The organism is Peribacillus sp. NPDC097225, from assembly GCF_044761955.1.
GTDB lineage: Bacteria > Bacillota > Bacilli > Bacillales > DSM-1321 > Peribacillus.
In genome coordinates, this window is the sequence record NZ_JBIWDJ010000003.1 from 286,081 (window position 1) to 343,751 (window position 57,671).

Consider the following 57,671-nt stretch of genomic DNA (forward strand, 5'->3'; position numbering starts at 1 on the left):
GCTTCCATTCAGGAAATTTCAACTTTTGTAGAAGAAATCAAAAAGATGTCTGATGAGCTCAATCAATTTACCGATAAGTTATAAGAGGAAGTCAACAGCTTTTGTTGGCTTTTTATTTGTTCACCGAAAAAAGCAGGGGTGTTAAATTTTTTCAGGTTTATGCACCCTTTCAAAAAAGTAATAACACAGAATCTCTTCCGTTTTATTACGAAGGCGGGGATTGAAATAGTTATGATGCTCTTCATACCCTTTATATAAAAAGCAATACATCGTGAATGATTCGTCGCCGTTTAATTTGCTTACCTTGATATTCCCCTTGCGCAAATAGCGACGAACCTCGACGAGATCCTCCTGGACTGACTTTAGAGCACGCTCAATAAGTTTTGAATAGGGCCTTTTTAATTTAAACGGACTTGATTCGATGACCTTGAGATCCCGGTTTAAGATTGTAATCACCATGGGAAGGTAGATGGCTTTTTCAATCATATTTCGGTCAGCCTCTGGAATACGGGTCATCATGACCGCCCCTTTCTAATTAACGTTCTCTTATTTTATGTATGTCGGATAATTCATAGAACGTATGTTCTTTTTAATATCCTAACTTAAGTGGATTTGATATGCAAGCGCTTTTGTCAATCACGTGAAATTTTCGTTAATAAGATTATGATTTCCTGAGTTAGGGAAAGTATGATGATAGATGGGTAATTATTCTTGCAATTTAAGAGGAAAGTGTTATATCTAAATTAGAACGGTTTTATTATGTGATGCTGCTTGATAGAAAGCAAGCCAAGGGAGATTGTCATGAATTTGGATACTATATTTGAGTGGATTACTCTTGAACATATATCAGGGCTTATTCAGCAATATCGTTCATTCGGCCCGATTCCAGGTATTTTACTGCCGATGTTAGAAGCGTTTTTGCCTTTTTTACCTTTATTTGTGTTTGTCGTGGCCAATGCTACAGCTTTTGGCCTATGGTGGGGTTTTTTATTTTCTTGGATTGGGGCGGTAGGTGGAGCGTTTCTGGTCTTTTTTGTTTTTAGACGATATGGACAGATGAGATTCTTCCGTTTTCTTCAGAAACATAAACAGGTGCAAAGATTGATGAACTGGGTGGAAAGCCATGGTTTCAGTCCATTGTTTCTCTTGCTTTGTTTCCCCTTCACGCCATCTGCCCTCGTTAATATCGTTGCAGGGCTCTCGAAGGTTAGCACGTTACAATATGCGCTGGCGGTAATCGGCGGAAAGGCAGTGATGATCTTTACGATCAGTTTCGTCGGATACGATATTGTATCATTGATTCAAAAACCATTACGTACCGTGATTGTCGGAATCATCATTTTCATCCTTTGGGTTGTCGGAAAAAGATTGGAAGTAAGGCTAAATAAAAGCATGAAAAAAGAAGAAGGGAAATAACTTAGAATATACAACTAGTAGGGGTTGGGGAATCTGAGAAAATCAAAAAAGCATTCAGTATCCGACTGGATAAAATCAGGCGTGCTAGCCTTTATCATTTACATCTTGATCCGTACCTTTTTCTTTTCAAGCTATGCCGTAGAAGGGGAGTCCATGCAACCTACACTGGGTGAAGGCGATAAACTCATTGTAAATAAAGTGAAATACCAAATCAGCGATATCAATCGATTTGATATTATAGTTTTCCATGCGCATGTCGGAGAGAATTATGTAAAACGGGTAATAGGTGTTCAAGGAGACGATATTCGTTATGAGGATGATTGGCTATACATAAATGGTAAGAAAGTGACTGAGCCTTACCTTGATCATTTAAAGGTAGGATACCCGGGCCAGGATTTTACGGGTGATTTTACATTGAAAGAATTGACGGGCAAATCCATAGTTCCTGATGGCAAGCTTTTCGTTATGGGTGATAATCGACTCGAAAGTGAAGATAGCAGGCACCTAGGTTATATTTCAATGGATAAGGTAGTAGGCAAAGTCGATGTAAGATATTGGCCAATACAAGATTTTAATGTGGATTTTATAGGTGAATGACTGTGGGAGCCCTCTATAGGAAGGGCTTTTTTTTGAACGGAATACGAACGTACGGTTGGTTTTCGTCGTTAGAAAGCGGTAAACTATAGGGAAAAGAGTCATAATTGGAAGAAGAATCGTGTCAAAAAATAGACAGTATTTCTGGTATGATAGGTCTAGAGATATTGAAATAAAAAGGGGGGAAACAGATGTCACTCCGGTTTTTAATTGGAAGGTCGGGCACAGGTAAAACATCGAAGGTATTGGATGAAATCCGCAACGGGCTAATGGAGAATCCTGAAGGGAATCCGATCATCTATCTGGTTCCTGATCAGATGACATTTTTATCAGAATATAAATTAATTAAGACGCCGGGACTCGAAGGAATGATTCGGACGCAAGTATTCAGTTTTAGCCGGCTTGCATGGCGAGTTCTCCAGGAGACAGGTGGCATGAGCCGAATCCATTTGGACAGTGTCGGCGTTAATATGTTGATACGGAAAATCATGGAGGATAAAAAAGATGAATTGAAAATGTTCCGCCGATCAGCGGACAAGCAAGGATTCGTCTCCCAGATGGAGCAGATGCTTGCCGAATTCAAGCAGTACTGCATCCAGCCGGGTGATATTCGGAGGTATTTGGACGAAAAGTCACCGGGTGGTGGTGGAGTACAAGATAAATTATCTGATCTAGAGCTCATTTATCAGTCATTTGAGGATGAAATGATCGGAAAATATTTAGATTCAGAGGATTATTTCACTTTACTGATAGAAAAAATGGCAGAGTCTTCGTATATAAAAAATGCAGATATCTATATAGATGGTTTTTACAGTCTGACGCCACAGGAATTAATGATCGTGGAAGAAATGATGAAGCTATGTAAGAGTGTGACCATCGCATTGACGCTCGACCAGCCTTATAGGCAATTTGCGCCGGATGATCTGCATTTGTTCAGGCAAACGGGAAATCTCTATAACCAGCTTTATCAAGCGGGACAAAGAACGGGGGTCTTTATCGAACAGGACCACATTCTGAACAGCACGGCGAAGTTCAATCGAAATCCTGGGCTGAAACACCTTGAAACATATTTTGCGCTTCGTCCCGCACAAAAGTACGATCAGCCATCTGGTGTAACGATTGCTCAGGCCGTTAACCGAAGAGCGGAGATTGAAGGGGTGGCTCGGAACATCCTGACGCTTGTCAGACAAGGTCAGTGCCGTTTTCGCGATATTGCGATTCTAATGCGAAATGGGGATGCGTACGAAGATATCCTCCAGACGGTCTTCCGTGACTATCAAATTCCGCTTTTCGTCGATTCCAAACGGACGATGCTCAATCACCCATTGATTGAGCTGATCCGGTCAACACTTGAGATCATCAATGGGTTCTGGCGTTATGAACCGGTCTTTCGTGCCATTAAGACCGAACTTCTATTTCCCCTGCAACAAAGTCATGACAGAATGCGCGAACAAGTAGACAAACTTGAGAACTACGTGCTTGCCAGGGGAATCAAAGGGGCTGGATGGACCACAAAAGATCGTTGGACCTACCGTCGCTTCCGTGGATTGGAGCTTGAGGACCGTCCCCAGACGAGTAAGGAAATGCAACTGGAGCAAGAGCTCAATGATTTGAAACACCTATTTACAGAGCCCATCATTAAGCTATCAAAACGGGTGAAGAAGTCGGCGAATGGAAGAGAATTGTGCGAGGCCCTTTATTTGTATTTGGAAGAATTGCATGTACCGGAAAAATTGGAAAAGATGAAGCTTGAAGCAGAAGAGGATGGCGATCTGGTGTCAGCCAGGGAACATGAACAATCGTGGAATGCAGTTGTTGATTTGCTTGACCAATTCGTGGAACTGTTAAGTGAAGAGGAAATCTCGATGAAACAGTTTGCGATCATTATAGAAGCAGGTCTGGAATCATTGGAATTTTCCTTAGTGCCACAGGCAATCGATCAAGTCCTCGTCGCTAATCTGGACCTGTCCCGATTGGATGACGTGAAGACAGCTTTCGTCATTGGCATGAATGAAGGGGTCTTACCAGGAAAAGCCGTTTCTGATGGAGTGTTTTCCGATAGTGACCGCGACATGCTTTTGGCGAGCGGGCTTGATGTTGCCCCAAGTTCAAAAGTGCGTCTTTTGGATGAGGAATTCACGGCCTATAAAGCCTTCACTACACCTTCGGAATCCCTTTATTTATCTTATCCACTCGCTGATGAAGAGGGAAAATCCCTTCTCCCGTCCTCTTATTTAAAACGAGTGAGGGATGTATTGCCTCATGTGAACGAGGCTTTTTATATGAACGATCCATCTGATCTGCCTGCCGGGGAACAGGTGAAATATGCAGCAAACCCAGAAGTGGCCCTGTCTTATCTGGCTGCGCAATTACAGTTGAAAAAACGGAACTACCCAATCCATCCGCTTTGGTGGGATGTCTATAATTCCATCATGGAGGACGAGACGGTTGGACCGACAGCCACTAAGGTGCTATCGAGTCTTTTTTACCAAAATAAAACCATGAAACTATCAGAGGAAACGAGTAAGCAATTATATGGCGAAACCATTCTGACTAGTGTATCGAGAATGGAAATGTTCAATAGCTGCCCGTTTTCCCATTATGCCGCACATGGCTTGAAACTAAGGGAACGACAGGTTTTCCGTTTGGACGCACCGGATATCGGTGAGATGTTCCATGGGGCGTTAAAAATGATTTCGGATTATTTAAATGAGCATGATATCCCGTGGTCTTCTTTGACCAAGGAGCAATGTTTGGAGTTGGCTAGGAAAGCGGTGGAACAGCTTGCACCAAAGCTCCAGAATCAAATCCTGCTAAGTACGAACCGCCATCATTACTTGCGCAGAAAGCTGGAGCATGTGATTGGCCGGGCTTCGATTGTCTTGAGTGAACATGCCAAGGTTAGTGGGTTTGCCCCAATCGGTTTGGAACTGGGCTTCGGAAAAAATGGAGAACTGCCCCCACTTTCGTTCACTTTGAAAAATGGGACGAAAATGGAATTGATTGGTCGGATAGACCGTGTTGATAAGGCCGATGAGGATGAGGGTGGCGTCTATTTGCGTATCCTTGATTATAAATCGAGTGAAAAGGAATTGAACATGAGTGAAGTCTACTATGGGCTTGCCCTGCAAATGCTGACCTATCTCGATATCGTCGTTTCACAATCCCAATCGCTTATCGGTAAAGAGGCGATTCCAGCCGGTGTCCTTTATTTCCATGTTCATAATCCGGTCGTGAAATCAAAAGGCATGCTTAGCTTGGATAAAATCGATGAAGAAATTTATAAGAGTTTTAAAATGAACGGCCTAGTATTAAATCAAACCAACGTAATCAAGATGATGGACACGTCCCTTGATATAGATACTTCCAGTAAATCGGATGTCATACCTGCCGGATTTAAAAAAGACGGTTCTCTTTTAGCGGCCTCTAAAGTGGCCAGCCGTGAAGACTTCTCCTTGCTTAACCAGCATGTTCGAAAGGTCTATCAAGAGTCAGGTGACCGAATGGTCGACGGGGATGTTGGCATAACCCCATATAAAATGAAAGAAAAAACGCCATGTACTTTCTGTTCATTCAAATCCGTCTGCCAATTCGATCAGTCGCTCGAAGAGAATCAATTTAGGAATTTGCCACAGAAAAAGCAAAATGATGTTCTCGATTTATTAAGGGGGGAGGGTGAAAGATGAGTAAAACGATGATTCCCGCCATTCCTGAAGGCGTGACATGGACAGAAGAACAATGGAAAGCAATTTGGGCGAAAGACCAGGATATTTTGGTGGCCGCCGCTGCAGGCTCCGGGAAAACAGCGGTGCTTGTCAACCGGATTATCCAAAAGGTCATATTGGAAGATAATCCAATCGATGTGGATGAGCTATTGGTGGTGACCTTCACGAATGCATCGGCCGCCGAAATGCGCCATCGAGTTAGTGAAGCATTAGAAAAGGAAATTAATGAAAATCCCCATTCACAGCATTTGCGTAAGCAGTTAAGCCTGATTAACCGTGCGTCCATTTCCACGCTTCATTCTTTCTGTTTAGAAGTGATCAGGAAATATTACTATTTGACGGATATTGATCCTGGATTCAGGATTGCCGATTCCACGGAAGCGCAGCTTCTGCGCGATGAAGTGATGGAAGAACTTTTCGAGGAGCAATATGGCCAAGGTGACAATGAAGCATTCTTTAAATTGGTCGATGCCTTTACAAGCGATCGAAACGATGATGCACTGCAAAATATTGTCCGGTCATTGTATGATTTCTCCCGTTCGAATCCAGATCCCGACCAATGGCTAAATCATGCAGCCCAGATGTATGATCTGGCGGAAGGGGCAGGGATAGATGATCTTCCATTTATCGAGTCCCTACAATTCGATATTGGTTTGCAGTTGGATACGGCAAAGGATTTGTTGGAGCGATCTCTAGAATTGACAAAGGTTCCGGGTGGTCCTGCTCCAAGGGCAGAAAACTATTTAGCCGATCTTGATTTGGTCGCGAAACTGGCCCGCGTGAAAGATTCTTCCTGGAATGCTCTTTATGAAGAAATTCAAAACGTGAAGTTTGGAACGGCAAAGCGTTGTACGGGAGAAGATTTTAATAAGGAAATTGTGGATGAAGCCACGAAGCATCGTGATAAAGCGAAGAAAATTATTAAATCTCTGCAAGAAGAGCTTTTTTCACGTAAGCCTGAAAGCTATCTACGTGATATCCGGGAATTGAAGGGGTATGTCGATACACTCATCATGCTCGTAAAACAGTTTGAACAAAGGTTCTTTGCTGCAAAGTCCGAAAAGAACTTGGTTGATTTTGCCGATTTGGAGCATTATTGCCTTGATATTTTGACGGGTGAAACCATAGATGGGGAACGCACGCCGTCAGAGGCCGCCATTGAATATCGGAATCAATTCAAAGAGGTGCTTGTCGATGAGTATCAAGATACGAATCTAGTTCAGGAATCCATTTTAAGATTGGTGACGGCAGATGGTGAATATAGTGGAAATCTGTTCATGGTGGGCGATGTTAAACAATCGATTTACCGTTTCAGGCTTGCTGAACCGAATTTGTTCCTTGGAAAGTATTCGCGCTTTACCCATGATGGCGCTGATTCGGGATTGCGAATTGATCTAAACCGTAATTTCCGGAGCCGGAGAGAAGTGCTTGATGGGACGAATTTCTTGTTTCAGCAACTAATGGGGCTGACTGTCGGTGAGATTGATTATGATGAGGATGCGCAATTGAAAAAAGGTGCGCCATATCCCGAAGATAAGGAATATCCCATTGAACTTCATTTAATTGATGGAGCAGCAGATACAAGTGAAGCCGGACAGGATAACGAGGATTCAGAGGTAGGTTTTGAAGCCGAGGAATTGGAAAAAGCGCAACTGGAAGCTAGGATGATGGCGAGGCTCATAAAACAGGCCATAAACGAGAAACAGCAAATCTATGATACGAAAACCAAGCAATACCGTTCTGCAACATACCGTGATATGGTCATTCTTCTTCGTTCTATGCCATGGGCTCCGCAAATTATGGAGGAATTCAAGAAGCAAGGGATTCCTGTCTATGCCAACTTGTCCTCTGGATACTTTGAAGCTACCGAAGTTGCTATCATGATTTCTTTATTGAAAGTAATAGATAATCCGCAGCAGGATATCCCATTGGCATCCGTTCTCCGCTCTCCGATTGTAGGAATGGATGAGGAGGAAATGTCTCAAATTCGTTTATACCACACAGGTACGTATTATGAGGCGTTAGCCGATTTCTATAGGAAAGGTGACCCGGATGAGCATCCGGACCTATATCGTAAAGCTTCTACCTTTTATAAAAAGCTGGTGAAGTGGCGGAAACTGGCTAGACAGGAAGCGTTGTCGGATTTAATTTGGCTTTTGTACCGCGAAACCCAATTTTACGATTTTGCTGGTGGAATGCCGGGCGGTAAACAGCGCCAGGCCAATTTAAGGGCCTTGTATGATCGGGCCAGACAATATGAAGCGAGTTCATTCCGTGGGCTCTTCCGTTTCTTGCGTTTCATCGAAAGAATGCAGGAGCGTGGAGATGATTTAGGTGCGGCACGGGCTTTAGGTGAACAGGAAGATGTCGTCCGCCTGATGACGATCCATTCCTCAAAGGGGTTGGAGTTTCCGATTGTATTCATTGCAGGCCTTTCGAGACAATTCAATATGATGGATTTACGGAAGCCGTATTTATTGGATAAGGATTATGGATTTGCGGCGAAGTATGTCAATTCCGAGTTACGGATAACGTACCCATCACTCCCACAGCTCGCTTTCAAGAAAAAGAAACAGTTAGAGTTAATTGCCGAAGAAATGCGTGTTCTCTATGTAGCGTTGACGAGGGCGAAGGAAAAGCTCCATCTGATTGCCAGCATAAGTGATGCCGAAAAAACACAGCAAAAATGGATAAGTCAAGCAACGCATGGAGAATGGCTCCTGAAAGACCATGCGCGGGCAGGAGCTAAAAGTTACCTCGACTGGATTGGTCCATCCCTTGTGCGTCATCGTGATTTTCAGGGCTTTACTGGGTTTGGTTTTGAAATGGAATCCCATCCGTCAAATTGGTCAATCTCTGTCATTCCAATGGAGGAATTGACTGTTCTGGATGAGGAAGAAGCTATTTTACAGGAGCAATTGCTGGAACATGTTCGGAAATCCGAAAAGGTGGACTTGGAATCTGAGTTTGTCGATGCTGTTAAGGACCAACTGAACTGGGAGTATAGGGAACATGAGGCGACTGTGCATCGATCCAAGCAGTCCGTTTCAGAGTTGAAGCGTCAATACGAGCTGAGGGACGAGCAGAGTTCTACGGAGTTATTGCGTAAATTCAAGAGCCCGATAACGAAACGCCCTGTCTTCATGCAAGAAAAATCTCTGACACCCGCTGAAAGGGGAACGATTACGCATCTAGTCATGCAGCATATCGATTTGACATCGGACATCACCATTCCTTCCATTGAGCGATTACTCGTTGACTTGATTCAGCGCGAGCTGTTGACTGAAGAACAGAGAGAAGCCGTGAATCCGGAAACGATTATCGATTTCTTTAAAAGTGATATTGGAAAGAGGCTGCGTAAGGCGCCGACAATTCGACGTGAAGTACCGTTCACGATGTCACTTCCAGCTAAAGAGGCTTATAGTGATTGGGAAAAGGGTGAAGAGGAAGTCTTGATCCAAGGTGTCATTGATTGTATTTTTGAAGATGAAAAAGGCCTTGTTCTGCTGGATTATAAAACGGATGCGATAACTGGACGTTTTGCTAGTGGATATGAAGGTGCGAAAGACATTCTTGCCGACCGTTACCGTATGCAATTGGAACTTTACACAAGAGCGGTTGAAGGGATTTTGAATAAAAAAGTGACAAGCCGTTATTTATTTTTCTTTGATGGCTCGCACTTATTGGAAATGTAAAAGAGAAGGGGGGTCTGCAGCTGAGGGACACCCCTTTTTTTGAATGGCTGTTTTCGTAGGTAGGTATTTAAATTTCATAAATGAAGGAGGAAGGGAACCATTGATTCCCTTCCTCCTTCATTTTTTTACACCAATTACACGTAATCTTTTATAATCAGCTACCCAATTTCCGTCTTTATACAAAGTATCTTTTAAATTATTCTCAACGTTTGTAATGATATCTTTTATCCTATGTTCAGGAACATCATCAAATAAATGATTACCAAACATAGCAATCCAATTTTTCAGCCCTTTATCTCCGTCCAATTGTGTCGGCCTATCGTAGTGTTGAGCAAAGGTTACTCTAAATCCTACCTCTTCCATTAAAGTTGCGTATTCAGCAATACTAGGATAAAACCACGGGAATTTTTCTATTTTAAACGTTATCCCTTCTCTTTCGATTAGTTGAATGATTTCATCCGTTATGATTTGAACGTTTCCTTTTCCTCCGAACTCAGCTACAAATCTTCCCCCTGCTTTTAAGCTGTGGTAAATACATTGTAGGGCTTGGATTGGTGGTTTTACCCAATGAAGAGTTGCGTTAGAGAATACAGCATCAAATTCGCTATGGAAGTCTAATTCTACTGCATTTTGAACCATGAACTTTATTTTTGGGTATTTGTGTCTTGCTTGAGTAATCATATTTTCTGAGTTATCTATACCAACGATATCAATACCGAAAGTGGATAATTCATTTGCTAAATCACCCGTCCCGCAGCCTAAGTCAAGAATTTTTTCACCTTGCTTTGGTGCTAATAAATCTACTAAGTCCTGACCATACTCAGAAACAAATGAATGCTTTTTATCGTATAAATCTGCATTCCAGCTATCTTTCTTATTTTGAAGTGTTTTCAAGTTAATTCCCCCCATTGTCAATATGGATATATTTAGTAAACTAATTATACATGAAAGAATAAATGAAAGTTAATGATGAAATTTAATTGCCACAATGGACATAGGCTAACCCTTCGTTGAAGCGTGTTTCTCCACTTGCAGTAAATGCATCTTTCATTTCTTCCTCTTCATCGGAGAAGAATTCGTGTTTTGGCAAAACGGTAAAGTTAGCCCTTACGTCTTTCCAAAACGACCATTTTTAGGTATATAAACAAAAGAATTTGAGAAAAAGCGGTTCGTTCACGTATACTTGAATTGTAAAATAAAATGGTGCATGTAAAGGAGAAGAGTTGAGTATGACGAGAGAACAGACGAGCAGAGGATACTTTGGAGATTTCGGTGGTAGTTTTGTACCTAAAGAACTTCAAGAAGTAATGGATAATTTAGAAGCGGCTTTCATGAAATATAAAGATGATCCTGAATTTAAAGAGGAGTTTCAATACTATTTAAAAGAATATGTGGGAAGGGAAAATCCGTTGACCTTTGCACAAAATCTAACAAAAAAAATAGGCGGTGCAAAAATTTATTTGAAGCGGGAGGACCTGAATCATACGGGCGCTCACAAAATCAATAATGCCATTGGGCAAATACTGCTCGCTAAACGGATGGGGGCAAAGCGTATCATTGCAGAAACCGGAGCCGGACAGCATGGTGTAGCGACTGCGACGGCTTGTGCGATGTTCGGCTTGGAATGCGTCATCTATATGGGCAAGCTGGATACGGAACGGCAGGCATTGAATGTATTTCGAATGGAATTGTTAGGGGCTAAGGTCATACCGGTGGAAAAGGGCCAGGGCAGGTTAAAGGATGCGGTCGATGAGGCGCTGAGTGACTTGGTTCAAAACTATGAAAATACGTTTTACCTCCTGGGTTCTGCTGTCGGGCCTCATCCTTATCCTTCAATCGTCAAGTATTTTCAGTCCATCATCAGTGAAGAATCGAAAAAACAAATCCTTGAAAAGGAAGGGAAACTGCCAACGGCAATCATTGCGTGTACGGGTGGTGGAAGTAATGCCATTGGTGCTTTTGCTCACTATATCGATGACGCAGAGGTTCGTTTGATTGGTGTAGAACCCGCCGAAGCCCCGAGTATATCTCAGGGAGTTCCAGCAGTGCTGCATGGATTTAAAAGTTTGACGTTATTGGATGAGGAAGGGGAACCACAGCCGACTTTTTCCATTGCGGCAGGCTTGGATTACCCTAGCGTAGGTCCGGAACACAGTTTCTTGAAGGAAAGTGGCAGGGCCGAGTATCTAACCATAAAAGGGGAGGAAGCGCTCGAAGCCTTTCAAGTACTATCCAAAACGGAGGGAATCATCCCGGCGCTTGAAAGTTCGCATGCCGTTGCGTGTGCCCTGGTCTTGGCAAAAGAACTATCAAAGGATGACGTGTTGATTGTGAACTTATCAGGACGCGGCGATAAAGACGTTGAGCAAGTATTCAAGATGCTGAGTGAATGATGTATAGAGACAAAAGGGTTTCGGGATGAATTCGTCCTGAAACCCTTTTTAATTTGCTTAAAGATTAAGAGTCCAAGAGTTTTACCTACATATGAATCGTTTGAAGAAGCATCGCCGCCACCCGAATTTGTTGTTGAAACAAGGTCTAGAAGCTATTTAGTGTTGATGAATGAGATGAATCTTTTGCCCTGTCTTTTCTCTATCAAAATAATTCGGCTAAGATCTACATAGGTATTTATTCTATTTTCATTCTTGACGATAAGATTTCTGAATATTTTGTCGTATTTAGTCTTATCACATGTCTTTCAAAGTGAGGAGTCTAGACTAGTAGTCCGATTATTTGTGCGGAAAGCAGGTGGCTTTACCTATATTTGTCCTGTAGTGTAATTGAGTGTTTCGACCGATAGTTAATTAATGGCAAATTAAAATAAAATAGTTTTACAGCTTGAGAGCTTCATACATAGCAAATACAAAGCGAAAGCGAGAGAGGGGAAACGGGATGAAGACTGGAAAAAGGATTGGAATGGCTATGCTGTGTTTCGGGATGAGCTTCTCCATTTTTGCCAATGGAGCGGATGCCAAACAAAGCGAGAAGGTACAAAAGGAAGATATTCGCATTTACCTAAAAGGGTCTGAGAATGAGATAACGCAAGCCAAGAAGAAGTTTGGGCATGAGCGGAGTTTTGGAAAGGAAGGCTTTACGGCAAACGTAAGCAGCGAAGAATATGAAGCGTTGACTAAGAATGGCAATCTAGAAGTTGAAAAGGTAAACAAGTATACAACTGCGCAAACGGTTCAACCGACTAGCCAGGCCACGACTGCTGCGGTTCCTTCCGCGAGAACGCCATGGGGCATCAAGGCTATCTACAATGATTCGTCCATCACTAAAACATCGGGGGGAGACGGTATTAAAATCGCAGTGTTGGATACTGGAACAACGGTTTCGCATACGGATTTGTCAGCAAATGTGGAGCAATGCAAAGATTTCACTACCTCATCCACATACACCAATAACTCTTGTACAGACAGGGACGGACATGGAACACATGTATCCGGAACTGTCTTGGCAAACGGTGGCTCTGACGGACTTGGGGTATATGGAGTGGCTCCTGAAGCCGAACTTTGGGCATATAAAGTACTGGGTGATGATGGTTCGGGATATTCCGATGATATTGCGGCAGCTATCCGTCATGCAGCCGATCAAAGTGTGAGCACAGGGTCTAAGACCATCATTTCGATGTCCTTGGGTTCAAGCAGGAAAGATTCCTTGATTTCAAGTGCAGTGGACTATGCTTATGGCAAAGGTGTCCTGGTCATTGCGGCTGCCGGAAACAGCGGATATTCAGCGAATACAATCGGTTATCCAGGAGCTCTTCCCAATGCAGTGGCTGTAGCGGCTCTTGAAAATGTTCAGGCTAACGGGACATATAGAGTGGCTAATTATTCTTCCAGAGGGAATCCGAATACGGACGGAGATTATGTGATTCAGGAAAAAGATGTCGAAGTATCAGCTCCGGGTTCAGCCATTGAATCAACTTGGCTAAACGACGGCTATAACACGATTAGCGGAACTTCGATGGCAACACCACATGTTTCAGGGTTGGCGGCTAAAATCTGGTCCTCTAATAAGAACCTGACTAATGCGCAGGTGCGAGCTCAATTACAAACAAAAGCAAAAGCTTATGACATCAAGGGTGGATACGGTGCAGCGACTGGTGATGATTATGCATCCGGTTTTGGATTTGTCCGTGTAAAATAACGGAACCCTTATACAGATGATATCACTGAGGGATAAATGCCTTTGAACGTGTATCATTTCATAATTCATTCATCATCTATATTTTTTTAATATAACAGAAACATCACTATTAAACTTTATTAATAAAATCATCAATTCAACAAATTGAAGCCTCCTAGAAATAGGAGGCTTCCATGCATTAATTATTTCCGGCGATAGGCTGATCTACCCCATTAACATCAAGGACGTTGCTTCCGTTCAGACCATTGGCGGTAAAAACGAATGCACCTGTGTTCGATGAGCCGGAGCCGGTGACGGACTTGCTGGCGGATTTCGGTGAAATGACGGCCGCATCCCCGAATAAGAGGTTTCCTGACCCGACATTAAATATTTGTACTGGACCTACAATGGCTGGCATATGATTTCTCCTTTATACAGTTTCTGTTCCATCTGATGTATTATCGCCTGTTCCTGCCTCATCGTTTTTCCTCGGAATCTGACGGATGTGTTTAATCCTTGATTCCATGCGGATATGACCTACGTTTCCTACGCCTACGATAGAAGATGAAGATATCCCGATGATATCGACATTCCCAACGCGAATGAAGGGGTTGGGATTCGAGAATGTTGTCGCGATTGGTTCAGAAATCCTCGGGATATAGAAAGGACGTGTAAAGACTTCATAATCACTGAAATCGGGTTCCAGTTCGGAAAAGCTATCACTTTTTTTCTGGACTGCCAATGCTTTGGCGGCCCCGTCGATATAAGCAGTGTCTCCAATTTGCAGGTTGGATGAAAATGTGACGGTCTTGGCTGACAAAGACTTTACTTTCGATATTCTTGTGAACATCTGATTTTATCCTTTTGGAGTGAGTGGAACGAATGGTCCGATGATGAGTGATTCGGGGGGAGTGTCGAATGCTGATGATAGCTGGATGGTTTGTACGTCCCCAATGAGGAATAAGGCGGAACTCGCTACCCCCGTCACGTTAATATCACCGACACATAACTGATGGTTTGTTACATTAAACTCCATTTGGATTTCCTCCTGTCTCGGAATGTGAGTTTGTAATGAATTGTATCAATGCTGTTTGAATATCCGATCTTACTTTTTCCGTGATCTTTTCTTTCACATTATCTCGTTGCTGAGGTGCACGTTCAGCATGTGATAGATTGTCAAAGTACATATTGATACGCTGATGAAGCTGGCGTTCCACATCCTGTCTCATGAAGTCGTGATATGAGGGTTCCAATGTGATCTGAAGCTGGCCTTCCGTATCACGGATCATATCCTCCAATCCTGAAAGAATATCATTATAAATCTCCTGAGCGACAATTTCACGGCCTGGAAATAGAAAAGGGGCAGGTTGGATGGGTTGATTGTTGACAGCGAATTCATCAATATTATTTAAATCATTAGGATTCAAACCGATATTCAACGTTCCGTCTAATGACTCGACTTTTAACTGATCAAATTTATATTCAATTTTATCCACGTGGATTGGGGGTTTATTCTTCATTTCGGCAAGTTCATCTGTCAGGCGTTTGAGTTCGTGTTCAAGCTTCATAATTCGTTTATCCTGGGCTTCAAGAAATCGCTGCATTTGTATGGAGTACGAATATAAATCATGATTCACGATTAAACACCTCACCTTCACCTAATGATAACTTCATATATGGCAGTATATGAAATTGCCTCATGTAGGTGAATGCCTATGGATTAGGATTAGGGAGGGCTAAATGGGACGAAGCTAGTCTCAGGGACCATATCATCTTCAAGCATTGGAGCGGGTTCAGTGAATCCACCTGTATTGGCTAAGGTGGAGTAAGGCTTAATCACTCCGGCACTCCCTATTTGAAAAACAGATGAATTGGTTATGCTTTCGATTTTTATCATATTGATTTGGATCGTTTGGTGGATATTGAAGATCATGATGTCCTCCTTTCAAAAAAATGCTAGAGGTTTAATGCTACTGGCTGATCGACACCATCTGAATCGTTTGTGTTAGTGGTACTGTAAGCGTTGTAAAGTGAAATGGATTCGCCTGTATTAAAAGAGCCAGCACCTGCAAACGTTTTTGAAGCGGAATATGGGCTGATCTTAAAAACGTCGCCAATATGGACAACGCCACTGCTCCCGACATTGATCACTTGAATAACTCCTACGATGGCCGGCATGAAAATCACCCTTTTTTATTCTGGTTTATCCCTTATTTACAAGCAGCAAGTCTATTTTGAATGGATGCTTCACTGTATTCTATGATTTTCCTTTATTGATGTGATTCAATTGCCTATCCCTTAGCAGCTTAGAAACATGTGATGTTTGGTGTTGGTAAACGATATACAAATATGGTAATATAATGATAAATTCATAATTTTCAAACAAATTCAATGAGGGGTGATTGGATGAATGTGCCTTTAGTGCTATCACATTTTCTGGACAGGGCAGCTTCACTTTATGCTGACAAGAAAGCGATTATCGGGGACGATAAGGTCCTGACATATCAGGAGCTGAATGGAAGGGTCAACCAGCTTTCCCATGGATTGAGTGACCTTGGGATTAAAAAAGGGGATAAAGTGGCTTATCTTGCACCGAACTCGATTGAAATGCTTGAAGGTTTTTATGGGGCGTTCCAGCTTGGGGCTGTAATGGTGCCTTTGAACATTCGGTTGACGCCGGCGGATTATGTATTCATTTTGAATCATAGTGAATCAAGGGTCCTTTTTGTGGATCAGGATTTGTATCACCTTATCTCATCGGTTAAGGACCAGCTGAAATCAGTGGAGCATATCATCGTGCACTATAAAGCAAGCGATACAAATGAAATCGATTACAATGTCTGGCTGGAGCGGTTTGACAAAGAAGGCTTCCATCGGGAACAAGTGGATGAGAATGACGTATCGAGTCTCTTATATACAAGCGGCACAACCGGTAACCCTAAAGGGGTCATGCTCACCCACCGCAATAACTATTTACATGCCCTTAGTGCCATGCACCATTTCAGGGTCAATGACCGCGATACATATATGCATGTCCTGCCAATGTTCCATGTGAATGGGTGGGGTGCTCCTTTTTATTATACGGCCAATGGTGCGACGCAAGTTTGCTTAAGAAAAACAACACCAAATTCCATATTCAAGGCGCTTGAGAAACATAAGGTAACCATCATGCATATGGCGCCAACCGTCCTTAATTCATTGTTCCAATATTATGAAAAGAATGTACCGAAGCTGGAACAGGAAATTCGAATCGTCGTGGCTGGTTCGGCACCCCCGCCCGCCTTTGTCACAAGGGTGGAAAAAGAGTTGGGGTGGGAGTTCATCCAAATCTATGGCATGACGGAATCCACTCCAATGAGTTTGCTTTCGGTACCCCGCTCTGAATTCGATGGACTTCCGGAAAGGGAAAAATACAAAATGAAGGCGAAAGCCGGTTACCCCTCCATAGGCAGTGAGGTAAGGGTAGTACATGACAATGGTGACGAAGTAGCACGTGACGGGGTTGATGTCGGTGAAGTCATTGTTCGAAGTCATGGAGTCATGTTGGGATATTGGAAAAATGAAGAGGCCACGATGCAGGCGTTGAAAAATGGGTGGTTGCATACAGGCGATATGGCGACCATGGATAGTGATGGGAATATAGATATCGTAGACCGCAAGAAAGATATTATCATAAGCGGTGGGGAGAATATCTCATCCATAGAAGTGGAAGGGACTTTATATGAGCACGAGGGCATCTTAGAAGCGGCAGTCATCGCAGTGCCCCATGAAAAATGGGGGGAGACGCCACATGCTTTCATCGTGCCAAAACCAGGCGTCCAATTAACGGAAGCCGATATTCTGGCTTTCACAAGAGAAAAACTAGCCCATTTCAAGGCAGTGACCAGCGTCTCATTCGTAAGGGAGTTGCCAAAAACGGCATCGGGAAAAATCCAGAAAATCCATCTTCGCAATGATTATTGGGAAGCTAAAGGGAAAACGGGAAGATTCGTCAATTAAAAGACGGTCCGCGCTGCTCTATGATGAGCAGCGTTTTTTCTAGTAGTTTGTAAGCCATTAATGAATGGGAAAGGAAATATACAACTAAATTTTCCAGGCTCATTTATAATGGAGTAATTAGTGAATGAGGATGTGAAATGATGAAAACTGCAATGGCCCCTTTACAGGAAAGCAAAAGGATTGCCAGCATTGATTTATTAAGAGGTTTGGCCATTTTAGGGATTTTTTTAGTGAATATGCCTTCGTTTCATACGCCCATCTTGTATAGTAGTGGTGTTGAATATTGGGATGAAGGCTGGGACCGTATCTTGTACATAGGTAGCGATATTATCGCCCAGGCGAGTTTTTACCCCTTGTTTGCATGTTTGTTTGGGTTTGGGTCCGTTATCTTGGCTACACGGAGTGAAGATAAAGGCATCTCGTTTCCTTTGCTGTTTACAAAGCGCCTTTGCTTTTTATTAGGGGTAGGGTGCATACATGCCTTTTTCATTTGGCATGGAGACATCCTTGTTAATTACGCAATGTTCGGGTTTGCGTTTTTATTATTCTATAAATGGAAAGGGAAGTATCTGATTTGGCTTGGATCGTTCTTATATATTGTTCCTTTCGGCGTGTTCGGGCTTTTTTTCCTTATTATGAGCTTTGTGGATAGTGGATTGATGGACATTCAAAATGAGGTCGAGTTAATCAAACAATCCCAAGAGATATATTCTGCGGGTTCTTTTATGGAAGTGACGGGACAAAGAATGGCAGACTGGTATATGGTTAATGGTCCAACGAATGTCATCTTCCTCTTCCTCTCCATTTTTCCTTTCTTTTTAATTGGAGCTGGTGTAGCCAAGCAGGGATGGCTTCAAAATCCTGCCCGTTATAAACGGCCAATAAGGAAGATAGTGATTATAAGCCTGTTAACAGGGGTGGCGATCAAGGTCCTACCGTATGTGACGGATTACGATTATGGGACGACATTCATCCAGGATTACTTTGGCGGACCGCTGCTGACGATGTTTTATATTAGCGCAATCACACTGTTGGTTGAAAAGGCGTGGGCTTACAAGTTGCTATATCCCTTAGCTTTGGTAGGAAGGATGTCGATGAGCAATTACCTATTTCAATCGATTGTCTGTACATTCATTTTTTATTCATATGGTTGTGGGTTGTACGGGAAAGTGACTTATACGGAAGGGTTTCTCCTGATGATCGTTGTTTTTTCTATACAAGTCTTGCTAAGCTTCTTGTGGATGAAGCGATTCCGGTTCGGTCCGGTGGAATTTGTATGGCGATATGTCTCGTATGGCAAAAAGCCCGCTATGATACGGAATGATAAGTGAGGGGGAAGAATGTTCGCAAAACTGCCTTATTTGAGCGAGATACTGGCACCTTCCTTTTGTTTTTATGTAAAAGCCTATGTTATGATGAAATGGATATTGAAAGAGGGGGCAAGTAAATGGGAACTCACTTACACATAACGACTTGGGTTATCGGAATCATTCTTTTCTTTGTAACATATTCCATGCTTAAAAATGGAAGCCCGAAAGCCAAAATGATGCACATGATCACACGTGTATTCTTCCTTTTGATTTTCCTTACAGGTGGAATGCTAATTACTGACTTTGGTGCATATGCAGTGAAAATGATTGTAGGAATCATCGTGATTGCCGCGATGGAAATGGTATTGGTCCGTAGGAAAAAAGGAAAAGCTGTAAGCGCGATGTGGGCATTATTCGTCGTTGCTTTTATATTCGTCCTTTATCTAGGATTATCCCTACCACAAGGTTTTGACTTGTTTTAATCATGATTGAAAAAGGACAAATGGGTTTCATCTCATTTGTCCTTTTTTGTATGCAAACTTTACAAGGAATTAGTGGGAATTCACTTTTTCGATGATGATCCGTTTCCCTGTATTAAGGGTGAATTCAAAACGGTCATGATCCTTTTTACCATAGGAAAAATGGTGCTGGACGAGACAGATTTGGGTCTCGTTATCAAAAGTGAAGAAATTCACGCCGGATTGATTGGTGAGCTCCCTTAAAAAAGTGAGCTGATTGTAGCTATATATACAATCATAAATAGAGAAGTCCAGCGAATTCAGGGTCGTGACAAACTGGAAAAAAGAATCATCGTTCAATTCCTCCAATAAACGTTCAAACGAATATAATAGTTTTTTTCGAATCCTTATGGGTTCATTGTCCCTCAGGAAAGTGAAATCCCTGTGAAGGTGGATTTTCCCCTCCGCTTCCAATATGCCCTGCTGCCATCTTCCCCCTCTATAAACTTCAATGATGCTCTGAACGTGATCTTCAATCGATGATGCCTCATCGGTTTCATCGTCAAAAAAGATCCATTGCTGATTGATATTTTCCACAGTTCCTTCGGTAAACGCTCGTGTTTGTCTGTTCATTAACTTCGTTCGATGTTGCTGACTCATGCTTATACCTCCAATAGGGGAATCCTCACCTACTTTTTAGTCAAAATCCAATGAAAATATAACGGTATATTTTTAAATATTATGGACAAATAACCAACTTTCCATCTTTGCATAGGCTATGTTAAACAGGGATGCCTTCCTTTCCCACTCTATTTTGTCACAACAAGGGTGGGGGCAAAGGGCTTCCACGGAATGGTGCTGTAACGATGCTGGGATTTGAAGCCGGAACATAATATGGATACCTAATTGCTTAAAAGGCAGAAGGCTATATGATTTGATCGTCCAGATGGAAAGGGTGAAGTGTGATGTGTGGAATTACAGGTTGGGTGCATTTTCAAAAGAATTTACGGACGGAAACTGAAACACTCGAACAGATGACGAAAACTTTGGCTAAGAGGGGTCCAGACGAGGAGAATGTATGGAGTGACACCCACGTCGCCTTTGGTCATAAAAGATTAACAGTTGTCGATGCAGAGGGTGGAAAACAGCCGATGACAAAGGAACATGGAAACGGAAGATATACCCTTTGTTACAACGGCGAATTGTATAACACCGAAGACATTCGAAAACAGCTATTATTAAAAGGATATTCCTTTAAGGGGCATTCTGATACAGAAGTTTTACTAACTTCTTATATAGAATGGAAAGAAAAATGCGTCGAATTGTTCAATGGGATTTTCGCCTTTGCCATTTGGGATGAAAATGAACAGAAATTATTCATTGGAAGGGACCGAATGGGAGTTAAGCCTTTCTTCTATGCTGAAAGGAAAGGCGGGTTCATTTTTGGTTCTGAGATAAAAGCCATTCTAGCCCATCCTGATGTCAAAACAGAAATTGATAGGGAAGGTTTAGCCCAAGTATTAGGGGTGGGCCCATCCAGGACGCCGGGTTCTGGTGTCTTTCATGATGTTAAAGAATTAAGGCCGGCCCATGCCCTTACTTTATCAAGAAAAGGGATGAGAATATGGAGATACTGGAATGTTCAGAGTGAGGAACATCGTGATTCACTAGATGAGACATCTGAAAAAGTACGCTTTCTAGTAAAAGATGCCGTGACCAGGCAACTCGTCTCCGATGTTCCGCTCTGTAGCTTTTTGTCAGGTGGGGTGGATTCAAGTGCGATTACGGCCATAGCAGCGAATGCCTATATGGATGAAGGCAAAGGAAGGCTTCATACGTATTCCATTGATTATGAAGATAATGAAAAATACTTCAAGGCAAATGAATTCCAGCCTAACTCTGACGGACCATGGATCAAAAAGATGTCGGATACATTCAACACCGTGCATCATTCTGCCGTCATTACTCAAGAGCAGCTGACCGACTATTTAATCGAAGCTGTCCAAGTCCGGGACCTACCGGGAATGGCGGATGTCGATTCCTCTTTGCTTTGGTTCTGCAAAGAAATAAAACAAGATTTCGTGGTGGGGTTATCAGGGGAATGTGCGGATGAAATTTTCGGCGGCTATCCATGGTTTCATCGTGCCGATGATTTAAATCGCACTGGTTTTCCTTGGATGAGGTCGACTGGTGAAAGGCAATCGCTATTGAAAGAGGGCTGGCATGAAAAATTAAAACTGGAGGAATATGCAAATGATGCGTATTTGACTACGGTTCTGGAAACTCCTAGATTAGAAGGGGAAAGTGGGGAAGAGGCTAAGCGCAGGGAGCTATTCTATGTAAATTTATTATGGTTCATGACAACATTGCTCGATCGGAAAGATCGGATGAGTATGGGTGCAAGCCTTGAAGTGCGCGTTCCGTTTGCGGATCACCGACTTGTTGAATATGCTTGGAACATCCCTTGGGAAATGAAGATGACCGGTAACCGGGAGAAGGGGATATTACGTAAAGCATTAGAAGGAATGTTGCCAGATGAAGTGTTATACCGCAAGAAGAGCCCGTATCCCAAGACACATAACCCTGTCTACACGGATCGAGTTCAGACGTGGTTGAAAGATATCCTGACTGACAAAAGCTCGGTTCTTCACGAGTTATTCGATCAACAGAAAATGACTGATATAGTTGATTCGAAAGGCGCCGCCTTTAAGGTCCCTTGGTTCGGTCAATTAATGTCAGGTCCTCAGTTACTCGCCCACTTGGCTCAAATAGATGTATGGTTCAAGCAATATGATATCCAAATCATTGAATGAAAAAAGGGGCTCAGCGTATCGTACGCTTTGCCCCTTTTCGTTTGCTTCAGTGATCAAATGCAAGAATTCTATATTGATAGCCACCCAATTCAGAGTGGTCTGCCTTCGCGATTTCCTTCGTTCTTATATCAATCATTGAGTCCTCCTTTACGTCAAATGGGAGTGTATAAGACTGTGACCGGTCTGTCGGGTTGAGAAGGATGACAACAGAGCGTGCCTCATTGAACTTTCGATAAGCGACGATGTTTGTGTTATCGATCTTTTCAAGGAATTCGAAATGGCCTTCATTTGCAAGCAAGCCTTCCTCTTTCCGTAAAGCAATCAATTCTTTGATTTCGTTATAGAGTTCGCGATTCTGTTTGTCCTCCTCCCAGACCATACATTTTCGACAACCGGGATCCTGGTCGCCAGTTAAGCCAATTTCATCTCCATAATAGATGCAGGGACTGCCCTTGAACGTCAGTAGAACGGCATGAATGAGCTTTGCCCTATTCACATCTTCCCCGCAGTCTGTGAAAATCCGTGGTGTATCGTGGCTTCCAAGAAGGTTGAAGGTGACATCGAATACATTGGTCGGATAGCTGTGATAGACAGCCGTCATTTCTTCAATAAACTGCCGGGCATTGATTTTTTGCGAAGCAATGAGGCGGAACACGTTATTGGTAAATGGATAATTCATGACTGCATCGAATTGGTCGCCTCTTAGCCATGGCATGGAATCATGCCAAATTTCCCCGAGAATATATAGATCAGGTTTAATGTTTTTCACCGTATTCCGGAACTCCCGCCAAAACGGTGAATCGACCTCATTGGCAACATCAAGTCGCCAGCCATCGATATCGAACTCCTTAATCCAATAAGCGGCGGTTTCCAAAAGGTATTTTTTGACGTCAGGATTGGCTGTATTCAATTTGGGCATCGATTCAAAAAAACCGAATGTTTCATAATTGGGACGTTCTCCTCCTTTTAAAGGGAAGCCGTGGGGGTGGAACCAATCTTTGTATTCTGAGTCCTCACCTTTTTCAAGGAGGTCTTGAAAGGGAGGGAAATAATAGCCGCTATGGTTAAAGACGGCATCGAGCATCACACGGATATTCCGTTTGTGGCATTCTTCCACAAGGGTTTTCAAGTCCTCTTTCGTCCCGAATTGGGGATCGATTTCCATGTAATCAATCGTGTCATATTTATGGTTGGAATGGGCGTGGAAAATGGGAGTGAAATAGATGCCATTGATGCCGAGGTCCTCTAAGTAATCAAGATGCTGTAGGATCCCCTCGAAATCCCCTCCAAAAAAGTTGTCCACTTTCGGTTCTTCACTGCCCCAAGGCTTTGCACCTTCAGGATCATTATCGGGATTTCCATTCGCGAATCTTTCCGGGAAGATCTGGTACCAGATTGTTTCTTTTACCCATTCAGGCGCGCTAAACACTTCATTTCGATGAAGATAAGGGATGGCAAAATAACAGCCTGTATCATCAGGAGCCTCATCAAAAAAACCTTTTTCCGTATAAATGAGTTCTTCCTCACCCGATTGTAGCTTAAATCCATACCTTATTCTCCGGTAAGGTGGCTTCACATAAATATGCCAGTAATCATAATGGCCATCACTGCCAGAAAGGTACATGGGCGCTTGTTCATACTGCCAATGACCTTCATCGAGTATATTGGGGTCTCCAAAGAGTAGTTCGACGTATGAAATATCTTGTTTTTTTGTTCGAAGGCGGATATGAAGAGTTTCTGCATCGATGCTATAAGCAAAATTGTCTGTAGGCCGGTGCTGGATGGACGAACGTTCCATAGAAAACCACTCCAATTCTAGTCAGGTTAATTTTTGAAAGCTGGATGAACTTTAAGACTGGAGATTGAGAGGACATTACTTATGTACTGATGAAAAGTTAAAAAATTTAAATATTTCAAAAACTATCCAGTCATTTTGATTATATACCCATTTTATATAAAAAAAGCACCTGGTTCTTAAAAAATATGAAATAGAACGCTTCCATTTAAGAAATTAAATTGATAAAGGAAAAAGTTGTAAAAATTGAGTCCTCTCATATAATGATAACAATAGAGATTGATATCGTTTTCATCGTGAATCCACGTTCTTTCCTTTCGATTTTCTAACGGTGGTGTAAACAATTTGAAGCTTTGGGACATGATAGAATCAAACATTTTTAAAAGGAGAATAAAAGTGAAGAAGTTGATGATCTATTTACTCATGTCCCTCATCTTTATCGCTATCGGAAGTGCTTGTGATGCCAATACAGATAAGGAAAATGAAGTGGTGAAGGAAAGGATGCCGCGAGAAAAAGAAACCACGAATGAAAAAAAGCCGGAAAAACTGATTGTTTGGGAAGAGGAGAATAAAGGGGAAGCCCTAAAACCGATCCTGAAGGAATTCGAAAAAGAATATGGAATCAAAGTGGAATATAAAGAGCAAAAAGTGAACGATGGGATGTACACACAATTACGCCGAAATGGGCCTATCGGGACATCCCCGGATATCGTGACACTTACCCATGAAAAAATAGGTCAGCTAGTGGAGGAGGGACTGATACAGGAAATCAAGGTGAATGATGAAGTTACGGATGCCTTTTTAGAAGCTTCCATATTCGCCGAAATGTATCAGGGAAAACTATTTGGGCTACCCAAGTCTGCTGTTACTTCCGTTTTGGTGTATAACGAGAAGATGATGCCGAAGGTCCCGGACACGATGAATGAATTGTATAAAAAAGCAAAAAAGGCTAGCGCAGGTAAGGAGTATGGATTTGCGGCTGAATGGAACGATTTCTATGATGCATATGGAATTATGACGGGAATGGGAGGGTATGTATTCGATCGGGATAAGAAGAAAATAAATCCTTTGGATATAGGATTGAACAATGAAGGTGCAGTGAAAGGTGCGCAATTCATTCAAAAATGGTATAAAGCGAGTGCCATCCCTGAGGGTGACAAAGAAGATATGGAAAAAATGTTTAGGGAGGGGAAGGTAGCCTCCATCATGAGTTCAAAAACTGCATGGATGGACGGGAAGAATGTCGGCGTCGCTCCGATGCCCCAATTGCCAAATGGAAAGCCAATGAAAACAATCATGGAAATACAGGGCTGGCATATTACCGCATTCACCAAATATCCCTATTGGTCTACAAAATTTGTGGAATATGTATCAAATGAAAAAAATGCAGTGCTCCGTTTTGAACGAACGGGAGAAATCTCCCCTATAAAAACAATCAAAGGGCATGAGGCAATAAAAGATAGTGAAAGGGCACAAGCCATCGCCATACAATTACAATACGCAGAACCGATACCGAATATTCCAGAAATGAATAAAGTGTGGGGACCGATGAATTCCGCGATGCAGGACATAACGGCGATTAAAGCCAAACCGAAAGCCGCTTTGGATGAAGCCGTAAAGAAGATCGAGAAAAGTTACCAGGAGGAATGAAACGGCAAATATGCCCCACTATCAACCGCTCTCCATTTTATCTCTTTTGTGTAAAAAATTTTATAATATGGATTTGACGTTAAGGGGTCAAAACGCTAATCTTAAAGGCGTAAAGAGATAGCTAGGAGGAGAGCGGATATGAAAAAAAGGGTGTTATCACTCGCTTTAATTCCGTTGCTTCTTTTTTACGCCATTCCTGTAGGAGCAGCTGAAAAAGAACAACGAACATGGAAGGATGAAATCGCATACTCATTGATGATAGACAGATTTTTTGATGGAAATCCTAAAAACAATGGGGATGCAGATGTATTGAATCCTTCAGCTTTTAATGGAGGAGATTTCGAAGGAGTCACGAACAAGTTAAATTACCTTAAAGATATGGGGTATACCGCTATCATCCTATCACCTATTTTTGCTAATGAAGATAATGGCTACCACGGGGAATGGGTGAAGGATTTTTATAAAACGGATGAACATTATGGTACGAAACAAGAATTCAAGAAGCTCGTGGATGAGGCCCATAGCCGCGAGATGAAAGTTATTGTTGATTTTCAGGTTAATCATGTGGGGAAGAATCATTCTTGGCTAAACGATCCTGATAAAAAAGACTGGTTTCACGAAAAAAAGGACATTTCCAAGGATAGCAATCAGCAGAACATGGAAAACGGCTGGGTGAATGGCCTGCCGGACTTAAATCAAGATAACCAGGAAACTCGGGAATATTTGTTAGATGTTGCCAAGTGGTGGATTGTAGAAACGGATATTGATGGGTATCGACTAAATCAAGTTCAACACGTTCCAAAGGACTTTTGGAAGGAGTTTGTTGAAACAGTCAAGTCTGAAAAATCAAACTTCTATACAATTGGCGATGTCCAAGGCAATGAGGATTTGATAAAAGGATATGAGGAAACGGGAATCGATGCTTTCATGGATTACCCACAAAATGCTGAACTGAGAAAAGCATTCGCTGCACCGGATCAGGATCTGGCACCTGTTTTCAATGCTATCGGAACGAGCGGTACACAGGCTTTATTCATGGATACCCAGAATATGCCCCGTTTCACCAAGGATGCTGCCGATCAAAATGAAAACCCTGGGGCAAGATGGAAAATGGCCTTATCCTATATGTATACCACTCCAGGTGTACCCATCGTGATGTATGGATCGGAAATCGCCCTCAATGGTGATGAAGCACCGACCAATCATCAATTGATGAATTTTAAGACAGAACAAGAGCTAGTGGAGTATATCACCAAGCTTTCCGATCTTCGGGAGATGTACCCTGCATTATCAAATGGGAATATGGAGCCTTTGTACCAAAAGGGCGGTACGGTGGTTTTTAAACGCGTGTATGGCGACGAAACAATGGTGGTGGCCATGAATAATACAACCAAAACGCAAACGATAAATCTCAGTGAAAAGGATCTTGAGGAGAACAAAGAGTTGAGAGGTATGCTGAATGGAGATTTGGTTCGTAGTAAGGACAATGGCTACTCGATCGTTATCGACAGGGAGTCAACGGAAGTCTACACTCTTGCATCTAAATCGACCATCAATACCCCCTATTTGATCATTATCGGGTTGGTCCTTGTCATTTTTGCCATTTTCATTGCTTTGGTCATTAAACGTTCAAAAAGGAATCAAGTAAACTAACCATGTACCTCTCGATTTTTGGCTGCAAAACAATGTCCCTTGGCTTTGTGGAATACAGAAACGGGAGGCTACAGCATGAGCAAAACCTGGTGGAAAGAGGCTGTTTGTTATCAAGTTTACCCCCGCAGTTTCATGGATAGCAATGGAGATGGAGTGGGGGACTTAAGGGGATTGATCTCCAAACTGGATTACTTGCAGGAACTTGGGATCGATGTCATTTGGATTAGCCCGTTTTATAAGTCCCCCAACGCAGATAATGGATACGATATCAGTGATTACCAATCGGTTTCTGAAGAATTCGGTACGATGGAGGACCTGGAACAATTGCTGGACGATGTACACCGACGTGGCATGAGGGTGATTCTTGACTTGGTGCTTAACCACACTAGTGATGAGCATCCCTGGTTCGTGGAGTCGCGTTCTTCAAAGGATAACCCGAAACGAGACTGGTATATTTGGAGAGACGGCAAGGATGGTAGGGAACCTAACAATTGGGAAAGTATATTCTCAGGAAGTGCCTGGAAATTCGATGAAAGGTCGAAACAATTCTACTTACATTTATTCGCAGAGAAACAACCGGACTTAAACTGGGAATGTAAAGAAGTCCGGCAGGCTCTATACAGCATGGTGACATGGTGGTTGGATAAGGGCATCGATGGTTTCCGGATTGATGCCATCACCCATATTCACAAGCGTGAGGGGTTGCCGGATATGCCCAATCCGTATTGGCATCAATATGTCCCTGCGTTTGAGATGCATACCAATCAGGAAGGGATATTGGATTACCTTCAAGAGCTTAAGGAAGAAACTTTTGCGAAGTATGATATCATGACGGTTGGTGAAGCCAATGGCGTAAGGATTGAACAAGCGGATGATTGGGTCGGGGAAGAAAACGGTAAGTTCAATATGATTTTTCAATTCGAACATCTGGGCTTATGGAATCGGGGACATGATCATCATGTCGACGTCTATGAACTGAAAAGGACCATGACAAAATGGCAAAAGGGACTTCAGAATAAAGGCTGGAATGCTTTGTTTTTTGAAAACCATGACCAGCCGAGAAGTGTGTCCACTTGGGGAAATGATCATCAATATTGGTTGGAGAGTGCGAAAATGATTGGTGCATTGTACTTTTTTATGCAAGGGACACCATTCATTTATCAAGGGCAGGAAATTGGGATGACAAACGTACAATTCGACTCTATCGATGATTATGATGACATTGGCATGAAAAACTTTTATCATATTGAAACCTCCAAGGGACGTTCACATGATGAAATCATGCAGATCATTTGGCATAACGGTCGGGACAATTCACGTACACCCATGCAATGGAATGATACGGAGCATGGAGGGTTTACAGAAGGAACACCCTGGATGAAAGCAAATTCCAATTACCGTGCAATCAATGTGGAAGAGCAAAGGAATAATCCTTCATCCATCTACCATTTTTATAAAAAGATGATTAATCTCCGTAAGAAGTACCAGGTTTTAGTTTATGGAGAATATGATTTATTATGGGAAAATCATTGTGAACTTTATATTTATACAAGAAAAATGAATAGTGAATCAGTGAAAGTCATATGCAATTTCAGTACGAATCACCATTCCATCGATATATCTGATTGGGGGAATATGGAACTATTACTGGGCAATTATGACAATGTGGAAGACGAATGTGAGATTCATTTGCGTCCTTACGAGGTGAGGGTCTACCATCATTAGTTGAAGCTATGTAGCCGTTGGTGCTACTGTAGTTAGTCGTCTGACTTCTGTCCTCTTCTTTAAAAAAATCATACGTATCAATGAAGGAGTTGATTTAAAATCAACTCTCTTTTTTATGATAAAAGTGAAGGCTGACTCTAAAAACTGATATTTTCTGAAAAAAATAGAAAATTTAAAAAAAGTAATGGATATAAGCATTGAGTTGAGTGTATGATAGATACATATAATTGTATATTTATTTAATATATTGGAAAAGTATTTATTGACTTTACACGAAGTTGTCCAAAAAGTCTGTAATACGATGAGGGGAGACGGGAAATGCATGGCTATTACGATTAAAGATGTAGCTCAACTGGCGAATGTAGCACCTTCAACAGTTTCTCGAGTGATTGCAAATAATCCTCGAATTAGCGAGAAAACGAAAGTGCGCGTGCGTAAAGCGATGGAGAAATTGGGATATCACCCAAATTTCATTGCCCGCAGCCTAGCAAACCAATCAACGAAAATTATAGGGTTGGTCTTACCAAGTTCATCGAATGTCATATATCAAAATCCATTTTTCTCAACAATCTTGCAAGGACTTAGCGAAGGGGCTCAGGAAAAACAATATTCGCTATTGCTAAGCACGGGAAAAACGGAGAATGAGATTTATGAAGGAATCGTGAATATGGTCCAGGGGGGGATGGTAGATGGTATCGTCCTGATGTATTCAAGGATGAATGATCATATCCTTACTTATTTGCGATCAAGGGATTTTCCATTTGTCATGATTGGAAAGCCGTACGATTTTATCGAGGAAATATCATATGTGGATAATGATAACGTCTTGGCGGCTGAACAGGCCTCAGATTATCTAATCCAATTGGGGCATGAAAGAATCGGTTTCATCGGTGGGGATATAAAGTCTGTGATGACACTCGATCGCCTATCTGGATACGAACGGGCATTAAAAAGGGCTGGGATCGTTCCAAGAAGTGAATATACGATACTTGAGAACTTTGTACATAATGGGGAACTGGAAGTAGCAAATAGGTTGCTATCCATTAAGGAACCTCCGACCGCTTTAATCGTCAGTGATGACTTAATGGCACTTGGACTTGTCCATTCACTAAGGGAGATGGGCATACGCACTCCTGAAGAGATATCAATTGTCAGCTTTAATAACGTTCTTTTCACTGAAATGTCACTACCTGCCCTAACTTCTGTCGATATTAACATTTTTGATCTGGGTTATCAGGCAGCCAAATCGATCATCCAAAAGTTACAAAAGGGAGCAGAGCCGGGGGGAATCATCATACCCCATCAGTTTGTGGAAAGAAGTTCCTGCCGACCTTTAAAGCAAGAATCGTTGGTCATGAATTATTAAAGGGAAGAGCATTGTGTGTCACAATGCTCCTTTATGAATTTCCTGGTATTGAGGACGCTTTTGATTGAACGGAAACCGGTTCCAGTCTGTCCAAGTTATGTTTCTACAAGCACTTTATCAGGAAATGGATACTCTCTAAATCCTTCCTTAGAACGAAAAAAGCAACGGATCTCCTAAATGGAATCCGCTGCCCTGGATCTTACTTTATTAACCGTTTACAACTGAACCGCCATTGACATGGATGACTTGTCCACTGACGTAAGAGGAATCATCACTTGCTAGATATACATAGGCAGGTGCCAATTCCTCCGGCTGTCCTGCTCGGCCCATAGGTGTATTTTGTCCGAATTTGGCTACGTCCTCTTCACCGAATGAAGCAGGAATAAGCGGTGTCCAGATAGGACCTGGCGCTACACCATTCACTCGAATGCCATCTTTTGAAATGGAATTCGAAAGAGCGCGTGTAAAGGCTAAAATGGCGCCTTTAGTTGATGAGTAATCGATTAGCTTTGGGTTACCCTGGTAGGCTGTGATTGAGGTTGTATTGATGATGCTGCTCCCTTTTTTCAAGTGCTTCAAGGCGGCTTTCGTTAAGTGGAACATGGAAAAGATATTAGTTCGGAATGTTTTTTCCAACTGCTCGGCTGATATGTCGAGAAGGCTTTCTTGCACATGCTGTTCGCCGGCATTGTTGACAAGGATATCCAACCCGCCGAATTCTTCAATTGTTTGCTTGACGATATCCTGACAAAACGTTTCATCACCGATATCCCCTGCAAGTAGCAAGCATTTTTGTCCTTCTTGTTCGATTAATTCCTTAGTTTTCTTTGCATCTTCGTGTTCATCCAAGTAGGCTACAACTACATTGGCTCCTTCTTTCGCATAATAGATGGCGACCGATTTACCAATGCCACTATCTCCGCCGGTTACAATCGCTGTTTTTCCTTTTAATTTCCCACTACCTTTATATTCCGATTTTACAGACTCAGGATTCGGATCCATCTTCGTTTCTACTCCGGGTTGATGTTGTTGATGTTGTGGTGGAAACCCTTGTTTATTTTGGTTTGTCATGATTACCCCTCCTATATTTTATTGTATTTTTTATATTCCTTATTTTTGAATTGCTTAAACATAAGAGCAAGAATAGCATCTCACAACTCCTTGGAATCGATACATTGGTTTGAATAACAGGAAATGTGAAGGCGTTATGTGTGAGATATCCAGATAGGGTGTATGGGGAGGAATGGAGGGGGAAATGGGCATGGGGAAACGGGCACCTTGTTCCTTCAACTAAATGAAAAAAGCCCACCTATCAGGGTGGGCTTACTAGTTTAGCGGTAATTTAGGAATTGTACATCAATTGATAATTCAGCACCACGGATGGCAGAGATGATGCCTTGCAGGTCATCCCTGTTTTTTCCGGTAACGCGAATTTGGTCGTCCTGAATTTGACTTTTGACTTTTAACCCACTGTTTTTAATGATGGTGTTGATTTTCTTTGCTTGTTCTTTATCAATACCTTGAATGAGTTTAGCGCGTTGACGGACAGTACCGCCGGAAGCCCCTTCTATTTTCCCGTAATCGAGGTTTTTGACGGGAACCCCACGCTTTATAAGTTTACTGATTAAAACATCTTTTAATTGATCAAGTTTATACTCGTCATCAGAAACCAAAACGAGGTCTTCCTTATCGATGGAAATCGTACTTAAGCTGCCCTTGAAATCATAGCGCGTTTGTATTTCTTTCATTGCCATGGTTACAGCATTTGTCACTTCCGAAAAATCTACTTTGGATACTATATCGAATGAATTTTCCTTTGCCATTACTTACCTCCAGCAGGTTTTATTTCTTTTATTATAGAGAAGATAGGTAAGGAAGACAACCATTCATTCTGTTAAGCAAGTGGACTTTGTCAAGGGGATACAGGAAAAAACGGGGGATGTCCCCCGTTATTTATGATCTGTTTTTTTGGAGTAGGAATGTTTTCCCGCTTTAAGATTTTCCTGATAGGCAATGTTTTTTTCGGCGTTTCTCGCTTGGTTATCTTCGGGTCTTTTATTGTTATCTTTAGTGTGTGACATAATAAAAACTCCCTTCATAATCATGATCAATATGTATTGTTCGCAATTATAAGAGGGAGTATGCATATTTATGATTTCGCAGGGGTATCGTTTAAGAAGAAGATACCTACAGTACCAGGACCGGTATGTGCCCCGATTACTGAACCGATTGAATGGATCATGAAATTTGTCGTACCAAATTCATGTTGAATCACTTCTTTCCATTCCAATGCGGATTCTTCGTCATCGCCGTGAACAATACCAATTGTTTGAGTAGATAGATTTATGCCACGCTCATGCATTAATTCCATCGCTCTTTTCACTAATTTCTTTTTGCCGCGAATCTTCTCAAGAGGAACGAGTTTTCCATCCTCCACATTTAGTAGCGGTTTAATGTTTAATAACCCGCCAACAAGGGCAGATGTTTTGGATATACGTCCACCACGCGCCAAGTATTCAAGGTCACCTACCGTGAATAGGTGTTCCATGTGCTTGAGGAGGAAATTTATATGTGTTAAAATTTCTTCTTTAGAAGCTCCACTCTGAGCTAACTTGGCAGCTTGTTCAACGACCATGCCAATACCTAATGATGCGCATTTCGAGTTAATGATCTCTATGTCCAAATCAGGGTATTCTTCCTTCACCTGGTTATGAATCATAACGGCTGTTTGGTACGTTCCGGATAGTTCAGAGGAAAAGGCAATATAAATGCCCTGTTTTTTTTCTTTGGCAAACTCCGTGAATATTTCCAAGAAATGTTCCGGAGAAACTTGTGAAGTTTTTGGAGCCTTACCATCAAGCATGGCTTGAAAAATCTCCTTAGAATTAATGGTAACGATGTCTTCATAATTTTGCCCATCCAAATGAACTTGTAGGGGGATCAATGTTACATTGTTTTCTTGATAGAAAGACAATGGCAAGTCACATGCACTATCCGCAAGAATCGTGATAGCCATAATACACCCGCTTTCTTTTTACATATTTTAGTAAATGTGAGTTTTACTCTATTTAGTTTAGCATGTAACGGTGAAATTTCAATCACTACGACTATAGAAAGAGAAAATAAGGGGAATTGGCCACTAAAAATAGAATATATTGGAGGTTTTTTGGTTGTATGGTAATGAAATAAAGAAAATTCTAATTGTCATAATTGGTGCATTACTGAATGCTGTTGCAATGAACTTTTTTCTGATTCCAGCAAATGTTTATGCAAGTGGATTCACAGGGGTAGCGCAGTTATTATCAAGTATTATTGGATCCTTTGCACCATTTAATGTATCGACTGGTATCTTACTCTTTCTATTGAATATTCCAGTCACTATTCTTGCATGGAGGAAGGTTGGGAAGTCCTTCACTTTTTATAGCTTCCTCAGTGTTATATTAATGAGTTTATTTATGGAAATCATCCCGCTAACACGATGGTCCCCAGACATTTTGTTAAATGCTGTGTTTGGTGGTGTGATCGCTGCGGTCGGAGTAGGGATTACATTGAAATTCGGGGCATCGACAGGTGGTATGGATATTATCGCCATGCTTTTATCACGCAAGAAGGACAAGCCTGTAGGAACTTACTTATTTCTTTTGAATGGAATCATCATCGTCACAGCCGGAGCGGTATATGGACCTGAAAAGGCCTTGTATACCCTCGTTACGCTTTATACTTCAACACGAGTGGTGGATGCTATACATACTCGCCATGAAAAGTTGACAGCCATGATCATAACGAAGCAAAGCGAGGAACTGAAGCAAGCCATCCATGCTAAATTGGTTCGCGGCATTACAAGGCTCCCTGCTAAAGGAGCTTTCACCAATGAAAGTAAGGAAATGTTAATGATCGTCATTACTCGGTATGAATTGTATGATTTGGAGAGGATTATTCAAGAAGTCGATCCCCATGCCTTCACCAACATTATTGAAACGTCGGGAATCGTTGGTACGTTCCGAAGGGAATGAACAGTAGGATTTTTACCATATTTTTCAATACTGTTACACTTCATTGACAAATGGATAAATATTGGTGTTTTACGTTTGAGGCTTATCCCAAACGGCTAATGTACTAGCGTATCGCCAATAAATCTTGTTGAAGGAGTGATGAACAATGGCTAAGAATGAAAAGATGAGTAGGGAAGAAGCTGGACGCAAAGGCGGGGAAGCCACTTCGAACAATCACGATAAGGACTTCTACCAAGAGATTGGACGCAAAGGCGGAGAAGCCACCTCAGATAATCACAACAAAGAGTTTTATCAGGAAATTGGTCAAAAGGGCGGAGAAGCCACATCCGATTCTCATGATAAAAGTTTTTATAAAGAAATCGGTAAAAAAGGCGGAACAACAGGAAATAACGGTTAAATAGAGAAAAGCCTCCAGGATCCTGGAGGCTTTTCCTTTTTACTTTAGATGGTTTTCCAACTTTTCCTGAAGTTCACGCAACTGTTCTTTTTCGGCATTATTCGTATTGGCATTAGCCGAAGAAAGAGCATTTTTGGCGATTTCTACAGTTTTTTGCTGGTCGGCACCAGGCTCGGAGTGGAGAGCTTCTTCAACAAAGTCCCGAGCGATCTGGAATAATTTGTTTCCCATTAGAAGCCACCATAGCTTTGTTCTGACATAATGCGTAATCTGTCTTTTTCAGCCTCTGCATACGTAGTGTGATAAGGGATTTTTTCAGCGTGTTTGGCAACACTTTCTTTGCCTTGCTGTACAAAACGTTTTGATTTTGTTCCCATTATTATCTCCTCCGAATCTGAGCTTTTTGACAACGATGTTTGATGTTGTCCCTAGTAGTGTGGCTCAATGAATGGAATTTATGAAGGAAATAAATGTGTTATTTCAGATTGAATTTTTCCTCAAGGAAAATGGCAATGCCGTCCTCCTCATTGGTCAAGGTGGTCGTGTTGGCTACGTTTTTCACTAATTCTATAGCATTACCCATGGCGACACCTGTTCCTGCATAGTCAAGCATTTCCAAGTCATTGTCCTCATCTCCGAATGCGATGATCCGGTCTTTTGGAATGTCCAGGTAATTGGATACACGCTGAAGCCCGACAGCCTTGCTTAATCCACTTTTTATGATTTCGATGATGTGAAAGGGCTCTGACCAACGTCGGTGATCAACCAATTCAGCATGGACATCCGATAGATGCTGCCGAATTTGCCCGACATATTCGCTATCTGTATGGATGAGCATCGAAGTAGGCGAATCGTTTAGGTAGTTCCGCAGGTCCCCGCTAGTCATTTTTGGATTCCCTACATTGAACATATTCATCAATTTTTCGTCATGATAATGGACATATAAATCATCCCTAACCTCTGCAATGATGTTATGATAGCTAAATTGGTCACAGGCCTCGACTATCTCTTTTGCAATCTTGATGTCGAGAGGTGAATGATACGTCCCCCAGCTTGTCTGCAAGGGATGGTGGACAAAGGCACCATTGAAATTGACGATAGGCGTTGTCAATCCCAACTCACGATAATAGAGTTCGCTTGAGCGGTAGGGACGGCCTGTCGCAATCATGACTTCATGTCCATCCTCTTTCAGTTTTAAAAGGGTCTGTTTAGTGCGGGGGGAAATGGATTTTTTATCAGTAAGTAATGTTCCATCAAGATCCAATACAATTAAATGCTTGTCATTCATCTATGGCACCTTCTGTTCTTTTTTGATTTTATTATAGGCGAATATTGTTAAGTTTAGTGTACTGAAATTGTAAATGTTTTTCATTCTTTATGCATTCTTGTATGATATTACTAAATGAAAGGGTTATAATAATCCCGAGATTATACGACTTACTTAAATAGGTTTTTTAATAAAATTTTGGTTGTTCCATTTAGGGGCAATCAGCATTATAACATGAATGATTTGGAGGGGTCGAATTGGTTATCATCGAAAAAGAAGTAATAGGGCACATTCCCGTTTTACATGTTAGCGAACGGTCCATTTTCAATAAGGAACTGCCGCTAGTCATTTTTATACACGGATTTCAGAGTGCAAAGGAACACAATCTCCATTATGCGTATTTAATGGCTGAAAAGGGCTTTCGCGTGATTCTTCCCGATGTTGTCTACCATGGAGAGAGGGAAACAGGGGAAAGCGAATCCGAGTTGATGCCTCGTTTTTGGGAAATGGTATTACAGAGCATCAAAGAGTTGCCCCTACTTAAAGATGATTTACTTTCCCGTAAATTAATCGATCCTAAAAGGATTGGCATAGCCGGCAGCTCAATGGGTGGGATTGTGACCAATGGGGCGTTAGCGACTTATGATTGGTTATCGGCGGGCGTGAGCTTGATGGGGAACCCTTCATATGTTTCGTTTGCCGAGCTTCAAATAGGGGAAATGAAAAAAAGGGAGATTAGCTTTCCCCTATCGGAAGAGGAAATCACACAAGCGATTGCACAACTTAAACCATTTGACCTAAGCTTGAATCCCGACAGGCTCGCTAATCGGCCACTATTGTTTTGGCATGGAGCAAAAGATCATGTGGTTCCTTATCAATATGCATATCGCTTTTATGAAGAGGTTAAATCAAGTTATAATGAAGGGGATAATAGAATTAATTTCATTCTCGACAAGAAAGCATCTCATAAGGTAAGCAGAGAAGGTGTGCTTCAAACGGCGAACTGGTTTGAGAAACATTTATTGCCAACTATACAAAAAGCTTAATGGAACGCGAAAAATCTGTTATGATTCTAATATGTAGATAGTGTAAACCGTTTTAACTATCAGCACCCGGTATGAATGACGGGGATAATTGATTATAAAAGGAGTGATTAGGATGGATCAAGATACAAAAGACATTATTATGGGAGCTTTGGAACAGGTTATTGACCCGGAGCTTGGAATAGATATCGTCAATCTGGGCTTGGTATATGATGTGGATATGGACGAGGCAGGACTAACGACTGTGAAGATGACCTTGACGGCTATGGGCTGCCCATTAGCTGGTACAATCGTCGATCAAGTGAAATTGGTGCTTGAAGATATTCCGGAAGTGAAAGAAACGGACGTGCAAATTGTGTGGAGTCCACCATGGTCCAAGGACCGCATGTCCAGATATGCAAAAATCGCATTAGGCATAAAATAAATTCCATGTAAAAGAATGAATAGAGAGCCAGTCAAAAAACGGTGAATCCGCATTTTGTGGACCAGCTTTTTATTGGCTTGGCTTTTTCTAATACATGAGGGCTAGGAGTGGTTAATTGACCAGTCAAATAAAAGATTCTTTAGATAGGCCATTAAGAGATTTGAGAATTTCCGTCATCGATCGTTGCAACTTCCGTTGTCAATATTGTATGCCGGCTGAAATTTTTCATGAGAATTTCCAGTTCCTCCCGAAGAGCGAGCTTTTATCATATGAAGAAATTATAAGGATCTCTAAAATATTCGCAAACTTAGGTGTGAAGAAGTTAAGGTTGACGGGCGGGGAACCGCTGTTACGCAGAAATCTTACCACGCTTATTTCCGAACTTGTCTTGATTGAAGGAATAGAAGATATAGGGTTGACCACCAATGGCGTGTTCCTGAAGAAGCATGCGGCCGATTTAAAGGCAGCAGGTTTACAACGAGTGAACATCAGCCTAGACAGTCTGGATGACGAGTTGTTTAAAAAGATGAATGGCAGAAATATCGGGATAAAACCGGTTCTGGAAGGCATCGCCGCTGCTAAAAAGGCAGGACTTGGCGTCAAGGTCAATATGGTGGTGAAAAAAGAAACGAATGAATCTCAAATCCTGCCAATGGCTCGTTTTTGCAAACAGGAAGGCATTCAACTGCGATATATAGAATATATGGATGTTGGCCATACAAATGGTTGGCAACTAAAAAATGTGGTAACGAAAAAGGAACTGCTCGAGATGCTACAGCAAGAATTCGAATTGGAACCTGTGGAAGAAGATTACTTTGGGGAAGTTGCTAAGCGTTTCCGTTATAAAGGAACAACAACTGAAGTAGGATTCATCACGTCGGTTTCGGAATCATTCTGTTCAAGTTGCACGCGTGCACGTCTCTCTGCAAACGGTAGCATATATACTTGCTTATTTAATGGGAAAGGCCATGACTTGAAGTCATTGGTTCGTTCAGAGATGTCGGATGAAGAATTAACAGACCACATCATATCGATTTGGAATCATCGAGATGACCGTTATTCGGACGAGAGGGTAGCGGGCACTTTGAAAAAACAAGAAAAAATAGAAATGTCCTTTATTGGTGGTTGATTTTTAAAGGACAAGTTAAAAATACGGGATGGCAGATGCCATCCCGTATTTTTTTGTATGTGCATCGTTTGGTTAATGAATAAATTATACGGGTTTTATGCATGTATATGATGGAACAAGATATTAAATGGTCCCTGGATCAATACAATTGGATGGATACGGTCGATATCCCCGCAACCTTTTCATGTTGTAGGCATATAATTGCTGGTTGTCGGGGGACGGATATGGAGGTTGTGAAATGAATAAACAAGGCAATGAATGAACTACTGGTGATTTTAGCAACAAGAAAGGGTTAAATCAAAGACGTTGTTCATAAATGGGCTGTGAATGGAAAAAAATATATCAAAGAATAGTAGCAAAAGATAGAATTTTGTATATAATTTAATAATTTTATAAAAATACATTTGATTTTATTTTTATTCAATCATATAATAATAGAATCAAAGAATGACAGGGACTAGAATATAGGAGTGGTTTTATGAACGTTTCAATTGTCGGAGCTACAGGATATGGTGGATTGGAGCTAATAAGGTTCCTGACTAATCATCCTCATTTACAAATAGAATCATTGCATACTTCATCCCAATTTGGTCGGAGTATCCATGAAGAAAATCCGCATTTAATGCATATGAAAGATAAATTGGAAGCCATTGATCCGGAAAAAATCGCAAAAAAATCTGATATTGTTTTTCTCGCTACGCCTTCAGGTGTTTCCTCACAACTGATTTCGCAATTTTCTGATCTTGACTTGAAAGTAATCGATTTGTCAGGGGACCTCAGGCTTCAAACTCCAGGAGAATATGAACGTTGGTATAAAAAAGAGGCTGCCCCTCAATCCATCCTTGAAAAAGCTATATACGGTCTAGCAGAATGGAATGCCGAGGAAATCAGGCAATCCACTATTATTGCAAACCCAGGTTGTTACCCCACCGCTACATTGCTTGGCCTTGCCCCTTTATTTACGGAAGGATGGGCTACAGGTTCAGATGTAATTATCGATGCAAAATCAGGGGTGTCCGGGGCAGGGAAGTCTCCTTCGGTCGTAACGCATTATAGTGAAATGAATGAAAATTTCAAAATATACAAGGTGAACCAGCATCAACATATACCGGAAATTGAGCAACAGCTTGGACGCTGGTCGAAAGATTTACAGCCGATATCTTTTAATACCCATCTTGTCCCGATGACGAGAGGGATCATGGCCACAATGTACGTTAAATTAAACCGGCAAACTTCAACGGCCGAATTAAGGGATTTGTATGAAACCATTTATGATAAACATCCATTTGTTCGAATACAGCCACTAGATCACTTTCCTTCTACAAAACAAGTATATGGTTCGAATTTTTGCGATATAGGTGTTGCTTATGATGAAAGAACAGGAAGGGCAACGATTGTTTCGGTCATTGATAATTTAGTGAAAGGCGCTGCTGGGCAGGCCATTCAAAACGCAAATCTTTTAATGGGGATTGAAGAAACAACAGGATTATGGAACACCCCGCTTTATCCATAAAATTTCTTGGAGGGAAATAATGAATACATTACAGCAAGTTGAAACAATCAAACAAATTGAAAAAGGAAACATCTTAATTCCACAAGGATTTAAAGCGTCAGGCGTTCATGCAGGTTTACGTTACTCCAAAAAAGATATTGGCGTCATTTTTTCGGACGTCACGGCCTCAGCTGCTGCCGTTTATACACAGAATGTCGTTCAGGCGGCCCCAATCGATGTGACGAAAGACAGTATTTCCGTCACCGGCAAAATTCATGGCATCATCGTGAATAGTGCCTGCGCGAATGCATGCACTGGAAAGCAAGGGCTAAAGGATGCGCTTGAAATGCGAAAGCTTACGGCACAAAAGTTTGACTTGGAAGATCATGCTTTTGCTGTTGCTTCAACGGGAGTCATTGGTGAGTACTTGGATATGGAAAAAATCAAAAAGGGAATAGATTTACTCGAGATAGCTGATACACCAGAAGCCGCAGAAGACTTTGGTACCGCTATTTTGACGACGGATATCGTAACGAAGAGCTGTGGGTATGAAGCGGTCATTGACGGCAAGGTCGTAAAAATGGGCGGTGCAGCGAAAGGGTCGGGGATGATTCATCCTAACATGGCTACGATGCTTGGATTCATTACGACGGATGCAGCCATTGAACCAGCCGATTTACAGCAGGCGTTATCTAGCATAACCAACGATACCTTCAATCAAATCACGGTAGATGGTGATAGTTCCACGAACGATATGGTTCTGGTTTTGGCAAATGGAGAAGCAGGCAATGAACCATTATCCAAAGCACACCCGGAATGGTCCGTCTTCTTGAATTTATTGAAACAGACATCTGAAAACCTTGCTAAGCAAATTGCAAAAGATGGAGAAGGGGCTACGAAGCTAATTGAAGTCAATGTCCATGGAATGAATGAGAAAACCGATGCACAGATGATGGCAAAAACGATTGTGGGTTCAAATTTAGTGAAAACCGCAGCGTTTGGTTCTGACGCTAACTGGGGTCGCATTATCGCGGCCATGGGAAGAAGCGGAGTGGCCTTTCAACCTACACAAACAACGATCGCCTTTGGTGATATCGTAGTCCTGAAGGGTGGCGAACCGGTACAGTTTTCCGAAGAAGAGGCGAAAGCCTATTTAGAAAATAAGAGTATAACGATTAATGTCTATTTACAAGATGGGAACGAATCAGGTACGGCATGGGGCTGCGACTTAACCTATGATTATGTGAAAATTAATGGGAGCTATCGATCATAAGGGGGATGAATGGGTGGACACTTTAGTCATCAAATGCGGCGGCAGCATTATTAATGAGTTATCCGAATCATTTTTTACGAGTATAAAAGAACTACAAAGCCGTGGGTATCAAATCGTCTTCGTTCATGGAGGCGGTCCGGATATCAATTCGATGCTTGAGAAATTTGAAATTGAACCAGTATTCGAAGATGGGTTAAGAAAAACGACATCAGACGTGCTGGAAGTGGTTGAACTGATGCTGGCAGGTAAATCTAATCGTTGCCTTGTACACAAGTTGGAAGAACACGGAATCAAAGCAGTTGGCCTCAATGGATCGGATGGCGGCATCCTGACCGGTGAGTTCATTGATAAAGAAAAACTAGGGGCTGTCGGTGAAATTCATCAGGTCGATACAGAACTATTGGAATTGTTTTTCGACAAAGGCTTCTGCCCAGTGTTGACGCCTATCTCCTCTACAGAAGATGGAAATAAACTGAATGTGAATGCCGATATGGCTGCAGGTTCAGTGGCGAAAGCCCTTTCGGCGGCCATGTGTTTATTTGTAACAGATGTTAAAGGGGTAATGAAGAATCATCAAGTCATCGAAAAGCTGACCGAATCGGAGACGCAAGATTTAATTACAGATGGCAGTATATATGGAGGAATGATTCCAAAGGTAAAGACTGCATTATCCGTGTTGAATAAGGGCGTCGAAGAAGTGATGATTGTAAGTGGAAAAGAGATCTTCTACGAGGATGGACAGTTCATCGGTACGAAATTTTTACAGAAAGAAGGGGTATTCAAATGAGTTCTTTATTTCCAACGTATGCAAGATGGGACATAGAACCAGAAACAGCGAACGGTACGAAGTTAATGAGTAAGAATGGGAAAGAGTATCTGGACTTTACATCAGGAATTGGAGTGCTGAATCTTGGTCATTGTCACGAAAAAGTGAAGAATGCCGTTACTCAGCAGTTGAATAAGTATTGGCATGTATCGAATATGTTCCAGAGCTCTGCACAGGAAAGGGTTGCGGGCATGCTGGCAGAAGCATCGGGATTGGACCACGTTTTCTTTGCCAACAGCGGTGCGGAAGCAAATGAGGCAGCAATTAAACTTGCCCGTAAAGCGACAGGGAGAAGTAAGATCGTCACTTGTTTACAATCATTTCATGGGCGTACTTTCGCAACAATGGCAGCAACCGGGCAAGATAAGATCAAGAAAGGTTTCGGCCCGATGTTAAACTCTTTTGAATATGTTCCTTTTAATGATAACGACGCTTTAGCCGCCGCAGTAGACGGAGACACGGCAGCGGTCATGATTGAAATCGTTCAAGGGGAAGGTGGCATTCATGTTGTTCAGCAAGCTTATTTGGATGCAATTGCTGCCGCATGTAAAAAACATGGAGCCCTTCTTATCGTTGATGAAATTCAAACGGGAATTGGCCGGACAGCTAAGCCATTCGCTTTCCTTCATTTCGATATCCAGCCAGATATCCTTACTTCGGCCAAAGGGCTTGGAAACGGACTCCCTATCGGGGCAATGATAGGTAAAAGGGAATTGGCGGAATTCTTTGGTCCTGGAAGCCATGGGTCCACTTTTGGAGGAAACCCAGTGAGTGTCGCAGCTGCCGAAGCGGTTCTAACTGAAATATTCCAACCGGATTTCTTAAAAGAAGCAGAGGAAAAAGCTGAGTATCTGAAAAGTGAATTGACCAAGGCGTTAGAGGATCTTGACGATGTAATAGAAGTCCGGGGTCTTGGGATGATGATTGGCATTGAATGCAAACAGGAAGTCCAGGGCTTTATATTGGAGATGCAAGAGGCAGGTCTACTTCTATTGAGTGCCGGGCCGAACGTACTTCGCTTGCTTCCACCGCTTACGGTGAATCAATCAGAAATAGATCAGGCAATCGTGAAAATTAAAAGTGCAGTGGCAACAAAACAAATAATCTAAATTATTTGAATTTTTATAGAACGAAATGAATAATTATGCTACTATGTATATAAATATACATCATCTACCTAAGAGGTGAAAAACATGAAAAATTATTTATGCTTAGAAAATGGTTCTGTATTCGAAGGGAATCTGTTAACTAAATCGACTCAGAAAACAATTACTGGAGAGATTGTCTTTTTTACCGGAATGACCGGATATCAGGAAGTATTGACTGATCCGTCCTATAAAGATCAAATCGTCATCTTTACGTATCCCTTAATTGGGAATTACGGAATCAATCCATTCGATTTCGAAAGTAAGAAGCCTCATGTGGCTGGCGTTATTGTGTATGAAGGCACTAGGAATCATTCACATTATCAAGCCGAATATTCACTTGCTGAGTATTTGGATAAATGGAATATTCCTCTATTGAGTCATGTGGATACAAGGGCTGTCGTCAAGAATATCCGTCAAGAAGGTTCCATGCAAGCGGCGATCTCCATGAATGAAAACTATACCTTCGAATCCAAGCTCGATGGTATAGCCGCACATGTCGCTGTAGTTTCCACGAAACAATATGAGGAATATGGAGAAGGCGGCAAGCATATTGTATTGATGGACTTTGGCTATAAAAAATCCATTTTAACTTCATTGATCGAGCAGGGGTGCCATGTTACAATCGTTCCCTTCGATACGAAATTCGAACAGATCGTGAAATTGAAACCGGATGGCATTTTGCTTTCAAATGGGCCTGGGGATCCAAAACAGCTTGAATATCTGTTGGATAATATAAAGAAAATCATTTCGAATTTTCCTACCATGGGCATTTGCCTAGGTCATCAATTGACCGCACTTGCTTTTGGGGGCAATACGAAAAAGATGCTGTTTGGGCACCGAGGTGCGAACCAGCCCGTGGTCGATTTGAAAACGAAAAGGGTTTATATGAGTTCACAAAACCATAGTTATGAAGTGGATGAACCAAGTTTAGAAGGAACATCGCTTCAAGTCCGGTTCCGTAATGTAAATGATCATACCGTTGAGGGCCTTATGCATAAAGACCTTCCAATTTTCACAACTCAATACCATCCTGAAGCAAATCCAGGACCGGTTGAAAGTTCACTGTTGTTCCACGACTTTTTACAAATGATAAATGATTATAGCGGGAGAGAAAAAGCATATGCCTAAAGACAACACGATACAGACCATATTAGTAATTGGTTCAGGGCCAATCGTCATCGGGCAGGCCGCTGAATTTGACTATGCAGGAACACAAGCCTGCCTCGCCTTAAAAGAGGAAGGCTATAAAGTCATTCTTGTCAATAACAATCCGGCAACCATAATGACGGACGAAATGAACGCGGACGCCGTCTATTTCGAACCGTTGACGGTGGATGTACTGGAAAAAATCATTGCCAAAGAAAAACCAGATGGCTTGCTTGCCACTTTAGGCGGTCAAACGGGATTGAATCTTGCCTATCAGTTAGATGATGCTGGGATTCTTGAAAAATATAATGTCAAATTACTAGGAACACCGATTGACTCCATCAAAAAGGGAGAAGATCGTGAGCTGTTCCGTCAACTAATGTTTGAAATAGATGAGCCAGTGCCGGACAGTAAGATTGTCCATACTTTGGAAGAGGCGGTAGCTTTTGCTGAGGAAATTGGCTTTCCCATCATCATCAGACCAGCCTACACACTAGGCGGAACCGGTGGTGGAATCGCAGAATCCATGGAGGTTTTCAAAGAACTTGTTCGGGGTGGTCTTCAGGAAAGCCCGATTACTCAATGCTTGATTGAACGAAGCATCGCGGGCTTTAAGGAAGTCGAATACGAGGTCATGCGTGATGGAAACAATACATGCATCACCATCTGTAATATGGAAAATATTGATCCAGTCGGTATTCACACAGGTGATTCGATCGTGGTTGCACCATCACAGACATTGTCTGATGATGAGTTTCAAATGCTACGTTCTGCCTCTATTAAAATCATTTCCGCTTTAGGGATTATCGGGGGCTGCAATATTCAATTTGCACTTGATCCTAACAGTAAACAATATTATTTGATTGAAGTGAATCCGCGTGTCAGTCGTTCTTCTGCATTGGCTTCCAAAGCGACCGGGTATCCAATTGCCCGTATCGCTGCAAAACTGGCTGTGGGCTATCATTTATCGGAAATCATCAACCCAGTAACGAAGAGCACGTATTCAAGCTTTGAACCGGCGTTGGATTATGTAGCAGTTAAGTTCCCGCGTTGGCCATTCGATAAATTCAAGACGGCACACCGTAAATTGGGCACACAGATGAAAGCGACAGGAGAAGTAATGGCCCTGCATCGCAATTTCGAAGGCGGAGTACAAAAGGCTATTGATTCATTGGAATTAAAGACAAACGGGCTTCAGCTCCTGTCATTAAAGGATAAGTCAGTACCCAAGCTATGGGAAAAGCTTGCCGAGAAATCGGATGAAAGAATCTTTGTCATTTTTGAAATGCTTCGTAAAGGTGTGACGATGGAGGAAATCCATGAAGCAACCGCTATAGATTACTATTTCCTTCACTCTTTCGCTTCGCTAATCGAGAAAGAAAAGGATATCTCTTCCAAGACTGCTGAATTGGTCAACAAGGAAGAGATGCAGCTTTACAAGGAGAAGGGCTTTTCAGATCGCTACCTTGCCTCCGTATGGAATATAAGTGAATTCGACGTGAGGGCACTTCGTAAAACACTGGGCATATCAGCCGTTTACAAGACGGTGGATACATGTGCAGCCGAATTCGACTCACATACGAACTATCATTATTCGACTTATTTTGGAGAAAATGAACAGCAAAAAACAGATAAGAAAAAAGTCCTGATGATTGGCAGCGGGCCAATCCGAATCGGTCAAGGCATCGAATTCGATTATTGTTCCGTTCATGGCGTTTATGCCCTTCAAGGTGAAAATGTGGAAACGGTCATGATCAATAATAACCCCGAAACGGTCAGTACGGATTTTGCGACAGCAGACCGTTTGTATTTCGAGCCTTTAACTTTGGAATATGTCTTGAACGTCATTGAAGCGGAAAATATTGAGGATGTCATTGTCCAGTTTGGCGGTCAGACGGCTATCAATCTGGCTAAAGGATTGGAAGACTACGGAATCAATTTGCTTGGTACTTCATTTGACATGCTTGATCAGTTAGAAGATCGCGATCGTTTTTATCAACTGTTACAAAAGCTGGACATTCCGCATGTCCCAGGAACAATGGCTGACAGTGTGGAACAGCTCGTTGAAAGTGCTGAAACAATCGGCTTCCCTGTGCTGTTGCGTCCGTCTTATGTCATCGGTGGACAAGGAATGGAAATAATCCGTTCAAAGGAAAGTTTGTTGAACCGAATCGAAAATGGTGCAGAACTTGTGTATCCCGTATTGATCGATTCTTATATTCCTGGTAAGGAAGCAGAAATCGATTTGATTGCGGATGGTAAGGAAGTTTATATCCCAATCGTAGCCGAACATGTTGAAAAAGCAGGGGTTCATTCAGGAGATAGCCTGGCTTTACTGCCTTCACAGTCCTTATCGGATGATATTAAGGGGAAAATGACCATTTATGCAGAAAAGCTTGTGAGAGAGCTTGGATATAAAGGACTCATGAATATCCAATTCGTCATTGATGGCAGTGATGTATATGTACTGGAAGTAAATCCGCGTGCTAGCCGTACGATTCCAATCATCAGTAAAGTCACGAACGTTCCATTAGTGCAAATGGCGACAAAAATATTGCTTGGGAAATATTCTTTAGCAAATTTGGTTGAAAAAACAGGATTAATGGAAGATATTCCGTATTCGGTCGTTAAATATCCAGTATTCTCAACCTTTGCTTTAAGTGGACTGGATTCAAAAGTCGGTCCGGAAATGAAGTCCACAGGGGAAGGCATCGCAATCGGGGAAACCATGATAGAAGCGTTAACGAAAGTATTTCACGCTCAAAAGGCTAAACATACGACAGGTGTGTATCAAGCCAAATCAGCGCAATTAAGCGAAGGACTACTTAAGCTAATCCATGATGCCGACTTGGAAATCACCCATTCGGACTTTGACGAATGGCTAAAGGCAGGCAATGCAGCCGTCGTCTTGGCTTATGGAGCAACGGATGAAGATAAGCAGTTACGGTTATTAGCAGCCAAATACAGACTATTGGCCTTTTCAGAAGAGGAAACATTTAAAGCGTATTTGCAATCACTGAAGCATGCGGATCCAAGCGTTACCTCATTGCAGGAATGGCTTCTAACTTATTCGAAAGGGGTGTCACACGTATGAATGCACTGATGGCACAGTCGCACTCGAAAATCTTGGGTGGAAAAGACTTCTTGACGATGAAGGAAACAACATCAAAGGAAATTGCAGCTTTATTGGAGTTGGCGCAAAATATAAAAGCCAAATTACAAGCGGGCGAGGAATATAAACCTTTAGCTGGTAAGACATTAGGGATGATTTTTGAAAAATCATCGACTCGTACCCGGGTCTCTTTTGAAGTGGGAATGCTACAGCTAGGTGGCCATGCATTATTTTTGAGCAGTAATGACTTGCAAATCGGACGTGGAGAACCCATTTCCGATACGGCAAAAGTCCTTTCCGAGTACATTGATGGTATCATGATTCGTACTTTCGGGCATGAAAAAATCATGGAATTGGCTGATCATGCAACCATTCCCGTTATTAATGGGTTGACTGACCTTGCACATCCTAGCCAAGTGATGGCGGACTTCCTGACCATCATAGAATTGAAAGGGAAATTGAAAGGATTAAAAATGAGTTACATTGGCGACGGGAATAATGTAGCCAACTCATTGATGGTCGGTTGCGCTAAAATGGGCATGAATTTCTCGATTGGATGTCCGGAGGGGTATAAGCCTGACGAAGAAATCGTTGCCTACGCGAAGGAAGTAGCAGCTGAAAACAATTGTGAAGTAACTGTTACGACCTCAGCGGTTGAAGCCATTAAGGACGCAGATATCGTATATTCGGATGTATGGACCTCCATGGGGCAAGAAATTGAGAATAGCATCCGTTTAGAAGCGTTTAAGGGCTATCAAATCAACGGTGAACTTGTTAAACATGCAAAGAATGATTATCTATTCATGCATTGCTTACCTGCTCATAGAGAAGAAGAGGTGACTGCAGAAGTCATTGATGGGCCGAATTCGGTCGTATTCCATCAAGCGGGGAACCGTCTACATGCCCAAAAGGCGGTTCTCGTAGATTTACTATCATAATAAATTTAAGCGTCTGCTCTATAGCAGGCGCTTTTTACTTTTGCCACCATCCTCTTTTCCCCTTTGAAATTTTCGGTCATGAAAGAAAAAAAGGTGGCAATAATAATAGGGAAAGCATGTAAAGGGGTGAAATACATGGGGCAAAATCGTCAATTTAAGCCAGGGCAAAAAGCACCTAATAATGGGGCATACGTAGAAATCGGTGAAACAGGAAGTATGGTAGTCAATCCGAAAATGGTCAAGCTCGAAGCAGGGGACACCTTTCCTGAGACTTCGAATCATAACCGGCTATGGACCTATCAAAGAAAGCCATAATGAAATGGAAAAGCAGGAAAAGGATGATCATTCCCTTTCCTGCTTTTTTTGTAGAAAAGAAAACCCTAGGCTAGGCCTACGGTTCTAAAAAGCTTTCAGCGTGGTATTAAAAAAACTCTCCCATGGTGCTAAAATATTTTTGGTTCGCCAACCAAAATATCAGCATCACGGAGGAGTTTTATGTCAAAAGACACTAATAGTTTAGCACACACTACCTGGAATTGTAAGTATCATATCGTATTTGCACCGAAGTACAGAAGACAAGTAATTTACAAGAAAGATAAAAAAGGATATCGGTCAAATATTGCGCACGCTATGTGAAAGGAAAGGCGTGGAAATCATTGAAGCAACGGCATGTAAAGCCCATGTACATATGCTCGTGAGCATCCCACCAAAAATAAGTGTAACTTCATTTGTGGGTTATTTAAAGGGAAAAGTAGTTTGAATATATTTGACCGTCATACGAATTTGAAATACAGGTATGGAAACCGAAAGTTTTGGTGTACGGGATATTATGTAGATACAGTTGGACAAAACAAAAAGGTAATAGAAGAATACATACGAAACCAGATAAGAGATGATATAGTCGAAGATCTATTCACAGGTGAAGAGATAAAGAAAAAGAAACGGAAGTGAGTGGAAGGCCTTTAAAGGTCTGGCCAGTAAAAGTAGTACAATTGGCGACCAATCAGGGGGCCTTTAGGGCCTGGTCAGTAATAAAGGCTTTCAGCCGCAGAGAAAACCACCCATTATCACGGGTGGTCGTTATTATTGGAACATTATTCTTGAGTATATCCGAAAATATTCGAGATTTCTAAAAAACTCTTCCGCAAATATTTACTTAAAGGCTCTTCGGGATGATTTGGCCTTTCTTCTTAATTGAAGAGATGTTTTTTGCTTTTAACTTTTAGAGTAAGCAGATTGTATAAACCCTCTGGTAGGATCGGTTGTAAAGGGTTAATAGCAGAAATTATCAATGTCCCATATAACTTTTCTTTACAAGGGAATAATAAGCAGTATAATTAAAATATAAAGGTCAAAGTTGGTCAAACATCATAAGCATTCTTTTGGAAACAATGAATGGGAGGTTTTAAGATGGATTTTAATACGATGACGGAAAGAACCCAGCAGGCATTTATAAGTGGGCAGGAGCTGGCCAAGGATAGGGAAAACCCGGAACTTACCGAGCTTCATCTATTAAAAGCCCTGATGACACAGGATGAAAGCCTACTCATTAGAATTTTGTCGGAAACGAATCAATCGCTCAGTCATTTCGATACGGAGCTGAATAAAGAAATAAATAAGTTGCCTCAAGTGAGCGGAAGCACCTCTCAAGTTTATATGTCGAATTCCCTTCAGAATGTGCTGTCGGCAGCTGAAAAGGAAATGAAGAGCTGGGAGGATGAGTATCTATCAGTTGAGCATATTTTGCTTGCTTTGTTAAAAGAAGATAAACCGAACATAAGAAAGCTATTTGCGGACTATGGGATCGACTATGGGAAAGCGAAGCAAATTATCCAAACGATAAGGGGGAATCAGAGAGTGACTAGTCAAAATCCGGAAAACACATATGAAGTTTTGAAAAAATATGGAAGAGATCTTGTTGCTGAAGTGAAGGCGGGGAATGTGGATCCTGTCATTGGCCGTGATACGGAGATCCGGAATGTCATCCGTATTTTGTCACGTAAGACAAAAAATAACCCCGTATTGATTGGGGAACCTGGTGTTGGTAAAACGGCCATTGTCGAAGGTCTGGCCCAACGAATTGTCCGAAAAGATGTACCGGAAGGGCTTAAAGATAAAACGGTGTTTTCGCTTGATATGAGTGCGTTGGTTGCCGGGGCTAAGTTTCGCGGTGAATTTGAGGAACGACTGAAAGCGGTTCTGAATGAAGTGAAAAAGAGCGATGGGAACATCCTATTATTCATCGATGAATTGCATACCATTGTCGGTGCTGGTAAAACGGAAGGGGCAATGGATGCCGGAAATATGCTGAAGCCAATGTTAGCGCGTGGTGAATTGCATTGCATTGGTGCAACCACACTTGACGAATATCGTAAGTATATTGAGAAGGATCCCGCTCTTGAACGGCGTTTCCAGCAAGTGCTCGTTCCAGAGCCAGACGTAGAAGATACCATTTCCATTTTGCGTGGTCTGAAAGAAAGGTTCGAGGTCCATCATGGGGTCAGAATACATGATCGATCCATTGTGGCAGCAGCTGTTCTATCAAATCGCTATATCACGGAACGCTTCTTACCGGATAAAGCAATAGACCTTGTGGATGAGGCTTGTGCAATGATCCGGATGGAAATCGACTCGATGCCAGCGGAACTTGATGCGATTACGCGGAAAGTCATGACGTTGGAGATAGAGGAAGCCGCCCTTAAAAACGAAGAGGATGCTCAAAGCAAAGCAAGATTGGAGGTACTCCAAAAAGAACTTTCGGAATTGCAGGATCAGGCTACCAGTATGAAAGCCAAATGGCAAATGGAGAAATCGTCCCTTCAAAAAGTCCAGGATCAGAGGGAAGAACTTGAAAAGTTAAAGCATGAGCTGGAACAGGCGGAAAATGACTATGACCTGAACCGTGCAGCTGAACTTCGACATGGGAAGATTCCACAGCTTCAAAAGGAATTGGAGGCCATGGAAGAAGAGGTGGAAAATGGGAAGCAGGAATCCCGTTTGCTCCGCCAAGAAGTGACCGAGGAAGAAATTGCCTCAATCGTTGCTAGATGGACGGGTATTCCGGTAAGTAAGTTAGTGGAAAGCGAAAGGGATAAATTGCTTCGTCTTTCGGATATTCTTCATGAACGGGTAATCGGTCAAGGGGAAGCGGTGGAACTTGTATCGGATGCTGTTTTACGGGCTAGAGCCGGGATCAAGGATCCAAACAGACCAATAGGTTCCTTTATTTTCCTTGGACCGACAGGGGTCGGTAAAACAGAATTGGTCAAAGCGTTGGCAGAGACGCTATTCGATAGTGATGAACATATGATACGGATTGATATGTCTGAGTACATGGAGAAACATTCCGTTTCCCGTTTGGTCGGGGCGCCTCCCGGATATGTAGGGTTTGAGGAAGGCGGTCAGTTGACGGAAGCGATTAGGCGAAATCCGTACTCGGTCGTGTTACTTGATGAAATCGAAAAGGCTCACCCGGAAGTCTTCAATATTTTATTGCAAATGCTCGACGATGGCAGGATCACGGACTCTCAAGGTAGAACGATCAACTGTAAAAACACGGTGATCATTATGACTTCCAATATCGGTTCACATTTCTTGCTTCAGTCCAATCGAGAAGATGGAGCCATTGAAGAAGGAATAAAAGAGCAGGTCTTCACAGAGTTAAGAGGACATTTCCGTCCTGAATTTCTAAATCGTGTGGATGATATCGTTCTGTTCAAGCCACTCACAAAACAAGAGATTGTCGGTATTGTTGAAAAGATGATTCAACAGTTGCAAGTAAGGTTGACTGAACAAGATATCACGCTTGGTGTGACGGATGCCGCTAAGGAATTTATTGCTGAACAAGGGTATGACCCAGTATACGGAGCAAGGCCATTGAAACGTTTTATCCAAAAGCATCTAGAAACGATGATTGCCCGTAAAATTATATCGGGGACGATTGGTGATCATGGAAGTATGACGATAGATTATGACCAAGAGGGATTGGTTTTGAGGTAAATGTAAGCAGTTAGTTTAGAAAATAGCTGAAAACGGTATATGAAAGAGGACATCCTAAAAGGATGTCCTCTTTTGCTTCTTAATGTTGATGTGAGTCTTTTGATGGCCCTTCAGGCATAACAGCAGGGATGATACAAACTAGAACAGCCGTAATAAGTCCTAAAATTGTTCCCTGTGTAGCATCGTATGAAACTCCGATCATGGAAGAAACAACATATACAAGCATATGCACTAATACGAATGTCCAAAGAATTGTCCAAGCATAACGCATCGAATTTCACCTCATTCCACTACAGTCTTTTTTATCTTACCATAATTAATATACAGTTAAAACGGCTTTTTCATAATAACTGATAAATAATTCATCGTTGCCCTTTCATGTCTTTTGAACGACGGGCGATATCAGTCACGAATCCAGCGGGCATGATTCCTGAAATTTAATGGAGAAAAGTAATTTAAGACTCGAAGATAGGCGTCCCCCCTTACCCTTTTGATATCTCGACATAAATTAACTAATAGTAATATTCCTAAAAGGAGTTAGTTTAGATGGAACAGAGAACTTTTCAAATCGAAGACCAATGGAATATCGTCTATTATCCGGAACAACCCAGTGGGTTTTCCGTCATGGTAATTGGGGACCGAAGTTCTTTTGTAGATAAGGACAGTAGCTTTTGGCTTCAGCATCCGGGTAGGTTACGTATATTAGAATATTTGAAACAAACCGGTTACACCCTTTTTTCCTCGAATTTTTACGGGGCGAACTGGGGGAGCCCCAAAGCTCTTGATCTTTCGTTGAAGTTATATATCCTCTTTATGAAAAATGAAATAGTCAATCGGAAAATCCATGTTCTTGCAGAGGGGACAGGAGCCCTGCTGGCATTGAGACTAATGAAAGAGATGGGAAGCCAAATCCGTTCGGTTGTCCTCATTGACCCGATTTTATCTTTGAAGGTTCAAATGGAAAAAGAAAAGGATAATAAGTTCTTTTATAAAAAGTGGCTATCGGAAATAGCCGCAGCATATGAGGTAGATCCAGCTGATATGGAGAAAGAAATTTTGGATTCCAATGTGCAGGCATTCACGGAGCATATACCGGTGAAGGTGATCCTTGTTTTCGGCAGTTTTCGAAAAGAACAAGCCTCATTTTATCGGAGGATTCAGAGAACCAGGAAAGACCATTTGCAGTTAACCTATTTGCTAGCAGAAAAACGGTATAAAATCCCTTATCAAATCCAGAAGTTTTTTCATGAAAATGAAGAGTCTTTATGAGAATGGATATATTTTCGCGGTACTTTGCATACGATACAGCATCCGAAAAAACTTGCGGTGACGGATAAGCGAGCCATTGCATAAGGGGAGGCTGTATTTATGGGGACATATATTGTTGTTGGGGCTTATCAATTTGTAGGTTTTCATGTGACACAATATTTGTTGGGGCAGGGGGAAGAGGTAATCGGAATTGATTGGGAGGATACAAAGACCAATCAATATATTATAGAAGAAAAGGAGCTAGAAATAGGGCGTAACGCCAACTTTACTTATCTGCCAATTAATAAACTTCGGTTATTGGATGTTTCCGAGCCATTCACCATTCTATTATCTTTTTATGATAGTAGAAGAGGGAAAACGGCTTTAAAGGATCTTCATATAAATGATATTGTTTCTTTTCTTGAAAAATGCAAGAAAAACGGTCATGGCAATAGCCTGAAAATTGTGGTGCTCCTTCCAATCGATGCTGATACGGAAGGATTTCAGACTGTATTAAACGCTTGTGAAGGCTTCGATTCAGTCAAAACAGTATATTTACCGACGATATATGGTCCTTGGCAACCAGCAACCATGGGATTTGAAGCGGGTATCAGCCAACTAGAGCAATCAACTATCCAAGCTACACTCGCTTCAGAATACAGGGAGGATGCGCTTTTTATAGCCGATTTCATCGAGGGTCTTGAACAGCTCCTTTCTTCCACTGATAGAAGCCTTCACCTCAAAAGCAGCATTGACGACCACTGGAATACATGTGCCAAGCTCATTTTTAAACAAGAGGTGATCGACTCACTTCCCCCACAATCTCCAATCAAGGCAACGAAAGGAACCGTATATGAAGTGCCTAATAAAACGAGTCCAGAGGAAGGCATCACCTTGCAAATCGAGCAAAATAAACGGTTAAACCTCCTTACAAAGTGGAGGATGCGCGATAAGAAGGACTAAACATTATCCTGGAGTGCCCAATGTGTGGAATTAATCAAGAAAGTCATAAAGTGAAGGGGGAACTCATACCTTAGTACCTGGGAATTGTTCTGTACTTTCAAGATGGCATATAGCATGAAGAATATTCATTCAGGCAAGTTTCGGCTTTACGAATGGACTTTGGGGAATTATGATAAGAATGAACCTGATTTTTGGTTTATGGGATACCCATTTGTAGAATCATGTTCCAAGTGTCATCAAAGGATACTAATGGTGCATTCAAAATGACCAAGTATGGTAAGGAGGCAAAAAAATGAGTTCAGATAAAACCCTTGAATTTATGGGGATTGCTATGAAGTACTTCCCGGAAGCAAAAGCAAAGTTAGAGGCAAGCGGGATTCCATTTTCAATGGACATGGCAGAGCCATTCATGGATTTATTTAAGAAAGTGATGCAAGAAGCTTATGACCTTGGCAAACAAGATGCCCAACGTTAAGTAAGAGAAGGCTGTCCGGATAATCGGGCAGCCTTCTGTTTATTCTTCTTTTTTCAGCATCTTTGAAATGATGGGGTTCACTTTCTGGATGGTAGGCTTAAATTGATCGTACAAACCCACTAATGTCTCTACGCTTGCCATCAATTGCATATAATCAATCTGGGTCTCTTCTTTCTCCGGTTCTTCTTCGGGCTCGTTGTTATGCGTGCCAAACATCATTTTGGAAAAGGGATCGTCCTGGTTCCTTCGATTGTTGCGATTAAAAATATCCATTGTGATTCCTCCCTTCTTTTACTATAATGTATGCACGCTTGCGTCCTTGGATTAGGCCCTTGTCCGACTTAAGATGCAGATTAATTAGACTTTCAAACTGATAGCTCTTGCAAGAAAGCGTATTTTTCTATAAAATTAGTACCAGGTAATAATAGATGATAATAATAACTCATTAAAATATAAGGGGTTGGCTGAAATGAATGCTGGTATATTAGGGCTTGGTCGTTACTTACCCGAGAAAATCGTCACAAATGCGGACTTAGAGAAAGTCATGGATACGTCGGACGAGTGGATTCGTACTCGGACAGGTATCGAACAAAGAAGAATAGCCAATGATGAAACAGAAACTTCCGATATGGCTTATGGCGCAGCAAAAGCTGCTTTAGATAATGCAGGCATTTCAGCTGAGGATATAGATTTAATCCTTGTCGCAACTGTTACACCCGATCGGCCTTTTCCTTCCATCGCTTGTATGATCCAGGAAATGTTGGGTGCGAAGAAAGCAGCTGCAATGGATGTTAGTGCAGCATGTGCTGGCTTCATGTATGCTATGATTACGGCGCAGCAATTTATTAAGACAGGTGCTTACAAGCATGTATTGATTGTTGGGGTTGAGAAACTATCCAAGATCACTAACTGGGATGATCGCAATACCGCTGTCCTTTTTGGGGATGGAGCTGGGGCTGCTGTCGTGGGACCTGTATCAGAAGGCAGGGGAATTCTTTCTTTTGAATTAGGTGCAGATGGATCTGGTGCTAAGCATCTATTCCAAGATGGGGAATTCATCACGATGAATGGACGAGAAGTATTTAAATTTGCTGTCCGTCAAATGGGAGAATCCAGCCTGAATGTATTGGATAAAGCAGGATTGACCAAAGAGGATGTGGATTTACTAATCCCACATCAAGCCAATATTCGAATTATGGAGGCTTCAAGAGAACGTTTGGGCCTACCCGTTGAAAAAATGACAAAGACCGTTCATAAATATGGGAATACTTCATCAGCTTCCATACCAATTGCTCTTGTGGAAGAAATGGAAGCAGGTAGAATCAAAGAAGATGACTTGCTCGTCATGGTTGGTTTTGGTGGAGGACTCACGTGGGGAGCTATTGCCCTTAGATGGGGAAAATGAAAATAAAAGAAATATTTGAGTAAAGGAAGGAGCCATTGTAATGACGAATCGTCGTGTTGTTGTAACAGGGATTGGAGCTATTTCTCCAGTTGGAAATGATGCAGAAACTGGATGGAAGAATATAATTGAGGGGAAATCAGGGATTGGGCCATTAACTCGTCTTAATGCTGATGATTTTCCTGCTAAAGTGGCTGCAGAAATAAAGGACTTTGATATCGAAACATATATTAATCGTAAAGAAGCACGCAAAATGGATCGTTTTACGCATTATGCGATTGCCGCTTCAGTCATGGCTTTAAATGACAGTAAATTAGAAATAACGGATGAAAATGCAACGCGGGTAGGAGTCTGGATCGGTTCTGGAATCGGTGGGCTTGAGACACTTGAAACCCAGCACGAAAATTTCTTGAACAGGGGCTATAAGCGGGTTAGTCCATTTTTCGTACCCATGATGATACCAGATATGGCAGCGGGCCAGGTATCCATTTTACTGGGCGCTAAAGGGATCAACTCTTGCACCGTGACGGCTTGTGCAACGGGAACGAATTCCATCGGTGATGCATTTAAGGCCATTCAGCGTGGAGATGCCGATGCCATGATTACTGGTGGTGCAGAAGCGCCGATTACAAAAATGGCAGTTGCAGGATTCTGTGCGAACACAGCTCTATCCACCAATCCAGATCCTAATACGGCGAGCCGCCCATTTGATGCTAACCGTGATGGATTTGTCATCGGGGAAGGAGCAGGTGTGATCATTCTTGAGGAGTTAGAACATGCGTTAAACCGCGGAGCGTATATTTATGCTGAAATAGCTGGATACGGAACGACCGGAGATGCTTTTCATATTACGGCTCCAGCGCCTGGTGGAGAAGGTGGGGCAAGGGCAATGAAAATTGCGATTGAAGATGCAGGGTTAACACCGGAAGACATCCAATATGTTAATGCCCATGGTACAAGCACACCTTACAATGATAAATATGAAACGATGGCGGTCAAAGAAGTATTTGGGGAGCATGCTTCTAAACTAGCATTAAGCTCTACCA

The 57,671-nt window shown here is 42.0% G+C and carries 54 protein-coding genes and 1 pseudogene (2 of these 55 only partly in view); 36 read left to right on the forward strand and 19 right to left on the reverse strand.

What is annotated here, in order from left to right; genetic code table 11:
- Positions 1-84, forward strand: partial view of a methyl-accepting chemotaxis protein gene (locus ACIQXH_RS11540; protein ID WP_403123564.1) — the final stretch only. 750 nt of this gene lie to the left of the window's left edge; the window shows 84 of its 834 coding nt (coding positions 751-834); its start codon lies beyond the left edge, outside the window; its stop codon occupies positions 82-84.
- A gap of 57 nt (positions 85-141) precedes the next feature.
- Here ACIQXH_RS11540 and ACIQXH_RS11545 read toward each other — a convergent pair whose 3' ends face one another.
- Positions 142-516 carry a YhjD family protein gene (locus ACIQXH_RS11545; protein WP_402955807.1) on the reverse strand — a complete coding sequence of 125 codons (375 nt, stop codon included), beginning with the start codon at positions 514-516 and terminating at the stop codon, positions 142-144.
- Positions 517-801: 285 nt separating this feature from the next.
- On the opposite strand from ACIQXH_RS11545, the gene ACIQXH_RS11550 reads away from it, so the two are divergent.
- The 4 genes from ACIQXH_RS11550 (at position 802) to addA (ending at position 9,430) form a co-directional block, all read left to right on the forward strand.
- A complete protein-coding gene (locus ACIQXH_RS11550; RefSeq protein ID WP_402867737.1) occupies positions 802-1,416 on the forward strand; it encodes a TVP38/TMEM64 family protein in 615 nt (204 codons plus the stop codon).
- Positions 1,417-1,449: 33 nt separating this feature from the next.
- The gene (gene lepB / locus ACIQXH_RS11555; protein WP_403123813.1) at positions 1,450-2,013 is read left to right on the forward strand and encodes a signal peptidase I; all 564 of its coding nucleotides are present in this window, start codon (positions 1,450-1,452) and stop codon (positions 2,011-2,013) included.
- Positions 2,014-2,201: 188 nt separating this feature from the next.
- On the forward strand, positions 2,202-5,696 hold the full coding sequence (gene addB, locus ACIQXH_RS11560; protein ID WP_403123567.1) for a helicase-exonuclease AddAB subunit AddB: 3,495 nt from the start codon (positions 2,202-2,204) through the stop codon (positions 5,694-5,696).
- Positions 5,693-9,430 carry a helicase-exonuclease AddAB subunit AddA gene (gene addA / locus ACIQXH_RS11565; RefSeq protein ID WP_403123570.1) on the forward strand — a complete coding sequence of 1,246 codons (3,738 nt, stop codon included), beginning with the start codon at positions 5,693-5,695 and terminating at the stop codon, positions 9,428-9,430. The genes addB and addA overlap by 4 nt, the downstream gene beginning before the upstream one ends.
- A 117-nt stretch (positions 9,431-9,547) precedes the next feature.
- On the opposite strand, the gene ACIQXH_RS11570 is transcribed toward addA, so the two are convergent.
- Positions 9,548-10,324, reverse strand: coding sequence for a class I SAM-dependent methyltransferase (locus ACIQXH_RS11570; RefSeq protein WP_402867740.1), 777 nt, complete (start codon positions 10,322-10,324; stop codon positions 9,548-9,550).
- A gap of 335 nt (positions 10,325-10,659) precedes the next feature.
- On the opposite strand from ACIQXH_RS11570, the gene trpB reads away from it, so the two are divergent.
- Both trpB and ACIQXH_RS11580 read left to right on the forward strand, forming a co-directional pair.
- Complete coding sequence (trpB, locus tag ACIQXH_RS11575; RefSeq protein ID WP_402867741.1) at positions 10,660-11,823, forward strand: tryptophan synthase subunit beta; 1,164 nt, start codon at positions 10,660-10,662, stop codon at positions 11,821-11,823.
- A gap of 499 nt (positions 11,824-12,322) precedes the next feature.
- The gene (locus ACIQXH_RS11580) at positions 12,323-13,582 is read left to right on the forward strand and encodes a S8 family peptidase (protein ID WP_402867742.1); all 1,260 of its coding nucleotides are present in this window, start codon (positions 12,323-12,325) and stop codon (positions 13,580-13,582) included.
- A 178-nt stretch (positions 13,583-13,760) separates the two neighbouring features.
- Here ACIQXH_RS11580 and ACIQXH_RS11585 read toward each other — a convergent pair whose 3' ends face one another.
- From ACIQXH_RS11585 to ACIQXH_RS11610, 6 genes are all read right to left on the reverse strand, one after another.
- The gene (locus ACIQXH_RS11585) at positions 13,761-13,979 is read right to left on the reverse strand and encodes a spore germination protein (protein ID WP_402867743.1); all 219 of its coding nucleotides are present in this window, start codon (positions 13,977-13,979) and stop codon (positions 13,761-13,763) included.
- Positions 13,980-13,991: 12 nt separating this feature from the next.
- A complete protein-coding gene (locus tag ACIQXH_RS11590; RefSeq protein ID WP_402867744.1) occupies positions 13,992-14,411 on the reverse strand; it encodes a spore germination protein GerPE in 420 nt (139 codons plus the stop codon).
- Positions 14,412-14,417: 6 nt separating this feature from the next.
- Positions 14,418-14,597: a spore gernimation protein GerPD gene (locus ACIQXH_RS11595; protein ID WP_402867745.1), complete on the reverse strand. Its 180-nt coding sequence runs from the start codon at positions 14,595-14,597 to the stop codon at positions 14,418-14,420.
- Complete coding sequence (gene gerPC, locus ACIQXH_RS11600) at positions 14,587-15,198, reverse strand: spore germination protein GerPC (RefSeq protein WP_402867746.1); 612 nt, start codon at positions 15,196-15,198, stop codon at positions 14,587-14,589. The genes ACIQXH_RS11595 and gerPC overlap by 11 nt, the downstream gene beginning before the upstream one ends.
- An 89-nt stretch (positions 15,199-15,287) precedes the next feature.
- A complete protein-coding gene (locus tag ACIQXH_RS11605) occupies positions 15,288-15,494 on the reverse strand; it encodes a spore germination protein GerPB (protein ID WP_402867747.1) in 207 nt (68 codons plus the stop codon).
- A gap of 23 nt (positions 15,495-15,517) precedes the next feature.
- Positions 15,518-15,739, reverse strand: a complete 222-nt coding sequence (locus ACIQXH_RS11610) for a spore germination protein (RefSeq protein ID WP_402867748.1) — start codon at positions 15,737-15,739, stop codon at positions 15,518-15,520.
- A 228-nt stretch (positions 15,740-15,967) separates the two neighbouring features.
- On the opposite strand from ACIQXH_RS11610, the gene ACIQXH_RS11615 reads away from it, so the two are divergent.
- The 3 genes from ACIQXH_RS11615 to ACIQXH_RS11625 all read left to right on the forward strand — a co-directional run bounded on the left by ACIQXH_RS11615 (position 15,968) and on the right by ACIQXH_RS11625 (position 19,352).
- Entirely contained in the window at positions 15,968-17,560 is a 1,593-nt protein-coding gene (locus ACIQXH_RS11615; RefSeq protein ID WP_403123576.1) for a long-chain-fatty-acid--CoA ligase, read from the forward strand.
- Between the two features lie 137 nt (positions 17,561-17,697).
- Positions 17,698-18,891 carry a DUF418 domain-containing protein gene (locus ACIQXH_RS11620; protein WP_403123580.1) on the forward strand — a complete coding sequence of 398 codons (1,194 nt, stop codon included), beginning with the start codon at positions 17,698-17,700 and terminating at the stop codon, positions 18,889-18,891.
- A 116-nt stretch (positions 18,892-19,007) separates the two neighbouring features.
- Positions 19,008-19,352 (forward strand): YisL family protein, encoded by a 345-nt coding sequence (locus tag ACIQXH_RS11625; protein ID WP_402867751.1) that lies wholly within the window; start codon positions 19,008-19,010, stop codon positions 19,350-19,352.
- 69 nt (positions 19,353-19,421) lie between these two features.
- Here the strand turns inward: ACIQXH_RS11625 and ACIQXH_RS11630 are convergent, their stop codons facing one another.
- Positions 19,422-19,988 carry a DUF2777 domain-containing protein gene (locus ACIQXH_RS11630; RefSeq protein ID WP_402867752.1) on the reverse strand — a complete coding sequence of 189 codons (567 nt, stop codon included), beginning with the start codon at positions 19,986-19,988 and terminating at the stop codon, positions 19,422-19,424.
- Positions 19,989-20,293: 305 nt separating this feature from the next.
- On the opposite strand from ACIQXH_RS11630, the gene asnB reads away from it, so the two are divergent.
- The gene (gene asnB / locus ACIQXH_RS11635; protein WP_403123583.1) at positions 20,294-22,141 is read left to right on the forward strand and encodes an asparagine synthase (glutamine-hydrolyzing); all 1,848 of its coding nucleotides are present in this window, start codon (positions 20,294-20,296) and stop codon (positions 22,139-22,141) included.
- Between the two features lie 46 nt (positions 22,142-22,187).
- Here the strand turns inward: asnB and ACIQXH_RS11640 are convergent, their stop codons facing one another.
- Entirely contained in the window at positions 22,188-23,939 is a 1,752-nt protein-coding gene (locus ACIQXH_RS11640; RefSeq protein ID WP_403123586.1) for a glycoside hydrolase family 13 protein, read from the reverse strand.
- A 393-nt stretch (positions 23,940-24,332) separates the two neighbouring features.
- Between ACIQXH_RS11640 and ACIQXH_RS11645 the strand changes: the two genes are divergently transcribed.
- The 4 genes from ACIQXH_RS11645 (at position 24,333) to ACIQXH_RS11660 (ending at position 30,330) form a co-directional block, all read left to right on the forward strand.
- Positions 24,333-25,586, forward strand: a complete 1,254-nt coding sequence (locus ACIQXH_RS11645) for an extracellular solute-binding protein (RefSeq protein WP_402991481.1) — start codon at positions 24,333-24,335, stop codon at positions 25,584-25,586.
- Positions 25,587-25,724: 138 nt separating this feature from the next.
- Positions 25,725-27,239, forward strand: coding sequence for an alpha-amylase family glycosyl hydrolase (locus ACIQXH_RS11650; RefSeq protein ID WP_403123589.1), 1,515 nt, complete (start codon positions 25,725-25,727; stop codon positions 27,237-27,239).
- A gap of 75 nt (positions 27,240-27,314) precedes the next feature.
- Positions 27,315-28,964 carry a glycoside hydrolase family 13 protein gene (locus tag ACIQXH_RS11655; protein ID WP_402867757.1) on the forward strand — a complete coding sequence of 550 codons (1,650 nt, stop codon included), beginning with the start codon at positions 27,315-27,317 and terminating at the stop codon, positions 28,962-28,964.
- Between the two features lie 322 nt (positions 28,965-29,286).
- A complete protein-coding gene (locus tag ACIQXH_RS11660; protein ID WP_402867758.1) occupies positions 29,287-30,330 on the forward strand; it encodes a LacI family DNA-binding transcriptional regulator in 1,044 nt (347 codons plus the stop codon).
- A gap of 207 nt (positions 30,331-30,537) precedes the next feature.
- On the opposite strand, the gene ACIQXH_RS11665 is transcribed toward ACIQXH_RS11660, so the two are convergent.
- The 4 genes from ACIQXH_RS11665 to ACIQXH_RS11680 all read right to left on the reverse strand — a co-directional run bounded on the left by ACIQXH_RS11665 (position 30,538) and on the right by ACIQXH_RS11680 (position 33,346).
- Positions 30,538-31,401: an SDR family oxidoreductase gene (locus ACIQXH_RS11665; RefSeq protein WP_402867759.1), complete on the reverse strand. Its 864-nt coding sequence runs from the start codon at positions 31,399-31,401 to the stop codon at positions 30,538-30,540.
- Between the two features lie 260 nt (positions 31,402-31,661).
- Positions 31,662-32,153 carry a YajQ family cyclic di-GMP-binding protein gene (locus ACIQXH_RS11670; protein WP_402867760.1) on the reverse strand — a complete coding sequence of 164 codons (492 nt, stop codon included), beginning with the start codon at positions 32,151-32,153 and terminating at the stop codon, positions 31,662-31,664.
- Positions 32,154-32,279: 126 nt separating this feature from the next.
- Entirely contained in the window at positions 32,280-32,411 is a 132-nt protein-coding gene (locus tag ACIQXH_RS11675) for a DUF3941 domain-containing protein (RefSeq protein WP_403123592.1), read from the reverse strand.
- A gap of 68 nt (positions 32,412-32,479) precedes the next feature.
- Positions 32,480-33,346, reverse strand: coding sequence for a DegV family protein (locus tag ACIQXH_RS11680; RefSeq protein WP_402867762.1), 867 nt, complete (start codon positions 33,344-33,346; stop codon positions 32,480-32,482).
- A 154-nt stretch (positions 33,347-33,500) separates the two neighbouring features.
- On the opposite strand from ACIQXH_RS11680, the gene ACIQXH_RS11685 reads away from it, so the two are divergent.
- Complete coding sequence (locus ACIQXH_RS11685; protein WP_402867763.1) at positions 33,501-34,343, forward strand: YitT family protein; 843 nt, start codon at positions 33,501-33,503, stop codon at positions 34,341-34,343.
- 145 nt (positions 34,344-34,488) lie between these two features.
- Positions 34,489-34,740, forward strand: coding sequence for a KGG domain-containing protein (locus ACIQXH_RS11690; RefSeq protein WP_402867764.1), 252 nt, complete (start codon positions 34,489-34,491; stop codon positions 34,738-34,740).
- Positions 34,741-34,779: 39 nt separating this feature from the next.
- On the opposite strand, the gene ACIQXH_RS11695 is transcribed toward ACIQXH_RS11690, so the two are convergent.
- From ACIQXH_RS11695 to ACIQXH_RS11705, 3 genes are all read right to left on the reverse strand, one after another.
- A complete protein-coding gene (locus ACIQXH_RS11695) occupies positions 34,780-34,971 on the reverse strand; it encodes a DUF3813 domain-containing protein (protein WP_403123595.1) in 192 nt (63 codons plus the stop codon).
- The gene (locus ACIQXH_RS11700; RefSeq protein ID WP_402867766.1) at positions 34,971-35,117 is read right to left on the reverse strand and encodes a hypothetical protein; all 147 of its coding nucleotides are present in this window, start codon (positions 35,115-35,117) and stop codon (positions 34,971-34,973) included. The genes ACIQXH_RS11695 and ACIQXH_RS11700 overlap by 1 nt, the downstream gene beginning before the upstream one ends.
- A 98-nt stretch (positions 35,118-35,215) precedes the next feature.
- A complete protein-coding gene (locus tag ACIQXH_RS11705) occupies positions 35,216-36,028 on the reverse strand; it encodes a Cof-type HAD-IIB family hydrolase (RefSeq protein WP_402867767.1) in 813 nt (270 codons plus the stop codon).
- A 236-nt stretch (positions 36,029-36,264) separates the two neighbouring features.
- On the opposite strand from ACIQXH_RS11705, the gene ACIQXH_RS11710 reads away from it, so the two are divergent.
- From ACIQXH_RS11710 to clpB, 14 genes and pseudogenes are all read left to right on the forward strand, one after another.
- Positions 36,265-37,053: a prolyl oligopeptidase family serine peptidase gene (locus tag ACIQXH_RS11710; protein WP_402867768.1), complete on the forward strand. Its 789-nt coding sequence runs from the start codon at positions 36,265-36,267 to the stop codon at positions 37,051-37,053.
- Between the two features lie 112 nt (positions 37,054-37,165).
- Entirely contained in the window at positions 37,166-37,474 is a 309-nt protein-coding gene (locus tag ACIQXH_RS11715) for a metal-sulfur cluster assembly factor (RefSeq protein WP_402867769.1), read from the forward strand.
- A 115-nt stretch (positions 37,475-37,589) separates the two neighbouring features.
- Positions 37,590-38,603, forward strand: coding sequence for a GTP 3',8-cyclase MoaA (gene moaA / locus ACIQXH_RS11720; protein ID WP_402867770.1), 1,014 nt, complete (start codon positions 37,590-37,592; stop codon positions 38,601-38,603).
- Positions 38,604-39,081: 478 nt separating this feature from the next.
- The gene (gene argC, locus ACIQXH_RS11725) at positions 39,082-40,116 is read left to right on the forward strand and encodes an N-acetyl-gamma-glutamyl-phosphate reductase (protein WP_402867771.1); all 1,035 of its coding nucleotides are present in this window, start codon (positions 39,082-39,084) and stop codon (positions 40,114-40,116) included.
- Between the two features lie 19 nt (positions 40,117-40,135).
- Positions 40,136-41,368 (forward strand): bifunctional ornithine acetyltransferase/N-acetylglutamate synthase, encoded by a 1,233-nt coding sequence (gene argJ / locus ACIQXH_RS11730; protein ID WP_402867772.1) that lies wholly within the window; start codon positions 40,136-40,138, stop codon positions 41,366-41,368.
- Positions 41,349-42,155 (forward strand): acetylglutamate kinase, encoded by an 807-nt coding sequence (gene argB / locus ACIQXH_RS11735; protein ID WP_402955844.1) that lies wholly within the window; start codon positions 41,349-41,351, stop codon positions 42,153-42,155. The genes argJ and argB overlap by 20 nt, the downstream gene beginning before the upstream one ends.
- Entirely contained in the window at positions 42,152-43,303 is a 1,152-nt protein-coding gene (locus ACIQXH_RS11740) for an acetylornithine transaminase (protein WP_402955847.1), read from the forward strand. The genes argB and ACIQXH_RS11740 overlap by 4 nt, the downstream gene beginning before the upstream one ends.
- Before the next feature lie 84 nt (positions 43,304-43,387).
- On the forward strand, positions 43,388-44,470 hold the full coding sequence (locus ACIQXH_RS11745; protein WP_403123597.1) for a carbamoyl phosphate synthase small subunit: 1,083 nt from the start codon (positions 43,388-43,390) through the stop codon (positions 44,468-44,470).
- Positions 44,463-47,582 (forward strand): carbamoyl-phosphate synthase (glutamine-hydrolyzing) large subunit, encoded by a 3,120-nt coding sequence (locus tag ACIQXH_RS11750; protein WP_403123599.1) that lies wholly within the window; start codon positions 44,463-44,465, stop codon positions 47,580-47,582. Before ACIQXH_RS11745 ends, ACIQXH_RS11750 begins: the two co-directional genes overlap by 8 nt.
- Complete coding sequence (gene argF, locus ACIQXH_RS11755; RefSeq protein ID WP_402867777.1) at positions 47,579-48,538, forward strand: ornithine carbamoyltransferase; 960 nt, start codon at positions 47,579-47,581, stop codon at positions 48,536-48,538. The genes ACIQXH_RS11750 and argF overlap by 4 nt, the downstream gene beginning before the upstream one ends.
- A 135-nt stretch (positions 48,539-48,673) precedes the next feature.
- Positions 48,674-48,853 (forward strand): YjzC family protein, encoded by a 180-nt coding sequence (locus ACIQXH_RS11760; RefSeq protein ID WP_402867778.1) that lies wholly within the window; start codon positions 48,674-48,676, stop codon positions 48,851-48,853.
- 180 nt (positions 48,854-49,033) lie between these two features.
- Positions 49,034-49,174 carry a transposase gene (locus ACIQXH_RS11765; RefSeq protein WP_403123602.1) on the forward strand — a complete coding sequence of 47 codons (141 nt, stop codon included), beginning with the start codon at positions 49,034-49,036 and terminating at the stop codon, positions 49,172-49,174.
- Positions 49,158-49,489, forward strand: a pseudogene (gene tnpA, locus ACIQXH_RS11770) (IS200/IS605 family transposase). The gene ACIQXH_RS11765 and the pseudogene tnpA overlap by 17 nt, the downstream one beginning before the upstream one ends.
- Positions 49,490-49,948: 459 nt before the next feature.
- Positions 49,949-52,537, forward strand: coding sequence for an ATP-dependent chaperone ClpB (gene clpB / locus ACIQXH_RS11775; RefSeq protein WP_403123605.1), 2,589 nt, complete (start codon positions 49,949-49,951; stop codon positions 52,535-52,537).
- A gap of 79 nt (positions 52,538-52,616) precedes the next feature.
- Here clpB and ACIQXH_RS11780 read toward each other — a convergent pair whose 3' ends face one another.
- Positions 52,617-52,808: a YjzD family protein gene (locus ACIQXH_RS11780; RefSeq protein WP_402867780.1), complete on the reverse strand. Its 192-nt coding sequence runs from the start codon at positions 52,806-52,808 to the stop codon at positions 52,617-52,619.
- A 275-nt stretch (positions 52,809-53,083) separates the two neighbouring features.
- Here ACIQXH_RS11780 and ACIQXH_RS11785 point away from each other — a divergent pair, with 275 nt between their 5' ends.
- The 3 genes from ACIQXH_RS11785 (at position 53,084) to ACIQXH_RS11795 (ending at position 55,223) form a co-directional block, all read left to right on the forward strand.
- On the forward strand, positions 53,084-53,806 hold the full coding sequence (locus ACIQXH_RS11785) for a hydrolase (protein ID WP_402867781.1): 723 nt from the start codon (positions 53,084-53,086) through the stop codon (positions 53,804-53,806).
- Positions 53,807-53,905: 99 nt separating this feature from the next.
- Complete coding sequence (locus ACIQXH_RS11790) at positions 53,906-54,748, forward strand: hypothetical protein (RefSeq protein WP_403123608.1); 843 nt, start codon at positions 53,906-53,908, stop codon at positions 54,746-54,748.
- Between the two features lie 292 nt (positions 54,749-55,040).
- Positions 55,041-55,223 carry a ComZ family protein gene (locus ACIQXH_RS11795; RefSeq protein ID WP_402867783.1) on the forward strand — a complete coding sequence of 61 codons (183 nt, stop codon included), beginning with the start codon at positions 55,041-55,043 and terminating at the stop codon, positions 55,221-55,223.
- A 39-nt stretch (positions 55,224-55,262) separates the two neighbouring features.
- Here ACIQXH_RS11795 and ACIQXH_RS11800 read toward each other — a convergent pair whose 3' ends face one another.
- Positions 55,263-55,496 carry a hypothetical protein gene (locus ACIQXH_RS11800; protein ID WP_402955862.1) on the reverse strand — a complete coding sequence of 78 codons (234 nt, stop codon included), beginning with the start codon at positions 55,494-55,496 and terminating at the stop codon, positions 55,263-55,265.
- A gap of 196 nt (positions 55,497-55,692) precedes the next feature.
- On the opposite strand from ACIQXH_RS11800, the gene ACIQXH_RS11805 reads away from it, so the two are divergent.
- Positions 55,693-56,628, forward strand: coding sequence for a beta-ketoacyl-ACP synthase III (locus ACIQXH_RS11805; protein WP_402867785.1), 936 nt, complete (start codon positions 55,693-55,695; stop codon positions 56,626-56,628).
- Between the two features lie 40 nt (positions 56,629-56,668).
- Positions 56,669-57,671, forward strand: partial view of a beta-ketoacyl-ACP synthase II gene (fabF, locus tag ACIQXH_RS11810; protein WP_402867786.1) — the 5' portion only. Its footprint extends 236 nt past the window's final position; only the first 1,003 of its 1,239 coding nucleotides appear in the window; its start codon is at positions 56,669-56,671; its stop codon lies off the right edge, out of view.

Bases quoted from the DNA above. Each gene is read 5' to 3' on its own strand.
- ACIQXH_RS11545 (WP_402955807.1), bottom strand. From the start codon at position 516: ATGACCCGTATTCCAGAGGCTGACCGAAATATGATTGAAAAAGCCATC.
- ACIQXH_RS11550 (WP_402867737.1), top strand. From the start codon at position 802: ATGAATTTGGATACTATATTTGAGTGGATTACTCTTGAACATATATCA.
- addB (WP_403123567.1), top strand. From the start codon at position 2,202: ATGTCACTCCGGTTTTTAATTGGAAGGTCGGGCACAGGTAAAACATCG.
- addA (WP_403123570.1), top strand. From the start codon at position 5,693: ATGAGTAAAACGATGATTCCCGCCATTCCTGAAGGCGTGACATGGACA.
- trpB (WP_402867741.1), top strand. From the start codon at position 10,660: ATGACGAGAGAACAGACGAGCAGAGGATACTTTGGAGATTTCGGTGGT.
- ACIQXH_RS11580 (WP_402867742.1), top strand. From the start codon at position 12,323: ATGAAGACTGGAAAAAGGATTGGAATGGCTATGCTGTGTTTCGGGATG.
- ACIQXH_RS11585 (WP_402867743.1), bottom strand. From the start codon at position 13,979: ATGCCAGCCATTGTAGGTCCAGTACAAATATTTAATGTCGGGTCAGGA.
- ACIQXH_RS11590 (WP_402867744.1), bottom strand. From the start codon at position 14,411: ATGTTCACAAGAATATCGAAAGTAAAGTCTTTGTCAGCCAAGACCGTC.
- ACIQXH_RS11595 (WP_402867745.1), bottom strand. From the start codon at position 14,597: ATGGAGTTTAATGTAACAAACCATCAGTTATGTGTCGGTGATATTAAC.
- ACIQXH_RS11605 (WP_402867747.1), bottom strand. From the start codon at position 15,494: ATGATCTTCAATATCCACCAAACGATCCAAATCAATATGATAAAAATC.
- ACIQXH_RS11610 (WP_402867748.1), bottom strand. From the start codon at position 15,739: ATGCCGGCCATCGTAGGAGTTATTCAAGTGATCAATGTCGGGAGCAGT.
- ACIQXH_RS11615 (WP_403123576.1), top strand. From the start codon at position 15,968: ATGAATGTGCCTTTAGTGCTATCACATTTTCTGGACAGGGCAGCTTCA.
- ACIQXH_RS11620 (WP_403123580.1), top strand. From the start codon at position 17,698: ATGATGAAAACTGCAATGGCCCCTTTACAGGAAAGCAAAAGGATTGCC.
- ACIQXH_RS11625 (WP_402867751.1), top strand. From the start codon at position 19,008: ATGGGAACTCACTTACACATAACGACTTGGGTTATCGGAATCATTCTT.
- ACIQXH_RS11630 (WP_402867752.1), bottom strand. From the start codon at position 19,988: ATGAGTCAGCAACATCGAACGAAGTTAATGAACAGACAAACACGAGCG.
- asnB (WP_403123583.1), top strand. From the start codon at position 20,294: ATGTGTGGAATTACAGGTTGGGTGCATTTTCAAAAGAATTTACGGACG.
- ACIQXH_RS11640 (WP_403123586.1), bottom strand. From the start codon at position 23,939: ATGGAACGTTCGTCCATCCAGCACCGGCCTACAGACAATTTTGCTTAT.
- ACIQXH_RS11650 (WP_403123589.1), top strand. From the start codon at position 25,725: ATGAAAAAAAGGGTGTTATCACTCGCTTTAATTCCGTTGCTTCTTTTT.
- ACIQXH_RS11655 (WP_402867757.1), top strand. From the start codon at position 27,315: ATGAGCAAAACCTGGTGGAAAGAGGCTGTTTGTTATCAAGTTTACCCC.
- ACIQXH_RS11660 (WP_402867758.1), top strand. From the start codon at position 29,287: ATGGCTATTACGATTAAAGATGTAGCTCAACTGGCGAATGTAGCACCT.
- ACIQXH_RS11665 (WP_402867759.1), bottom strand. From the start codon at position 31,401: ATGACAAACCAAAATAAACAAGGGTTTCCACCACAACATCAACAACAT.
- ACIQXH_RS11670 (WP_402867760.1), bottom strand. From the start codon at position 32,153: ATGGCAAAGGAAAATTCATTCGATATAGTATCCAAAGTAGATTTTTCG.
- ACIQXH_RS11675 (WP_403123592.1), bottom strand. From the start codon at position 32,411: ATGTCACACACTAAAGATAACAATAAAAGACCCGAAGATAACCAAGCG.
- ACIQXH_RS11680 (WP_402867762.1), bottom strand. From the start codon at position 33,346: ATGGCTATCACGATTCTTGCGGATAGTGCATGTGACTTGCCATTGTCT.
- ACIQXH_RS11690 (WP_402867764.1), top strand. From the start codon at position 34,489: ATGGCTAAGAATGAAAAGATGAGTAGGGAAGAAGCTGGACGCAAAGGC.
- ACIQXH_RS11695 (WP_403123595.1), bottom strand. From the start codon at position 34,971: ATGGGAAACAAATTATTCCAGATCGCTCGGGACTTTGTTGAAGAAGCT.
- ACIQXH_RS11700 (WP_402867766.1), bottom strand. From the start codon at position 35,117: ATGGGAACAAAATCAAAACGTTTTGTACAGCAAGGCAAAGAAAGTGTT.
- ACIQXH_RS11705 (WP_402867767.1), bottom strand. From the start codon at position 36,028: ATGAATGACAAGCATTTAATTGTATTGGATCTTGATGGAACATTACTT.
- ACIQXH_RS11715 (WP_402867769.1), top strand. From the start codon at position 37,166: ATGGATCAAGATACAAAAGACATTATTATGGGAGCTTTGGAACAGGTT.
- argC (WP_402867771.1), top strand. From the start codon at position 39,082: ATGAACGTTTCAATTGTCGGAGCTACAGGATATGGTGGATTGGAGCTA.
- argJ (WP_402867772.1), top strand. From the start codon at position 40,136: ATGAATACATTACAGCAAGTTGAAACAATCAAACAAATTGAAAAAGGA.
- argB (WP_402955844.1), top strand. From the start codon at position 41,349: ATGGGAGCTATCGATCATAAGGGGGATGAATGGGTGGACACTTTAGTC.
- ACIQXH_RS11740 (WP_402955847.1), top strand. From the start codon at position 42,152: ATGAGTTCTTTATTTCCAACGTATGCAAGATGGGACATAGAACCAGAA.
- ACIQXH_RS11745 (WP_403123597.1), top strand. From the start codon at position 43,388: ATGAAAAATTATTTATGCTTAGAAAATGGTTCTGTATTCGAAGGGAAT.
- ACIQXH_RS11750 (WP_403123599.1), top strand. From the start codon at position 44,463: ATGCCTAAAGACAACACGATACAGACCATATTAGTAATTGGTTCAGGG.
- argF (WP_402867777.1), top strand. From the start codon at position 47,579: ATGAATGCACTGATGGCACAGTCGCACTCGAAAATCTTGGGTGGAAAA.
- ACIQXH_RS11760 (WP_402867778.1), top strand. From the start codon at position 48,674: ATGGGGCAAAATCGTCAATTTAAGCCAGGGCAAAAAGCACCTAATAAT.
- ACIQXH_RS11765 (WP_403123602.1), top strand. From the start codon at position 49,034: ATGTCAAAAGACACTAATAGTTTAGCACACACTACCTGGAATTGTAAG.
- clpB (WP_403123605.1), top strand. From the start codon at position 49,949: ATGGATTTTAATACGATGACGGAAAGAACCCAGCAGGCATTTATAAGT.
- ACIQXH_RS11780 (WP_402867780.1), bottom strand. From the start codon at position 52,808: ATGCGTTATGCTTGGACAATTCTTTGGACATTCGTATTAGTGCATATG.
- ACIQXH_RS11785 (WP_402867781.1), top strand. From the start codon at position 53,084: ATGGAACAGAGAACTTTTCAAATCGAAGACCAATGGAATATCGTCTAT.
- ACIQXH_RS11790 (WP_403123608.1), top strand. From the start codon at position 53,906: ATGGGGACATATATTGTTGTTGGGGCTTATCAATTTGTAGGTTTTCAT.
- ACIQXH_RS11795 (WP_402867783.1), top strand. From the start codon at position 55,041: ATGAGTTCAGATAAAACCCTTGAATTTATGGGGATTGCTATGAAGTAC.
- ACIQXH_RS11800 (WP_402955862.1), bottom strand. From the start codon at position 55,496: ATGGATATTTTTAATCGCAACAATCGAAGGAACCAGGACGATCCCTTT.
- ACIQXH_RS11805 (WP_402867785.1), top strand. From the start codon at position 55,693: ATGAATGCTGGTATATTAGGGCTTGGTCGTTACTTACCCGAGAAAATC.